The organism is Streptomyces sp. NPDC006997 (genome assembly GCF_040635175.1).
Taxonomy (GTDB): Bacteria; Actinomycetota; Actinomycetes; order Streptomycetales; family Streptomycetaceae; genus Streptomyces.
Window position 1 is genome coordinate 115,344 of sequence record NZ_JBEYHH010000011.1, and the last position, 57,671, is coordinate 173,014.

The 57,671-nt window shown below is 72.1% G+C and carries 48 protein-coding genes and 2 pseudogenes (1 of these 50 only partly in view); 20 read left to right on the top strand and 30 right to left on the bottom strand.

Annotated features, from left to right (window positions below; genetic code table 11):
* The first annotated feature begins 25 nt into the window (after window positions 1-25).
* Window positions 26-418 (top strand): DUF192 domain-containing protein, encoded by a 393-nt coding sequence (locus tag ABZ659_RS13510; RefSeq protein WP_360217768.1) that lies wholly within the window; start codon window positions 26-28, stop codon window positions 416-418.
* Here ABZ659_RS13510 and ABZ659_RS13515 read toward each other — a convergent pair.
* The 17 genes from ABZ659_RS13515 to ABZ659_RS13595 all read right to left on the bottom strand — a co-directional run bounded on the left by ABZ659_RS13515 (window position 384) and on the right by ABZ659_RS13595 (window position 14,518).
* Window positions 384-1,379 carry an acyltransferase domain-containing protein gene (locus tag ABZ659_RS13515; protein ID WP_360217771.1) on the bottom strand — a complete coding sequence of 332 codons (996 nt, stop codon included), beginning with the start codon at window positions 1,377-1,379 and terminating at the stop codon, window positions 384-386. The genes ABZ659_RS13510 and ABZ659_RS13515 overlap by 35 nt on opposite strands.
* On the bottom strand, window positions 1,376-2,668 hold the full coding sequence (locus ABZ659_RS13520) for a beta-ketoacyl-[acyl-carrier-protein] synthase family protein (protein ID WP_360217774.1): 1,293 nt from the start codon (window positions 2,666-2,668) through the stop codon (window positions 1,376-1,378). The genes ABZ659_RS13515 and ABZ659_RS13520 overlap by 4 nt, the downstream gene beginning before the upstream one ends.
* A complete protein-coding gene (locus tag ABZ659_RS13525; RefSeq protein ID WP_360217777.1) occupies window positions 2,665-2,952 on the bottom strand; it encodes an acyl carrier protein in 288 nt (95 codons plus the stop codon). Before ABZ659_RS13525 ends, ABZ659_RS13520 begins: the two co-directional genes overlap by 4 nt.
* A 374-nt stretch (window positions 2,953-3,326) precedes the next feature.
* Window positions 3,327-3,953, bottom strand: a complete 627-nt coding sequence (locus tag ABZ659_RS13530) for an OmpA family protein (RefSeq protein WP_360217998.1) — start codon at window positions 3,951-3,953, stop codon at window positions 3,327-3,329.
* Window positions 3,954-3,961: 8 nt separating this feature from the next.
* Window positions 3,962-4,543, bottom strand: coding sequence for a hypothetical protein (locus ABZ659_RS13535; RefSeq protein WP_360217780.1), 582 nt, complete (start codon window positions 4,541-4,543; stop codon window positions 3,962-3,964).
* 34 nt (window positions 4,544-4,577) lie between these two features.
* Window positions 4,578-5,186 (bottom strand): pilus assembly protein TadG-related protein, encoded by a 609-nt coding sequence (locus tag ABZ659_RS13540; RefSeq protein WP_360217783.1) that lies wholly within the window; start codon window positions 5,184-5,186, stop codon window positions 4,578-4,580.
* On the bottom strand, window positions 5,183-5,380 hold the full coding sequence (locus ABZ659_RS13545) for a hypothetical protein (RefSeq protein ID WP_360217786.1): 198 nt from the start codon (window positions 5,378-5,380) through the stop codon (window positions 5,183-5,185). Before ABZ659_RS13545 ends, ABZ659_RS13540 begins: the two co-directional genes overlap by 4 nt.
* Before the next feature lie 115 nt (window positions 5,381-5,495).
* Window positions 5,496-6,272: a response regulator transcription factor gene (locus ABZ659_RS13550; RefSeq protein ID WP_360217789.1), complete on the bottom strand. Its 777-nt coding sequence runs from the start codon at window positions 6,270-6,272 to the stop codon at window positions 5,496-5,498.
* Between the two features lie 13 nt (window positions 6,273-6,285).
* Window positions 6,286-7,611 (bottom strand): histidine kinase, encoded by a 1,326-nt coding sequence (locus tag ABZ659_RS13555; protein ID WP_360217792.1) that lies wholly within the window; start codon window positions 7,609-7,611, stop codon window positions 6,286-6,288.
* Between the two features lie 17 nt (window positions 7,612-7,628).
* Complete coding sequence (locus tag ABZ659_RS13560) at window positions 7,629-8,516, bottom strand: DUF5936 domain-containing protein (protein ID WP_360217795.1); 888 nt, start codon at window positions 8,514-8,516, stop codon at window positions 7,629-7,631.
* A 21-nt stretch (window positions 8,517-8,537) separates the two neighbouring features.
* Window positions 8,538-9,482, bottom strand: a complete 945-nt coding sequence (locus ABZ659_RS13565) for a type II secretion system F family protein (RefSeq protein ID WP_360217798.1) — start codon at window positions 9,480-9,482, stop codon at window positions 8,538-8,540.
* 10 nt (window positions 9,483-9,492) lie between these two features.
* Entirely contained in the window at window positions 9,493-10,833 is a 1,341-nt protein-coding gene (locus ABZ659_RS13570; RefSeq protein ID WP_360217801.1) for a CpaF family protein, read from the bottom strand.
* 21 nt (window positions 10,834-10,854) lie between these two features.
* Window positions 10,855-11,211 (bottom strand): TadE/TadG family type IV pilus assembly protein, encoded by a 357-nt coding sequence (locus ABZ659_RS13575; protein ID WP_360217804.1) that lies wholly within the window; start codon window positions 11,209-11,211, stop codon window positions 10,855-10,857.
* A 1-nt stretch (window position 11,212) separates the two neighbouring features.
* Window positions 11,213-11,602 (bottom strand): TadE/TadG family type IV pilus assembly protein, encoded by a 390-nt coding sequence (locus ABZ659_RS13580; protein WP_360217806.1) that lies wholly within the window; start codon window positions 11,600-11,602, stop codon window positions 11,213-11,215.
* Between the two features lie 2 nt (window positions 11,603-11,604).
* On the bottom strand, window positions 11,605-12,873 hold the full coding sequence (locus ABZ659_RS13585; RefSeq protein ID WP_360217809.1) for an AAA family ATPase: 1,269 nt from the start codon (window positions 12,871-12,873) through the stop codon (window positions 11,605-11,607).
* A gap of 9 nt (window positions 12,874-12,882) precedes the next feature.
* Window positions 12,883-13,587 carry a Flp pilus assembly protein CpaB gene (gene cpaB / locus ABZ659_RS13590; RefSeq protein ID WP_360217812.1) on the bottom strand — a complete coding sequence of 235 codons (705 nt, stop codon included), beginning with the start codon at window positions 13,585-13,587 and terminating at the stop codon, window positions 12,883-12,885.
* Window positions 13,588-13,699: 112 nt separating this feature from the next.
* Window positions 13,700-14,518 (bottom strand): hypothetical protein, encoded by an 819-nt coding sequence (locus tag ABZ659_RS13595; RefSeq protein WP_360218001.1) that lies wholly within the window; start codon window positions 14,516-14,518, stop codon window positions 13,700-13,702.
* A gap of 472 nt (window positions 14,519-14,990) precedes the next feature.
* Here ABZ659_RS13595 and ABZ659_RS13600 point away from each other — a divergent pair, with 472 nt between their 5' ends.
* From ABZ659_RS13600 to ABZ659_RS13620, 5 genes are all read left to right on the top strand, one after another.
* Entirely contained in the window at window positions 14,991-16,700 is a 1,710-nt protein-coding gene (locus tag ABZ659_RS13600; protein ID WP_360217815.1) for a glycoside hydrolase family 18 protein, read from the top strand.
* Between the two features lie 306 nt (window positions 16,701-17,006).
* A complete protein-coding gene (locus tag ABZ659_RS13605) occupies window positions 17,007-26,153 on the top strand; it encodes a DNRLRE domain-containing protein (RefSeq protein ID WP_360217818.1) in 9,147 nt (3,048 codons plus the stop codon).
* A gap of 138 nt (window positions 26,154-26,291) precedes the next feature.
* Window positions 26,292-26,789, top strand: a complete 498-nt coding sequence (locus tag ABZ659_RS13610; RefSeq protein ID WP_360217821.1) for a hypothetical protein — start codon at window positions 26,292-26,294, stop codon at window positions 26,787-26,789.
* Window positions 26,790-26,909: 120 nt separating this feature from the next.
* Complete coding sequence (locus tag ABZ659_RS13615) at window positions 26,910-27,419, top strand: SigE family RNA polymerase sigma factor (protein WP_360217824.1); 510 nt, start codon at window positions 26,910-26,912, stop codon at window positions 27,417-27,419.
* Window positions 27,420-27,477: 58 nt separating this feature from the next.
* Window positions 27,478-28,782 carry a hypothetical protein gene (locus tag ABZ659_RS13620; RefSeq protein WP_360217827.1) on the top strand — a complete coding sequence of 435 codons (1,305 nt, stop codon included), beginning with the start codon at window positions 27,478-27,480 and terminating at the stop codon, window positions 28,780-28,782.
* 163 nt (window positions 28,783-28,945) lie between these two features.
* Here the strand turns inward: ABZ659_RS13620 and ABZ659_RS13625 are convergent, their stop codons facing one another.
* Window positions 28,946-29,395 (bottom strand): ATP-binding protein, encoded by a 450-nt coding sequence (locus ABZ659_RS13625; protein WP_360217830.1) that lies wholly within the window; start codon window positions 29,393-29,395, stop codon window positions 28,946-28,948.
* A 380-nt stretch (window positions 29,396-29,775) separates the two neighbouring features.
* Here ABZ659_RS13625 and ABZ659_RS13630 point away from each other — a divergent pair, with 380 nt between their 5' ends.
* Complete coding sequence (locus ABZ659_RS13630) at window positions 29,776-31,134, top strand: M14 family metallopeptidase (RefSeq protein WP_360217833.1); 1,359 nt, start codon at window positions 29,776-29,778, stop codon at window positions 31,132-31,134.
* On the opposite strand, the gene ABZ659_RS13635 is transcribed toward ABZ659_RS13630, so the two are convergent.
* The 4 genes from ABZ659_RS13635 to ABZ659_RS13650 form a co-directional block, all read right to left on the bottom strand.
* A complete protein-coding gene (locus ABZ659_RS13635; protein ID WP_360217836.1) occupies window positions 31,135-31,686 on the bottom strand; it encodes a hypothetical protein in 552 nt (183 codons plus the stop codon).
* A gap of 72 nt (window positions 31,687-31,758) precedes the next feature.
* Window positions 31,759-32,169, bottom strand: a complete 411-nt coding sequence (locus ABZ659_RS13640) for a RidA family protein (protein WP_360217839.1) — start codon at window positions 32,167-32,169, stop codon at window positions 31,759-31,761.
* 9 nt (window positions 32,170-32,178) lie between these two features.
* Window positions 32,179-32,940 (bottom strand): IclR family transcriptional regulator, encoded by a 762-nt coding sequence (locus ABZ659_RS13645; RefSeq protein WP_360217842.1) that lies wholly within the window; start codon window positions 32,938-32,940, stop codon window positions 32,179-32,181.
* Window positions 32,937-33,953: a sugar kinase gene (locus ABZ659_RS13650; RefSeq protein ID WP_360217845.1), complete on the bottom strand. Its 1,017-nt coding sequence runs from the start codon at window positions 33,951-33,953 to the stop codon at window positions 32,937-32,939. Before ABZ659_RS13650 ends, ABZ659_RS13645 begins: the two co-directional genes overlap by 4 nt.
* Before the next feature lie 194 nt (window positions 33,954-34,147).
* On the opposite strand from ABZ659_RS13650, the gene ABZ659_RS13655 reads away from it, so the two are divergent.
* A complete protein-coding gene (locus tag ABZ659_RS13655; protein WP_360217848.1) occupies window positions 34,148-35,416 on the top strand; it encodes an alanine racemase in 1,269 nt (422 codons plus the stop codon).
* A gap of 8 nt (window positions 35,417-35,424) precedes the next feature.
* Window positions 35,425-37,035: a D-aminoacylase gene (locus ABZ659_RS13660; protein ID WP_360217851.1), complete on the top strand. Its 1,611-nt coding sequence runs from the start codon at window positions 35,425-35,427 to the stop codon at window positions 37,033-37,035.
* A 6-nt stretch (window positions 37,036-37,041) separates the two neighbouring features.
* On the opposite strand, the gene ABZ659_RS13665 is transcribed toward ABZ659_RS13660, so the two are convergent.
* Window positions 37,042-37,761, bottom strand: a complete 720-nt coding sequence (locus tag ABZ659_RS13665; RefSeq protein ID WP_360217854.1) for a hypothetical protein — start codon at window positions 37,759-37,761, stop codon at window positions 37,042-37,044.
* 126 nt (window positions 37,762-37,887) lie between these two features.
* Here ABZ659_RS13665 and ABZ659_RS13670 point away from each other — a divergent pair, with 126 nt between their 5' ends.
* The 4 genes and pseudogenes from ABZ659_RS13670 to ABZ659_RS13685 form a co-directional block, all read left to right on the top strand.
* Window positions 37,888-39,099: a pyridoxal phosphate-dependent aminotransferase gene (locus tag ABZ659_RS13670; RefSeq protein WP_360217857.1), complete on the top strand. Its 1,212-nt coding sequence runs from the start codon at window positions 37,888-37,890 to the stop codon at window positions 39,097-39,099.
* Between the two features lie 79 nt (window positions 39,100-39,178).
* On the top strand, window positions 39,179-39,601 hold the full coding sequence (locus ABZ659_RS13675) for a hypothetical protein (protein ID WP_360217860.1): 423 nt from the start codon (window positions 39,179-39,181) through the stop codon (window positions 39,599-39,601).
* A 195-nt stretch (window positions 39,602-39,796) separates the two neighbouring features.
* Window positions 39,797-40,222 (top strand): annotated as a pseudogene (locus tag ABZ659_RS13680) (hypothetical protein); the annotation flags it as partial.
* Window positions 40,223-40,260: 38 nt separating this feature from the next.
* Window positions 40,261-40,728, top strand: a pseudogene (locus tag ABZ659_RS13685) (hypothetical protein); the annotation flags it as partial.
* On the opposite strand, the gene ABZ659_RS13690 reads toward ABZ659_RS13685, so the two are convergent.
* A complete protein-coding gene (locus ABZ659_RS13690) occupies window positions 40,718-42,445 on the bottom strand; it encodes an Ig-like domain repeat protein (protein WP_360217863.1) in 1,728 nt (575 codons plus the stop codon). The pseudogene ABZ659_RS13685 and the gene ABZ659_RS13690 sit on opposite strands and share 11 nt — an antisense overlap.
* Before the next feature lie 252 nt (window positions 42,446-42,697).
* Entirely contained in the window at window positions 42,698-44,521 is a 1,824-nt protein-coding gene (locus ABZ659_RS13695; RefSeq protein ID WP_360217866.1) for a phosphoenolpyruvate carboxykinase (GTP), read from the bottom strand.
* Between the two features lie 338 nt (window positions 44,522-44,859).
* Here ABZ659_RS13695 and ABZ659_RS13700 point away from each other — a divergent pair, with 338 nt between their 5' ends.
* The 4 genes from ABZ659_RS13700 to ABZ659_RS13715 all read left to right on the top strand — a co-directional run bounded on the left by ABZ659_RS13700 (window position 44,860) and on the right by ABZ659_RS13715 (window position 48,313).
* Window positions 44,860-45,573, top strand: a complete 714-nt coding sequence (locus ABZ659_RS13700) for a hemolysin III family protein (protein WP_360217869.1) — start codon at window positions 44,860-44,862, stop codon at window positions 45,571-45,573.
* Between the two features lie 116 nt (window positions 45,574-45,689).
* On the top strand, window positions 45,690-47,378 hold the full coding sequence (locus tag ABZ659_RS13705; RefSeq protein ID WP_360217872.1) for an MFS transporter: 1,689 nt from the start codon (window positions 45,690-45,692) through the stop codon (window positions 47,376-47,378).
* Window positions 47,378-47,557: a hypothetical protein gene (locus tag ABZ659_RS13710; protein ID WP_360217875.1), complete on the top strand. Its 180-nt coding sequence runs from the start codon at window positions 47,378-47,380 to the stop codon at window positions 47,555-47,557. Before ABZ659_RS13705 ends, ABZ659_RS13710 begins: the two co-directional genes overlap by 1 nt.
* 24 nt (window positions 47,558-47,581) lie before the next feature.
* On the top strand, window positions 47,582-48,313 hold the full coding sequence (locus tag ABZ659_RS13715; protein WP_360217877.1) for a Mut7-C RNAse domain-containing protein: 732 nt from the start codon (window positions 47,582-47,584) through the stop codon (window positions 48,311-48,313).
* 62 nt (window positions 48,314-48,375) lie between these two features.
* Here the strand turns inward: ABZ659_RS13715 and ABZ659_RS13720 are convergent, their stop codons facing one another.
* The gene (locus tag ABZ659_RS13720; protein WP_360217880.1) at window positions 48,376-50,409 is read right to left on the bottom strand and encodes a thioredoxin domain-containing protein; all 2,034 of its coding nucleotides are present in this window, start codon (window positions 50,407-50,409) and stop codon (window positions 48,376-48,378) included.
* A gap of 136 nt (window positions 50,410-50,545) precedes the next feature.
* Here ABZ659_RS13720 and ABZ659_RS13725 point away from each other — a divergent pair, with 136 nt between their 5' ends.
* Window positions 50,546-53,752: a tetratricopeptide repeat protein gene (locus tag ABZ659_RS13725; protein ID WP_360218004.1), complete on the top strand. Its 3,207-nt coding sequence runs from the start codon at window positions 50,546-50,548 to the stop codon at window positions 53,750-53,752.
* A gap of 2 nt (window positions 53,753-53,754) precedes the next feature.
* Here the strand turns inward: ABZ659_RS13725 and ABZ659_RS13730 are convergent, their stop codons facing one another.
* Window positions 53,755-54,000 (bottom strand): hypothetical protein, encoded by a 246-nt coding sequence (locus ABZ659_RS13730; protein WP_360217883.1) that lies wholly within the window; start codon window positions 53,998-54,000, stop codon window positions 53,755-53,757.
* Window positions 53,993-54,874, bottom strand: a complete 882-nt coding sequence (gene mca / locus ABZ659_RS13735) for a mycothiol conjugate amidase Mca (RefSeq protein ID WP_360217886.1) — start codon at window positions 54,872-54,874, stop codon at window positions 53,993-53,995. The genes ABZ659_RS13730 and mca overlap by 8 nt, the downstream gene beginning before the upstream one ends.
* 119 nt (window positions 54,875-54,993) lie before the next feature.
* On the opposite strand from mca, the gene ABZ659_RS13740 reads away from it, so the two are divergent.
* Window positions 54,994-55,392, top strand: coding sequence for a DUF4307 domain-containing protein (locus tag ABZ659_RS13740; RefSeq protein ID WP_360217889.1), 399 nt, complete (start codon window positions 54,994-54,996; stop codon window positions 55,390-55,392).
* A 216-nt stretch (window positions 55,393-55,608) separates the two neighbouring features.
* Window positions 55,609-56,109, top strand: coding sequence for a transcription elongation factor GreA (gene greA, locus ABZ659_RS13745; protein ID WP_360217891.1), 501 nt, complete (start codon window positions 55,609-55,611; stop codon window positions 56,107-56,109).
* Between the two features lie 91 nt (window positions 56,110-56,200).
* Here the strand turns inward: greA and ABZ659_RS13750 are convergent, their stop codons facing one another.
* Together ABZ659_RS13750 and ABZ659_RS13755 are read right to left on the bottom strand one after the other, a co-directional pair.
* On the bottom strand, window positions 56,201-57,046 hold the full coding sequence (locus tag ABZ659_RS13750; protein ID WP_360217894.1) for an ABC transporter permease: 846 nt from the start codon (window positions 57,044-57,046) through the stop codon (window positions 56,201-56,203).
* On the bottom strand, window positions 57,043-57,671 hold the 3' portion of the coding sequence (locus ABZ659_RS13755) for an ATP-binding cassette domain-containing protein (protein ID WP_360217897.1). 349 nt of this gene lie beyond the right edge of the window; the window shows 629 of its 978 coding nt (coding positions 350-978); the start codon falls outside the window, past its right edge; its stop codon occupies window positions 57,043-57,045. Before ABZ659_RS13755 ends, ABZ659_RS13750 begins: the two co-directional genes overlap by 4 nt.

Sequence of the window (57,671 nt, forward strand, 5' to 3'; positions counted from 1 at the left end):
ACAACCCAGGGGACGGGGACGGGACATGGGCCGACGCTGGCGGGACGGACGGGGAGAGCTGGTCGTGCACGGCACCGACGTGCGGGTCCCCCTGGAACTCGCCACCTCCTACCGCGCCCGCACGAGGGGCCTGCTGGGCCGGGACACGGTGGTCGGCGCGCTGCTCCTCTCCCCCGCGGGCAGCGTGCACACCTTCCGGATGCGCTTCCCCGTCGACGTCGCCTACCTCACCCGCGACCTCACGGTCATCACCGTCCGCACGATGCCCCCCGGCCGCCTCGGCCTGCCCCGCCCCCGCTCCCGGCACGTGCTGGAGGCGGCGGCGGGGGCGATGGCGGGGTGGGGGGTGCGGGCGGGGGTGCGGGTGAGTGTGTCGACTGAGGTCAGCGGGCCCGGGACGGGCCGTCCGCCGGAGTGAGGGCTGTGGTCAGGCGGTCGTGGACGCGGTCCAGGGGGGCCGGGGTGCGCAGGGGGGCGCAGGTGTGGGTGGTGTCGCCGGGGAGGTTGACCTTGGCGAGGGTGCTGAGGAGGGCGCGGGGGCCGGTGTCGACGTAGGTGGTGAAGCCCGTCCGGCGCAGGGTGTGCAGGGCGCGGCCGAAGCCCATGGGCTCGGCGAGGTGGGCCGCGGCGGCGGTGCGCAGCTGGGCCGGGGTGTCGGCGCGGCGGCCGTCGGTGACGGTGGTGTGCACCGCCAGCCTCGGGCGTCTGATCGGCTGGCTCTGCAGGAGGCGCCGGAAGGTGCGGTGCACCTCGCCGAGGAGCGGGTGGTGGAAGGCCGTCCGGCTGGTGAGCGGGGCGGCGCGGTGACCGCGGTCGCGGGCCGTGCGCTGGAAGGCGGCCAGGTCGGTGTCCGGGCCCGCCAGGACGATCTGCGCGGGCGCGTTGTGGGCGGCGATCCGCACCCGTGGCGCGCCGCCCTCCCGCAGCGCGTCGACCGCCTGCTCCCAGGTCATGTCGGTGACCAGCAGACCGGCCCGGGGCAGCCGGGCGTCCCGCAGCAGCCGGTCCCGGATGCTGAGGAGCTGCACGCACTGGCGGATCGTCAGGGCGCCCGCGACGGTCAGCGCGGCGAGGTCGCCCATGCTGTGGCCGATGACCGCGTCGGCGGGGGCGGGCAGCAGGTCGAGGACGACGTGGGCGGCGGCGACGGCGGCGGTGTACGTGGCCAGGTCGAAGGCGAGCGGGTGGGCGGTGACGAGTTCCTCCGGCGGGGTCGCCCCCGGGTCGGTGAGCAGGTCGCCCACCGACAGGCTCACTCCGGCGTGCGCGTCGACCATGTCCAGGACGGCGCGGACCGGCGGGTGGTCCCGCAACGGGCGCAGGGCGCCTGGGAGATAGGCGCCCTGGCCGGGACACATCAGTACGGTGCGGGGTTTCATGCGGCGGCGTGGGTGAAGGCCAGGGCCACGTTGTGGCCGCCGAAGCCCATGCTGGTGCTCAGCGCGGCGAGCGGTCCGGCGGCGGGCAGGGGCTGCGGGTGGCGGCCTACGACGTTCAGGCCGATGGTGTCGATCTCCGGGTCGAGCCGGTCGAGGCTGTGCGCCGGTGGCGCGGTCCGCTCCCGCAGCGCCAGCACCGTGAGCACGGCCTCGATCGCTCCCGCGGCGCCCAGGGTGTGCCCGAAGGCGGCCTTGGGCGCGCTGACGGCGATCTCCTTCAGCTCGTCCCCGAACACCGCCGTGAGGGCCTGCGCCTCGCAGAGGTCGCCGACCGGGGTGGAGGTGGCGTGCGCGTTGATGTGCTGGACGTGCGAGGGGAACAGGCCCGCGTCGCGGAGGGCGGCGTCCACCGCGGCGGCGCAGCCGGTGCCGCCGGGGGCGGGCTGGGCGACGTGGTGGCTGTCGTTGGTGATGCCCGCGCCCGCCAGGCGGCCGTGGACCCGGGCACCGCGGGCGGCGGCGTGCTCCGGGCTCTCCAGGACGACCATGCCCGCGCCCTCCCCCATCACGAACCCGTCGCGGTCCGCGTCGAAGGGGCGGGACGCCTGCCCGGGGTCGTCGTGCCGCCGCGACAGCGCCTGGAGCCGGGCGAACCCGGCGAAGGCCAGCGGGGTCAGCGCGGCCTCGGCACCGCCCGCGACGACGACGTCCGCGTAGCCGTACCGGATGAGTTCGAGTCCCTGCGCCAGGGCCTCAGCGCCGGAGGCGCAGGCGCTGACCGGCGTGTGCACCCGGGCCTCGGCCCCGATCATCAGCCCGACCTCGGCGGCGGGGTGGTTGGGCAGCATCCGCGGGATGGTGCGCGGGCTGACCCGGTCGGGACCGTCGCTCACCAGCCGGTGGTTCTGCTCCAGGATGGTGGCGAGCCCACCGAGCCCGACGCCGACGACCGCGGCCACCCGACTGCCTTGCCCATCGGCCTCGTCGAGCCCCGCGTCCCGCCACGCCTCCCTGGCGGCGACCAGCGCGAGCTGCGCCGACCGGTCGCAGTGCGAGGACTTCGCGGCCGGGAGCACGGTACGGGGCTCCACCGCCACCCGCGCCGCGAGGTACTCCCGCGTCGGGCCGCCCGGGGGGCCGACGTCGAGCAGTCCGACGCCGCACTCGCCCGCGAGCAGCGCCGACCAGGTGGAGGCGACGTCACCGCCGAGCGCCGTGGTGACGCCCAGTCCGGTGACCACCGCCGCTGTCCCGGGGGGAGCCGGTGCGGCTCCCCGGCGCGGGCTCACGAGGGCTCACCGGCGGGGGCGGGGACGGTGGCGCGCAGATGCCCGACGATCAGCCGCACGGTGGTGAGGTGCTCCGCCTCCTCCATCGGCACCTTGATCTGCCATTGGTCCTCGATGGCGGCGACCAGCTCCATCCGGGCCAGGGAGTCGACCCCCAGGTCGTCCCTCAGGTCGCTGTCGGGCTGGATCTCCTCCGGGGTCAGGTCCTCGACGGTGATGGTCAGCAGCTCACGGACCTTCTCGAAGATCTGGCGTTCCTCGACCGGGAGTGGCGTGGAGGTCATGGGGGGCTCCTCTGCTGGGACACGAATGACGGCTCGTGCACGAGTGCACGGCGTCAGCCTTTCCGACCGGGCGGGACGGGATGCGCCTGGAGAGGAGGGTGGTGGATCACCGGGAGCACGCGAGGGGCGCCCCGCGGACGGGGTGGGTGCCTGCGCACCACGCGCTTCGGGACGGGCTTAGGGGTCGGGCCGGTGAGCGCGTAGCACGGGTCCTCGCGAGGGCCGGAACCGTCATGGGCCGACGCCGGTCTGGACGAATCCAGGCCGAGGAACAGCCCCGTCGGCGCCGCCAGCACCAGGGGGACGAGCGGCAGCACCCACCGGCCGCCCCTCGACCGGACGACCGGTGCGCGGGCTGGTGGCGGCGGGTGGTCTCAGCCAGCGCCCCTGGGGAAGGAGATCTCCACCCGGCGGTTCTTCTTGCGGCCCGCCTCCGTGGAGTTGTCGGCGATGGGGTAGTCCTCGCCGTAGCCGCGAACCTCGAAGGTGACGTTCGGGTTGTTCAGCTCCGACTCCAGGATGCCGTGCACGGCGTTGGCGCGCTGGCGGGACAGGACGTCGCCGTGGGCGGCGGAGCCCAGGTCGTCCGTGAAGCCGAAGACGCGGATCCGCGTGGCGTTCTGGGTCTTGATCTCCTCCGCGATCGCGACGATACGGGCCTTCGCCTGCGCGCTGAGCCTCGCGCTGTCCTTGCCGAACAGGACCTCGGCCTGCAGCGCGAACTTCACGTCCGCGTTGGTGTCCTCACGGCGTTCGTCACCGCTCTGGTCCTCGACGACCTGCTTGATGTCCAGCACCTTGGGTTCCGCGAGCGTGGCGCCCTCGGGGAGCTTCAGGTCGGGGTCGTTGGCGTCCAGTTCGACGGGGGCGGAGGCGGTGGCCTCGGTACCCGGGGGGACGCTGGGGTCGCCGTCGGCTCGGGCGGTCGGGGCGCCGTAGAGGGTGGTGGCGAGCATGAGGGTGGTGGCGGTGAGGGCCAGGGGGAGTCGGGTGGCGGTCATGGTGGGGGTCACCCGGAGATCGTGATCGTGGCCGTGGCGAACATGGGCAGTTGGAAGTTCACTTCGCTCGTGCTGCTGGGAGGCGCTGGGAACTGCATGAACACCGGAAGAGACTCTCCGGCCTTGAGCGCCGGGAAGTTCGTCGTCGTCAGCGGACGACCATCCGTGTCGCGAAGAACGTAATAGCGCTTCTTTCCCTGTGAGTCCACGAGAGTGGCTCCCCCCAAGGACCTGCCGTTCCGGATGATCTCCGTCTCGTTCCCGCTGACCTGGGACGGCACGCTCACCGTATTACTGCCGTCGTTCTTCAGGGTGCCGCCCACAGTGACGAACCCGCCGGAGTCCCTCGTGGCGGACGTGAGGTGGAGCAGCAGACCGTCCGGTCCCCGCAACTCGGCCAGCACCTCGTCCGCCTGCCCTTGTTGGGGGCTTGCTTCGGAGCCGTTTCCCTTGGAAGCGGACGCTGACGCCTGCGGTTTCTCCTCCTCCCCTCCGCCACCACCGCAACCAGCCACGCCGAGGGCCATTCCGGCCGCAACGGTCAACGCGACCATCCCCTTGCGGGCCTTCGTCGTGAACCGAATGCTCATGACTCCGCTTCCTTCATCACTTGTCGTTCGCTTGTCAGTCGGCCAGATGGACGTCGAAGAGGTCCTTGGGTTCCGGGAGATCCAGGAGGTTGTCCGGGTCGAGGTCCCAGATCGCGCCCCCCTTGCAGGTGAGACTCGGCAACACGTCGTCCTCGGCGTCCTCGGGCAGGGGCTTGAAGCCGCAGCGGGGTTCGATGACCGCGGTGGCAGTCGCCGTCGCGTGCCTGCTCTCGGTGCCGGGCACGATGCTGTCCCCCACCGGGTCGTCGGTCTCCACCTCGACCGTGAAGCGCAGCGGCTCCGGGCTGTAGCAGCCCGCTCCGGTCAGGTGGGCGCCGTTCTGGGTCGCCAGTTCCTCCGCACGCCAGCACGAGGGCTCCAGGTCCTGCACGTTCCCGTCGAAGATGTCCTGCCACCGGCCCGGGTCCAGCACGTCCGTCAGCCATCTGCCCGCCAGCAGGTCCCGCCGGTCCTGGGCCGCCGCGAGGGCCGCGGCGTCCGCCGCCGTCTGGGCCTCGTTCCGGGTCGCCGCGGCCTGGCCGACCGCGAAGTACGCGAACGCGAGAAAGAGCAGGCCCCCCACCACGGTGATGTAGATGGGGAAGGCCTGCCCTGCGTCGCCGTGCCGCCGAGAGCGCGTCAACCGCCGGTAACCCGGGTGACCTGGTCGGTGATCGCGTTGAAGATCGTCTGCCCGATGTCCGTCCCCACGATCGCCAGCACGATCGCCACCACCACCGCGATGATCCCCAGGTACTCCACCGCGGTCTGTCCCTCGTCGCTCCGGGCCGCGCGGGACCTGAGGTAAGAGGCGGTGGTGTGGAGCCAGTTGCTCATGGTGTTCCCCTTCGGTAGCGGCTCGCGTGCCGTTCTCGATGGCAGAACCGTACGGGTGGGTGGGCGGCCCGGCGAAGGGTCCCAGGGCCCAATCATGGCGGGGGGCGCGCATGGGTCAACCCACCTCCTGTCGGGAGCCGGGGGCCGTGCCCAGCCACTTCGCGGCGGCCTCGGCGCGGCTGGTGCTGTGGAGCTTGGCGAAGATGCGGTTGATGTGGTTCTTGACCGTCTTCTCGCTGATGAAGCAGGCGGCGGCGATCTGCTGGTTGGTCATGCCGGACGCGATGAGGTCCATGATCTCCGCCTCCCTCGTACTGAGCTGGAACCGCGACCGGTCGGGAACGCCGCCGCGCGTCCACCCAGGGGACGACTGTGCCACATCCGGTTGCAGTTGCGAAAGGTTCGACACAGGAACAGTTGAGGAGATCTTCATGGATTCCTGAGGGGAGTTGGCTGCCATTGACACTCCGTCCGGCTCGCGTTCACATTGCAGACGCAACGCATCCGTCGCCGACGATGTGCAGGGCCGTCCGCCCGCCGCCACGTCCCGTACCGCGGTCACCAACTGCTCCGCCGTGAACTCGCCGTGGACGAGGTAGCCCCTCGCCCCCCTCAGTGACGCCTCCCGCACGGTCTCCGGCTCACGGCTGTACGTCAGCATCAGGACCGGCGCGAACCGGGCGAGGTGCGGCAGCGCCGAGAGGCCGTCCATGACCGGCATCCGGACGTCGAGGAGGATCACGTCGGGCCGGTGGGCGCGCGCGGCGGCGCGGGCGGCGCGGCCGTCCGCCGCCTGGGCCACGACCGTGATGTCCGGGCGGCCGGAGAGCAGGGCGGTCAGTCCGGCCCGCACCACCGGGTTGTCGTCGGCCACCAGCACACGCAGGGTCATCGGCGGCCTCCTCTCAGTTCGTCGTGGGGGGTGAGGTGTGCAGTGCTGCCAGGGGGAGGTCCAGGCGGACCTCCGTGCCCCTGGCGTGGGCGCCCTTGCCGATGCGGATCCGGGCGCCCACCGAGGCCGCCCGTTCCACCATGCCGACCACGCCGAAGTGGCCCGTCCTGCGGAGGTCGTCGAGCGTGGTGTCCGCGGGCAGGCCGCGGCCGTCGTCGTGGACGCTGATGCGGAGCAGGCCGCCCTCCACCGCGGCGGTCACGTCGACCCGGGTCGGGTCCGCGTGGCGGTGGGCGTTCTCCATGGCCTCGGCGGCGATGGAGAGGAGGTGGCGGGCGACCGTCGGCGGGACGGGCGGGACCGTCCCGCCGCTCGGGGGGTGGTAGGTGGCCGGGACTCCGGTGCGGGCGGTGAAGTCCTCGGTGCGGGCCTCCAGTTCCAGCAGGACGTCCGTGTCGTGGACCGGGTCCGACTCCCGGCGCAGGTCGGCCAGGAGTTCCCGGGACTCGGCCACCGCCCTGCGGGCCGAGCGGGCCACCAGTTCCGCCTGTCGCCGCACGGACGCGGGGTCCGTCGTGTCGGCCGAGGCGGCGAGGCCCTCGGCGGCCAGCGCCACACCGTGCAGGGTCTTCGCCACCGAGTCGTGCATCTCGCGCGCCAGCCGCGCCCGTTCCGCCGCGATCGCCTCCGTCGCCGCCAGCCGGGCCTGCACCACCGTCAGGGCCTGCGTCGCCTCGCCGAAGCGGAGCATCAGGTTGCGCAGCGTCGAGCCGACCGCGCCCGCGATGACGCACAGGCCGGGCAGGAGCAGCGCCTCGGCCACCGACGAGCCCGGTGTCTCCGTGAGCGTCGCGTGGACGACGAGCAGGATCAGCGACTGAAGCGACGCGAACACCGCCGCGCCCCGCCAGCTGTAGAGCAGGCCCGCCAGCAGCGGCGTCGTCACGCTGACGTAGGCCAGCGTGGTGTCCGGGCCACCCGAGACCAGCAGCAGGGAGCCGAAGAGGGTGTCGACAGCCAGGAGGGTGGGGTGGCGCAGCAGGAGCGGGCCGAAGCGCTCCCAGTCGCGGAAGAGGACGTAGGACACCATGAAGGTGATCACCACGGCCACGCTCACCAGCGTCACGCCCACGCCCGGGGCCGCGTTCAGCAGGGCGGCGGGGGCCGCCAGGGCGATCATCGCCAGCCGGAAGCCGAAGACCTGGCGGCACATCGCCTGGAGGGCGTTGATCTGGATGCTCAGGGCGGGTGTGGTGACCTCCGGCGTCCGCGTGGTCCGTGCGCGGCGCCGGAGCAGGCCGAGGCCCGCGTCGTCGTCCGACGGCTGCCAGGTCGGCATCCTCTGCGCCCTCCCCCCTACTCACCCGTGATCGACCCGAAGTCCGTCCCCGACCCCAGCAGCAGGCCCGCGCCGAGGAGTATCAGGGTGGCCGGGACCATGAACGTCGTGATCATCATGGTGGCCTTGGGGACCGCGCGGGCGGCCTTGCGGCGGGCGTTCTGGGCGTCGGTGCGGCGCATGTCCCTGGCCAGGGAGACCAGGGTGTCGACGATGGGGGCGCCGAGTTCCTCGCCCTGCTGGAGGGCGGAGACGAACATGGCGACCTGTTCGGAGTCGTTGCGGCGGCGCAGTTCGGCGAAGGCCTGGCGGCGGCTCATGCCGAGGTCCATCTGGCGCAGGGTGATGCGGAGTTCGTCGGCCCAGGGGCCCTCGTAGCGCGAGGAGACGCGGTCCAGGGCCTGGCGGAAGCCGAGGCCCGCGCTGACGACGACCGCGAGGACGTCCAGGAAGTCGGGGAGGGTGCGTTCGATCTCGTCCTTGCGGACCCGGATCGCCGACCAGATGCCGACCTCCGTCCAGAACGCGCCGAAGGCGAGCAGCAGCAGGGCGACGAGGTACTGGCCGCGCAGGACGAAGACCAGCGCGCCCACGCCTCCCAGGGTGCCGTAGACCGCGCGGCGGGCGGCGTAGCGGTCGATGGTGAGGCCGCCGGGGTTGCCCGCGAGGTCTATCTTGCGGCGGTACCTGGCGACCTGCTTGGGGCCCATCAGCCGGAGTACGGCGGGGGCGTAGCGCATCCCGAGGCGGTCGACGACGGAGTCGACCGCGCCGGTGCGGGTGGCGCCGACCTCCAGGGCGAGGGCGAGGTCGCTGGGGAGCTTGGTGTCCGCCCGGTACATGCGGACGCCCGCGAAGGCGCCGTAGACCGCGAGGCCCATGAGGAGTGCCAGCAGGAGTGCCATCGGTGAGTCGACCTTCCCGGCTCAGACGTCGATGCGGGACAGGCGGCGGATGAAGACGAAGCCGACCGCGTAGAGGGCGAAGGCGACGAGGACGGCGCCCTGGCCGACCGGGGAGCCGGTCATGCGGTCGAGGGCGCCGTCCTTGACGCCGTTCATCAGGAACAGGGAGCCGACACCCATCAGCGGGACGGCGTACGAGGTCATGCTGACCTGCGAGAGCTGGGTCCGTACCTCGCGCCGGGTCTCCTTGCGCTCCTCCAGCGTCTCGGTGAGGTTGCGCAGCGCGGCGACGACCTGGCCGCCCGCGCGGTTGGACAGGACGAGGGTGGTGACGAGGACGACCAGTTCCCGGGAGGGGAGCCGGTCGGCGAGTTCGCCGAGGGCGTCGTCCATGGAGGCGCCGAGGGCGAGCTGGTGGGCGACCTGGGCGAGTTCCTCCCCGGCCGGGGCCTCCAGCTCCTCCGCCGCCATGCCGATCGCGGTGCGCAGGGCGAGGCCCGCCTGGGTGGCGTTGGCCAGGATGCGGGCGAGTTCGGGGAGCTGGTTGATGAACTTCTCGATGCGTTTCTGGCGTTGCCAGTTCAGGAACTGCACCGCCGCCCAGACGCCGAGGAGTCCGGCGATCGGGCCGAAGAACGGGGCCAGGGTGGCGTGGCCGACGAGCCACAGGCCCGCGACCGTGACCAGCAGCGCGGCGGAGAACTCGCCGGGGGTGACGTCCAGGCCGGTGGCGGCGAGGCGCAGTTCCAGGCGCCTGCCGAGGCGGGTGCGGCGTACCCGGCGGTCCAGGCCGCGGAAGTAGCGGCGGCGGCCGGCGACGGGGATCTGGCCGGTCGCGGAGAGGCGGTCGATCAGGGCCTGGCGCTGGGCGCGGCCCAGGGCGTAGGCGTGGCTGCCGACGACGGCCAGGACGCAGGCCAGCAGGGTGATGCCGGTGGTGAGGGTGACCAGGGTGTCGAGTTCCATGGGGTGGGTCCTACTTACCTGCTTCTCGGGCGGCCAGCTGGGCGGGTGACTGGGCGACACCGAAGGCCGGGGGGAGGGCCTGGCCCGCCATGTAGAGGCGGTCGGCGACGCGGCGGGGCAGGGGGAAGTGCTGGAAGGCGCCGTAGACCCGGCCGTCGGCGGCCATCGGCCGGGCGGCGAAGCGGGCGACGGTGGCCAGCCGGTACGGTTCGCCGCCGTGGCTGTCGAGCAGGGCGACCTCGGTGACCCGGCGGGCGCCGTCGGCGAACCGGGTGAGCTGGACGATGACGTCCACCGCGCTGTTGATCTGGTCGTGCAGGGCGATGAAGGGGACCTCGACGTCCGACATGGAGGCCAGGGTCTGGAGCCGCATCAGCGCGTCCTCGGCGCTGTTGGCGTGGACGGTGGCCAGGGAGCCGTCGTGGCCGGTCGACATGGCCTGGAGCATGTCCAGGGACTCGCCGCCGCGGACCTCGCCGACCACGATGCGGTCGGGGCGCATCCGCAGGGAGTTGCGGACCAGGTCGCGGATGGTGATCTCGCCCTTGCCCTCGACGTTCGGCGGGCGGGACTCCAGGCGGATGACGTGGGCCTGCTGGAGCTGGAGTTCGGCGGAGTCCTCGATGGTGATGATGCGTTCGCGGTCGGGGATCAGGCCGGAGAGGGCGTTCAGGAGGGTCGTCTTCCCGGTGCCGGTGGCGCCGGAGACGATGATGTTGAACTTCGCCTGCACCAGACCGGCGAGCAGGTACAGCATCTGCTCGTCCAGGGAGCCGAACTCGATCAGCTCCTGGAGCGTGAAGGAGCGCGGGAAGCGGCGGATGGTGAGGGTGGCGCCGGTGAGGGACAGCGGCGGGATGATGACGTTGACGCGCTCGCCGGACGGGAGGCGGGCGTCGACCATCGGGTTGGACTCGTCGACGCGGCGGTTGACCGTGGAGACGATGCGTTCGATCGTCTGCATGAGCTGGTCGTTGGAGGCGAAGCGCAGCGGGAGCTGCTCCACCCTGCCGCCGCGCTCGACGAAGATCGCGTCCGGGCCGTTGACCATGATCTCCGTGATCGACGCGTCCTCCAGGAGGGGTTCGAGGATGCCGAGGCCGAGCGCCTCGTCGACCACCCTGCGGATCAGCTGGGAGCGCTCGACCGTCGACAGCACGGGGCCCTCGCGGCTGATGATGTGCCCGAGGACCCGTTCGAGGCGGGCGCGGCGCTCGGCCGCCGCCAGGGCGCTCATCTCCGCGAGGTCGATCTCCTCCAGGAGCTTGGCGCGGTAGGAGGCGACCAGGTGCGCGTCCTCGCCCCGGTGGCCGTTCTCCTCGGGGGAACTGATGCGTGCCCGCAGGCTCATGCCGTACTCCTCACGCCTCGGTCAGTCGTCCGACGGCATCGTGGCGGTCTTCGTCGCCGGGCCGAAGTCCCAGCCGGGGACGACGGACGGGATCTCGACGGTGGCCGTCACCCGCACCTCGTCGCCCAGGTCGGCCTCCGCGCAGCCCGTGCCGTCCGCCAGCCAGGAGCTGACCGCGCCCTGGCAGGTCTGCTGCACCGGGCCGTCGAGCGAGGCGCTGCGCGCGCCCGCGCGGGCGGCCGTGCCCGCCTGCTGGGCGGTGTAGGCGACGAGGCCGAGCTGGACGCCCGCGAGGGCGATGACGAGCAGGATCGGCAGGAAGCCCAGGTACTCGATGGCGACCTGGCCCCGGTCCCGACGTGCGCCGCGATGCCGCATCTCAGTCCACCGTCTCCTCTACGACGGCCCCCGCGTGGCCCGTGACCTCGAAGGGGAACCCGACGGCGCCGGGGAAAAGCACCGGCACCCGCAGGCGCACCTCGGCGGTCACCATGCCGCCGCCCTCGCCGCAGGACACACTCGCGCCCCCCTCCCACGCGCCCGGCAGGTTTCGCAGGCCCGCCTGTTGGCAGGCCCCCTGCCGGTCCTCCGCCGCCGTTGCCGCCCGTACCGCCTCGTCAGCAGCGTTCCCCGCGAGCGTGAAGGTGTACCCCACAAGGACGAACTGCCACAGCAGTACCAGCGTCAGCAGGATCAGCGGGGTCATGCCCAGGAACTCGATGGCGACCTGGCCCCGGTCCCGCTCGGCGCGCCGTACGGGCGTCCACATCGCTAGCCCCCTCCGTCCCTGCGCCGCCGGAAGACGAGCGAGCCGCGGTCGCCGCCGCCCCGGGTCCGTCCGCCGCCGCCCTTCTGGGCACCGCCCTCCGGTGCCCTGACCAGGCCGAGTTCTCCCGCGAGGGTCCACAGGGCCTGCTTGACCACGCTCCTGTTGTCGAGTTCGTGCAGGCGTCCGGCGTCCACGGCGCCCTGGAGTTCCCTGTAGTGGGCGGGGACGGTGGTCGAGGCGACCGCGGTGCCGGTGATCCTGCGGATCAGCGGCGGCTGGATCTCCGTACCGCGGGTGTGGCGGTTGACGACGACGGTGGTCTCCTCGGCCTTGCGGATCTGGAGCCGGTCCCACATGCGGACCACGCGCTTGGCGCCGCGCACGGCGAGCACGTCGGGGGTGGTGACGAGGACCGCCGTGTCGGCCATCTCCACCGCCGCCGCGCTGGCGCCGCTCAGCTGGGCGCCGCAGTCGATGACGACCAGCTCGTAGCGGGTGCGCAGGGCGCTGACGATCTGCCGGGCGGCCCGGTCGGTGACCTCCTCGCCGCGTTCGCCCTCGCCGGGCGCGAGCAGCAGGGCCACGCCGGTGTCGTGCCGGAAGACGGCGTCGGCGAGGACGCGCGGGGAGATGTCGTTGATGGCGGCCAGGTCGGCCACGGAGCGGCGGAACTGGACGTCCAGGTAGGAGGCGATGTCGCCGGACTGGAGGTCCATGTCGACGAGGGCGGTGGCCCGGCCGGACGCCTGCGCGGCGAGGGCGAGCTGGATGGCGGTGAGGGTGGCGCCGACGCCGCCCTTGGCGCCGCTGACGGTGACGACGGTGCCGCCCGCGCCGGTGAAGACGTCACCGCCGTGTCCGAGGTGGCGGCGTACGCCGACGGACCACTGGGCGACGGCCTGAACGCGGTGGGCGAGTTCCTCGTAGCCGAGCGGGAGGGTGACCAGGCCGCGGGCGCCGGAGTCCATGGCGGCGGAGAACAGGCCGGGGCTGGCGTCGGAGGTGACGAGGATGACGCCGACGGCGGGGAAGCGGAGCGCGACCTCGCGGATCAGCTCCAGGGCGGGGACGGGGCCGACGCGTTCGTGGACGATGACGACCTCGGGGAGTTCGTCGACGGACTCGGCGGCGAGCCGGGCGAGGGTGTCGACGAGCTGGGTGGAGTCGGCCACCGGGGCCACCGGCTCGGCGTCCGGGAGCTGGCTGAGCAGGGTCGTGAGGGACCGGACCGCGTCCGGGTCGCCGACCGCCGGCAGGATCCTCGTGGGCATACGGACCTCTCACTTGTCCTTCGCGAGTTCGTACGTCCGGTCGGTCTCCGGGACGGTGGTGTCGGTGCCGGGCGCGACCAGGGCGAGCCGGACGCGCTGGGCGAACGACTCGGCGTACGTGATGCGCTGGGCGTCGATGGTGGACAGCGCGAAGGTGATCGGGACGGCGTCGGTGGGGCGGCCCCGGCTGTCCTCGTCGCGTTCCAGGGAGGTGAGCCTGCCGACGTCGAGGACCCGGGCGTCGGTGACGATGATCTTCGACTGGTCCGGGTCGCCCTCGCGCTCCCCGTCGAAGGTGGCGTAGACGTTGACCGTGGAGCCCGGTGTGATCTTGCCCGCCACCCCGGTCGCCGCGTCGATCATGATGGCGACCTCCTGCTCACCGGCCTTGAGGGCGGGCTGGTCCACGATCATGTCGTCCTGGAGCAGGGAGCCCTCGTGCAGGGTGGTGACCGCGATCTTGCCCTCGATCTGCCGCAGGTCGGTGACCGCGTTCTCGGACAGCCAGCGCTCGGGCATCTCGATCTTCTCGAACTGGCCCGTGCCGAGCGGCGTGTAGGGCGCGACCTCGCTCCGGACGCGGTAGGCGGTGACTTCGGGGCCGACCTTGGACTCCACGTCGTTGATGACGGAGAGGACGCCCGCGAAGGCGGCGAGGGCGCACAGGACGGAGAGCAGCAGGAGGATCACGCCGCGGCGCTGACGGGAGTTCATGAACCGTACAACCTCATCGGGGATATCGGTCGAGCGGGCAGAGGGCGAGCGGGCAGAGGGCGAGCGGGAGCGGGCGGTGCGACCGCCCGCCGGGCGACTTCGGGCGGGGGGCTCATCCGGCCGCGATCTGGCGCGGCGGGTGCGTGGTGACCGGCGCGGTGGCGGAGCAGAAGACGCAGCGGTCGCCGATGACGTCGATGCCGCACCAGTGGCAGCTGCCCTGTCGCACCGAGGTGACGAGCTGGTAGAGGACCGACAGGTCGGGCAGGAAGGTGCAGAACTCGACGAGCCGGCCGGTCCCCCACCACACGGCGGACTCGGCGGGCGGCGGCACCTCGCGCACCCCCTGGACCCGCCAGGCGGGGGCGAGGGTGCCGGTGACCCAGTCGGACGGGAGCTGGCTCCGGGCGACCAGCATCCAGGTGCCGAACTCGGGCCCGGAGAGCCGGGCTTCGGGCCCCACGCGCACCAGCTGGGGTTCGGGGTGGGCGAGGACCCCGAACTGGCTGCCCGGCATCCAGGACCTGGCGTGCGACTTCAGGCTCACCGGGATCCGGTCGAGCCGGGCGACGGAGCCGAGGAGGGCGCCGGCGTGCAGGTAGTGGGTGAGCAGCCGTCCGGCGGAGGCGAGGACCCCGGGGGACAGGTCGCAGGAGGCGAGCTGCCGCAGCTGGCGGGCGAGGACGGCGACGCCGAGGGGCGGCAGCTCCGGGCGGAAGAGGGCGATCCGGTCGCTCTCCAGGAGGGACCGTACGGTGTGCAGCCGCCGCTCGACGGCGGCGGGGACGGCCTGGGAGCAGACGACGACCACATGGCCGTGCAGCTCGACGAGGGACACCATTTCGGCCAGCACCTGGTCCAGCGGGCGCTTGTCGACGTCCTTGAGGACGACGGCGGGCATGGTCCGCTCGTCCTGTGGCGGCAGCGCCATGTCGGCGCTGGTCACGGCAATGGCAGTTGGCACGCGCAGCTCCCCGATTCCCCATGCCCGGCGGCCTCGCCGTGATCACTCGGGCGGCCTTGGACGACTTCACTGCGTGACTACCTCAGCACTGTATCCACGCGCGTATGACCGGAGAACAGCGTTTCTGTAGCTGTGGGACAACTGGCGTGGCACAAGACACGTCATACCGGGGCACGGCGACCATCCCACCCTCTCCTCAAGGCGTACGAGCGGGTCACGGGGGTTGACCCCGGACCCTTCTCCGACCACCTCGTCCACTACCCCTCCGACCACCCCCGGCCACCTCCGCGGCCGTCCGAAAAAGGGCTGGTGCGCCCGGGACCCCTCCTGCCCGAGTCGGCCTGGACCCCTTGACAACTCAATTGGCCTAGACCAACTTGTAGGCGCACGGTGGCCACCGTCGTCCGCAACGACCCCCACTCCCCCACCGGAGGCCCCAGTGGACCGCGCACGCAGACCCAGACGCCCCAGGAGCGGCCGGATACGACTCTGGTCCGGAGCCGTCACCGCCGCGCTCGCCCTCTCCCTCACCGGCGCCCACCAGGCGTCCGCCGCGGACGTCAACAACGCCCGGAACGCGGGCTTCGAGTCGGGCCTCGCCCACTGGACCTGTTCCGCCGACAGCGGTACGACCGTCTCCTCCCCGGTGCACGGCGGCTCGGCCGCGCTGAAGGCGGCCCCGGCCGGGCAGGACAACGCCCGCTGCTCCCAGACCGTCGCCGTCCGCCCCGACTCGACGTACTCGCTGAGCGCGTGGGTACGGGGCGGGTACGCCTACCTCGGCGCCACCGGCACCGGCACCACCGACGTCTCCACCTGGACCCCGGACTCCGGGTCCTGGAAGCATCTGACGACGACGTTCACCACCGGCGCCAGCACCACCTCCGTGACGGTCTACACGCACGGCTGGTACGGCCAGCAGCCCTACCTCGTCGACGACGTCTCGGTCTTCGGACCCGACGGCGGCGGGGGCACCGACCCCGACCCGGTGGTCCCCGCCACCCCGGCCGGCCTCGGCGTCTCCTCCACGACGGCCTCCTCGGTCTCCCTGCACTGGAACACCGTCTCCGGCGCCACCGGCTACAACGTCTACCGCAACGGCACCAAGGTGACGGCGGTGACCGGGACCTCGGCGACGGTGACCGGCCTCGCGGCGGCCACCTCGTACACCTTCCAGGTCACGGCGACCAACGCGGCCGGTGAGTCGCCGAAGTCGACAGCCGTGACGGGCACGACGACCACCGACCCGGGCGGCGGCACCGGCGTGCCCAAGCACGCGCTGACCGGCTACTGGCAGAACTTCGACAACGGGGCGACCGTGCAGCGCCTCGCCGACGTGCAGGCGCAGTACGACATCATCGCCGTCGCCTTCGCGGACGCCACCGCGACGCCGGGCGCCGTGACCTTCAACCTGGACTCGGCGGGCCTCGGCGGCTACACCGTGGACCAGTTCAAGGCCGACGTCCGGGCCAAGCAGGCCGCCGGGAAGAAGGTCGTCATCTCGGTCGGCGGCGAACTGGGCACCGTCCGCGTCGCCGACTCCACCTCGGCGGCCAACTTCGCCGACTCGGTCTACGCCCTGATGCAGGAGTACGGCTTCGACGGCGTCGACATCGACCTGGAGAACGGCCTCAACCCGACGTACATGTCCCAGGCGCTGCGGTCGCTGTCGCAGAAGGCGGGCCCCTCGCTGGTCCTGACGATGGCCCCGCAGACCATCGACATGCAGTCCACGTCCGGCTCCTACTTCCAGACGGCGCTGAACGTGAAGGACATCCTCACCGTCGTCAACATGCAGTACTACAACAGCGGGTCCATGCTGGGCTGCGACGGCAAGGTGTACTCGCAGGGCTCGGTGGACTTCCTCACCGCGCTGGCCTGCATCCAGTTGGAGGGCGGGCTCGCCCCGTCCCAGGTCGGCATCGGCGTCCCCGCCTCGACGCGGGGCGCGGGCAGCGGCTACGTCTCGCCGACCGTGGTGAACAACGCCCTGGACTGTCTGGCCCGGGGCACCAACTGCGGCTCCTTCAAGCCGTCCCGGACCTACCCGGACCTGCGCGGCGCGATGACCTGGTCGACGAACTGGGACGCGACGGCCGGCAACGCCTGGTCCAACGCCGTCGGACCGAAGGTGCACGGGCTGCCGTAACCGGTCCCGCAGTAATCCACAGCAATTCACCCAGCCCCCCGGACGCCGACCGGGGGGCTTTATACATGACGGCGATATCGATCCGCCAGCGTGCCGACAATTCGGGCGTCGCGATGCCCGTTTGTCGGCAAGTGTCATGAGGTGTCTTATCGTTTGACTTCGCGTCAGCCGACCAACTAGAAACCCCGGCGCCATTTCCCCGAGGTTTTTCGGTATTTCCGAAAGATCGCTTCGATATGGCATTTCAGCCAGGTTCTATCAGGAAGGTTTGGCGTGAGACCCAGACTGGGAAGGGTAACGGCCTGCTTGGCGGCAGCCGCGGTGATCAGCACCGCACTGCCCCAGCTCGCCTATGCCGCACCGCCCTCGAACGACGACACAGACAGTGGCGGCGGAATCGTCGACGCCGTCAAAGGCTGGTTCACCGACGACGACTCCGAAACTCCCGAGCCGCCCTCGCACGACGAGGCGGACATAGCCGACCGGCAGAAACTGCCCAAGGGCAAGAACGCGCCACAGGCGAAGCGCATAAAGGAGCTGACCGGGCGGCGTACCGCCGACGCCCGGTTCTGGCAGCTGTCCGACGGGCGCGTGCAGGCGGAGGTCTCGGCCACGCCGACCGCCTACCGGTCGGGAAAGTCCTGGAAGGACATCGACCCCACGGTCGGCGCATCCGACCGCAAGGGTTACGCGTTCGCCAACACCAGCAACGCGACGCGCAGCTGGTTCGGTGCGGACGCGGAGCGGCTGCTGCGGGTGGAGTCGGCGGACGGGCACGCCGTCACCGTCGGCCTTCCGCGGGCCGGGGAACTGCGTCCGGTCGCCGAGGGCGACGTCGTCACCTACCAGGACGCGGTGTCCGGCGCCGACCTGTCGTACCAGGTCGGTCCGGGACGGGTGAAGGAGAACATCGTCCTGGACCGGGCCCCCGACGGCCCCCTCACCTTCACGTTCACCCTGGACACGGACGGTCTGACGCCGAAGGCGGCCAAGGACGGCTCGATCGCCTTCTACGGCGAGTCGACCGACCCGGTGCTGGTGATGCCCGCCGCGTTCATGACCGACGCCAAGAAGGACCGCGAGTCGCCGTACGGCACCGCCTACAGCACCGCCGTACGGCAGAGGCTGACCCGGGACGGCGACGGCTGGAAGCTCACCGTCGTACCGGACGCCGCGTGGCTGGCCGCGAAGGACCGTCAGTATCCGGTCGTGATCGACCCGACGATCCAGATCGCCCCCACGCCCAGCACGGCGCAGGACGTGATGATCTCGTCGGACGGCCCGGCGTCGAACTACGACGACAACTGGCGCCTGTCCGTCGGCAACACCTCCACCGGCAGCTCCCGGGCCCTGCTCCGGTTCCCCGTCGGCAGCATCCCGGCCGGGACCCGGCTGGACTCGGCCGATCTGCGGCTGTACTACGACCAGACCCACACCACCGGCTCCACCGAGGTACAGCTGGAGGCGCACCGCGCCACCGGCGCCTGGACCGAGTCCGGCGCCACCTGGGACAACGCCAGCGGCCTGACCGGTGAACTGTCCGGCACCTCGGTCGTCGTGGACGACGGGGACACCGGGACCACCGCGGCGACCGGCTCCTGGCCCGCGTCCGGGAACACGGCGTACACGCAGTACGCGGTCGGGCAGGACTACCGCTACAACAAGGACTCGGTGGCCGCCGACGCCTACACCTGGCAGCCCAGCCTTCCCGAGGACGGCGACTACCAGGTCGAGGCGCACTACGTGCCCGCCTCCGACCGCGCCACGAACGCGCCCTACACGGTCACCTACGACGGCGGCTCCCAGACGTACAGCGTCGACCAGTCGGCGGGCAGCCAGGGCGTGTGGAAGACGCTGGGCACCCACCCCTTCCAGGCGGGCACCGCGGGCAAGGTCGTCCTCGGCGACGGCCCCGCCTCCACCAGCACGGCCGTCATCGCGGACGCCGTCCGGTTCACCAAGGGCGGTGTGGTCACCAAGCGGCCCTCGCAGGTGAACGCCTGGCACTCGTTCCCGGTGACGAAGACGGTCCAGCAGTGGATCGACGGCACGTACGACAACCACGGCTTCGTCGTCAAGGCGGGCGACGAGTCCGCCAGCGGGCCGAAGGGCGGTCCGCGCTACGAGGGCAGCGAGTACGCCTACAACGGGGAGACCGCCAACTACCCGCGCCTGGTCCTCACCTACGGCCGTCCGGGCGTCGAGCTGGAACCACCGGCGACGATCCACGACACCGGCGCGGAGCTGAGCTGGTCGGCCTACACCGACCCCTCCACGACCACCACCGACGACGACCTCGTCGAGTACCAGGTGCACCGCTCGGTGTTCCAGACGTTCACCCCGTCCGCGGCCACCCTGGTCGCGCCGGTCTCGTCCGGGACCACGTCCTACACGGACACCTCGGCCACCCCGACCGCGGCCGACAGCGCCGACCCGTTCGGGCGGGCGTACTACTACATGGTCGCGGTCAAGACCAGGGACGGCCGCGTCACCCCGGCGCCCACCCAACTGGTCCGGCTGCCGAAGGCGGGCCGCACCACCAAGGTCGTCTGGGCCGCCCAGGACACCACCCTGTCCTCGGCCGAACCGTCCACCCCGCACGACAGCCTCGAAGACGGCATCGCGCAGCCCTGGATGACGGTCGGCAACAACTCCACCACCTACGGCACCACCCGCGCGGCGCTGAAGTTCCCGGCCCTGGACATCCCGTCCTCGGCCCGCGTCCTGAACGCCACCGTCCGCCTGTGGGGCACGCAGACCACCACCGGGGCCTCCGGCGCGGTCTACGAGATGCGCCCGCTGACCCGTGACTTCGACGAGGCCACGGCCACCTGGACCAAGGCCGACGCCACCACCGGCTGGACCACGGCGGGCGGCGACTTCGGCACCGCGGTCTCCGACACCGCCCCCTCCCGCAGCAACGACCCCTCCCGGCAGGACTGGAGCGCCACCAGCCTCGTACAGGACTGGGTGCGCAACCCCGGCGGCGGCCAGGGCGTGCTGCTGAAGATGCGGGACGAGTCCGTCCAGCAGGAACGGACGGTGTTCCTGTCCTCGGAGGCCGCCGAGCAGCAGCTGCGTCCGCGGACGGTCGTCACCTACATCGACTCGACCACCGCCTCCACCTACCACGCGCCGAAGACCCCGGCACGGATGACCCCGAACTCGGACTACTCGGTCGAGTTCACCCTCACCAACACCACCGACACCGTCTGGCGCGCCGCCGACCAGGCGCTGTCCTACACCTGGTCCCTGCCCGACGGCACCGACGCCACCACCGGCGGCATCCAGGTCAGGACCGCCCTGCCCAGGGACGTCGTCCCCGGTGACACCGTCACCGTCCAGGCCCTGGTGAAGACCCCGATCAACAGCGACTCGGGCAACAAGCGCACCGAGTACGTCCTGACCTGGGACCTGCTCGACACCACCACCGGCACCTGGCTCTCGGAGGGCACCGGCGGCATCCCCGGCCTCCAGCAGAACGTCGCGGTCGAGGACCCCACCTCCAACACCCTCGGGCTGGAGAAGTTCTACGCCTACACCGGCAAGAACACCGGCGCGGGCTCGACGGTGATGAACAACGTGGCGGCCGGTAACAGTGTCTGGTCGTACAACGCCATCAACAACCCGGGCCGCGGGGTCAACACCTTCTTCCGCGTCGCCTACAACTCGCTCGACACCAGCGACACCGTCCTCGGTGGCGGCTGGTCCGGGCAGGCCACCGGTCCGCTGCGCCTCGGCGCGCCGCTGGACTTCCATCCCAACCCGAACCCGACCGAGGTGCGCCTGCCGGACGGCGACGGCACCACCCACGTCTTCCGCAAGCAGACGGACGGCACCTGGAAGGCGCCCGCGGGCGTCCACTACCGGCTCACCGCCCAGCCGGGTTTGGACTGCACCCCGGACAAGGACCCGGTCCCGGACGCCTGGACGCTGCTGCGCCCGGACGGCACCCGCTTCCTCTTCGGCTGCGACGGCTATCTGACGTCCGTCGTCGACAACGACGGCAACACGCAGACGTACACCTACGAGGAGCGCAGGTCCAACAACAAGCCGACCAAGTTCCTCACCTACATCACCGACCCCACCGGCCGTCAGTCGCTCACCTTCGCCTACTACCGCAAGGGCGACGCGTCCTACGACTACATCGACGACACCGGCGCCAAGGTCACCGGCTCCCACCTGACCAACTCCAGGATCTACGACCACATCAAGTCCGTCACGGACGTCTCCGGTCGCAGGATCACCTTCTACTACACCGACAAGGGCCTGCTCGGCCAGCTGATCGACGGTGAGGACGCGTCCCAGCCGAAGGTCTTCACGTTCACCTACGACGCCACCCAGGGCAACAAGAACGTCAAGCTGGTCGAGGCCACCGACCCGCGCGGCAACGCCACCCGGCTGACGTACTACTACCCGCAGACCGGTGACGACCCGAAGTACCACTGGTGGACGAAGACGATCAACGACCGGCTCGGCCACGACACCGGCTTCGGCTACGCCGCGGACACCGTGAACACCAAGTTCACGAAGACCACGGTCACGGACGCCGAGGCGCACGCCACGACGTACGTCACCGACGACTTCGCCCGCCCGGTCGAGCTGGTCAACGCCAAGTCGCAGACCACGAAGCTGGCGTGGGACGCGGACAACAACGTCACCTACCTGGAGGAGAACAACGGCGCCAAGGCCGCCTTCTGCTACGACCAGAAGACCGGCTACCCGCTGCGCCAGTGGGACCCCGAGACCACCAGCACCTGGGGGACGTTCAACCCGACCGACTACTGCGACCCGGCGAAGTACCCCGGTGGCGCCACGGCGATGGTCTACCAGACGCGCGCCGACGGCTATGCGGCCAACCTGTGGCGCAGGACAACGCCGCTGGGCAACACCTGGGAGTTCGGGTACGACACCTTCGGCAACCCCACGTCGGTCACCGACCCCGAGGGCGTGGCCACCGCGACCGCCGGGGACTTCACCTCGACGACGGCCTACGACGTGTACGGCCAGCCGCTGACGGACACCGATGCCAACGGGCACACCACCCACTACGCCGAGTACACGCCGTCCGGCTACCCGAAGCGGATCACGGACGCGCTGGACCACTCCACCTGGTTCGCCTACGACGAGCGCGGCAACACCACGGAGTCCGTCAACGCCCAGGGCGCCAAGGTCACCCAGGCGTACGACTACTTCGGCCGCCCGCTGGCGCAGACGTCGCCGAAGGACCAGGCGGCGGGCGCCCTCATCACCACCCCGGCGCCGCGGTACGACGCCAACAACAACATCGTGCGGGCCTACGCGCCGAACGGCGCCGTGACCTCCTCGGTGTACGACGCGGCCGACCGGATCACCGACTCGCTGGCCCCCGTGGACCAGACGGGCGACCCCGAGCGCCGCACCACCACCACGTACGACAAGGTCGGCAACGTCAGGACGGTGACCGAGCCCAAGGGCAACCTGACGGCGACGGTCGGCGACTACACCACCACCTACTCGTACGACGAGATCTACCAGCCGGTCTCGGTGGTCAACGCCCGCGGCGACCAGGTCACCAGCGAGTACGACGACGTCGGCAACCTGGTCACCGTCGTCGACCCGAAGAAGAACGCGACCGCGGACACGTCGGACTTCACCACGAAGTACACGTACGACCTGGACCACCGGGTCGTGAAGACCACGGACGCCAAGGGCGAGTTCACCACCGTCCACTACGACCTCGACGGCCGCACGGACCGGGCGACGGACGCCGAGGGCAACACCACGGAGACCGCCTTCGACCGGCGTGGCCTGACCACGCAGGTGACCGTCCCGTACGCCAAGGACGCCTCGGGGACGATCACGTACCGGACGACCCGGTTCGAGTACGACGAGGTCGGCAACCGGACCAGGGTGATCAGCCCGCGCGGGGTCGCCACCACGGACGACACCACCGACTACACCACGGAGACCGTCTACGACGAGCTGAACCGGGTCAAGGAGCAGCTCACCGCCTTCGACAAGGACGACTCCCGGTACGCCACCCCCGACCGCACCCTCTACTCGTACGACGCGGTCGGGCAGCTGAAGGAGGTCTCGGCACCGCCGTCGGACGGCCAGTCGGTCCGCAACGTCACGTCGTACGAGTACTACGACAACGGCTGGGTCCGGCAGGCCAGGGACCCCTTCGACATCACCACCACCTACGACTACAACCTGCTGGGCCAGCAGACGAAGAACACGCTGACCTCCGCCGGCGGTTCCTCGCAGCGGACCATGACCTGGGACTTCTACCCGTCGGGCAACCAGAAGGCGCGCTCCGACGACGGCATCCCGGTCGGCAGGCAGGTCGTGGTCGTCGACTCGTCCGACGTCCACAACACCGCCGAGCAGGGCGCCTGGAACACCTCCCAGGCGACGGAGCAGTGGGGCTACAACGTCCGCACCAACGGCGCGGGCACCGGAGCCGACACCTTCACCTGGCAGCTGGTGATCCCGCAGGACGGCACCTACGAGGTCTTCACCCGGCACGGTGAGGTGACGGGCGCGGCCACCGACGCCCCGTTCACCGTCACCCACTCCACCGGGTCGGCGACCAGGGCCGTCGACCAGTCCGCGAACGCGGGCGAGTGGGTCTCGCTGGGCTCTTACACGTTCACCGAGTCGGGCACGCAGAAGATCACGCTGTCCGACGACGCCAACGGCACGGTGATCGCGGACGGCATCAAGCTGGTCCGCTCCACCACCGGTGAGACCGACAACGAGAAGAAGGACTTCACCTACGCCTACGACGCGAGCGGTCTGCTCACCGAGGTCAAGGACCTCTCCCCGGGTGCCAGGGCGGACGCCTACACCATGGCCTACGACGAGCTGAACCAGCTCACGAAGGTCGAGGAGAAGCTCGGCACGACGGTGAAGAACACCACGTCGCTGACGTACGACCACAACGGCAACATCGACTCGACCACGCACGACGTGACCTGGTCGGCGTTCGAGTACGACGTCCGCGACATGATCGACCGGATCACCAACGCGGACACCCCGACTGCGGGCAACCAGCAGATCACCACCTTCACCTACACCGACCGCGGCCAGCCGCTGAAGCAGGTCAAGCCGAACGGCAACACCGTCGACTACGCCTACTACCTCAACGGCGCCGTCAAGCGGCAGATCGAGAAGACCGGGGCCGGGACGGTCGTCGCCAGCCACGACCTGGAGTACGACCCGAACGGCAACCGCACCAAGGACACCGCGAAGGTGATGAACGCCGACAACTCGGCGGACACGCTCGACACGGTGTCGGCCTTCGACTACGACCCGCAGGACCGCATCGCCAAGGTCACCAAGACCGGCGACGCGGCGGGCACCGAGACGTACCGCTACGACGGCAACTCCAACATCGTCGAGCAGACGGTCAAGGGCGTCACGACGACGTCGACGTACGACCGCAACCGCCTGCTCAAGACGACGGCGTCGGGTGTCTCGTCGACGTACAACTACGACCCGCTGGGGCGCCTGGACACGGTCTCGTCCAACGGATCGACGCAGGAGAAGTACACGTACGACGGCTTCGACCGCGTCGCCAGGCACACGGCGGGCACGGGCACGTCCGCGAAGTCGACGACGTACGCGTACGACGCCTTCGACCGCACCGCGCGGGAGACCACGTCCGGGACGAACGGGAAGACCACGGTCTTCACCTACCTGGGCATGGAGAACAAGGTGCTGCGGGAGGAGGTCGCGGGCAAGGCGACCAAGTCCTACCAGTACGCGCCGTGGGGCCAGAAGCTCACCCAGATCAAGCACGACGCCGACGGCACGAAGGAGTACTCGCACTACCTCTACCACCCCAAGGGCGACGTCGAGGCCGTCACCAAGCCCGACGGCACGACCCGCGCCACCTACGGCTACACGGCCTACGGCTCGGACGACGAGGGCCGCTTCACGGGCGCCGACAAGCCGGACGACTCGAACCCCGACAAGGAGGCGTACAACGAGTACCGCTACAACGCGCACCGCTACGACGACGGTTCCGGCACCTACGACATGGGCTTCCGGAACTACGACCCGGGCCTGAACCGCTTCCTCACCCGCGACATGTACGGCGGCGCGCTGGCCGACATGTCCCTGGCCACCGACCCCTACACGGGCAACCGGTACGCCTTCGCGGGCGGCAACCCCATCTCCTTCGTGGAGCTGGACGGCCACCTGTTCGGCATGGACATCTCCCTGTCGGACATCGGCCACGCCGCCCTCGACGTCGCGGGCATGGTCCCGGTCATCGGCGAGGCCGCCGACGTCGCCAACGGCATCTGGTACGCGGCGGAGGGCAACTACGCGGACGCGGCCCTGTCGATGGCGGCGGCGGTGCCGGGCCTCGGCGCGGCGGCCACGGCGGCCAAGTACGCCAAGAAGGGCGCCAAGGCCGCGGACGCGGTGAAGAGCGGCAGCAAGGCGTCCAAGGCGAAGCCGAAGGCCAAGAGCAGCAACTCGGGGAGCAAGAAGTCCGGTTCATCCAAGTCCGACGCCGGTCAGGCCGCGGCTTGCCCGGTACAGCCACAGGGTGACAAGCCGCAGAGCTTCGTCGCCGGGACCAGGGTGGTGATGGGTGATGGTTCGGCCAAGCCCATCGAGGACCTGAAGGTCGGAGACATGGTCCTCGCAACCGACCCCGAGACCGGGGAGGCGCAGGTCCGTCCCGTCACGGACACCCGCAACAACAAGGGCGACAAGGACCTGGTCTCCCTCACCGTCGCCACGGGCGGCAAGGACGGGGAGGCCGGACGGGACGACATCACCTCGACGTCCGCCCACCTCTACTGGCTGCCGGACTACGGCCGGTGGGTCGAGGCGGGGGACATCGAGCCGGGCACCTGGCTCCTCACGCCGGACGGTGACTGGGTCCAGGTCATCACGGTCGAGGACAGCAGCCGGGACGTGCGCGTGTACAACCTCACGGTGGAGGGGGTCCACAGCTACTACGTCCAGGCCGACGGCACGCCGCTGCTCGTCCACAACGCCACGCCGAAGAAGAAGTGCGGCAAGGCGAAGGCGGGACACACGTACCGGGGCGGCTCACGGTACAAGGACCTGAAGGATGTCGACCCCGCGACCGGGAAGGTGAAGAAGACCAACGTCCCGGGCACCGAGATCAACCACATGCCCTCGAACCAGAGCACGCCCCTGGCGCATGGCAACGGCCCGTCCATCCAGATGGACGAGTTCGACCACGTGCAGACCTCGAGCTGGGGCAGGGGCGCGGCCGTTGACTGGCAGAAGAGGCAGCGGGCACTGGTCAACAGCGGCCGCATCGATCAAGCCATGCAGATGGACATCGACGACATCGTGACCAGATTCCCCGGCAAGTACAACAACGCCATCGGAGAAATGATCGGAGACCTGCCCAACAACGCGGACTTCCAGGCACTGCGCACTGTGCCCACGGGAGTGCACGTCCAGTTGACTCTCTGGTGACGCTGCGCACCGGAAGGTGTTAGCACGCGCGGAGGGCTGAACTGGCCCGGGTCGGCGCACCGTGAGCCCCAACTCGCGGTGCGCCGGCCGTCCCATAGGGCGTGCTTCAATATCAGAACCAGGAGGGGAGAGGAATTGATGGTGGGCGACATCGCGCCGTGGGTCGGAGTCGCAGAAATACGGTTCGGCGATTCCAGGAAAGCGCTCAGGGACCGGCTGGGCGAATACCGCTCCTTCCGGAGAACCCCTGACACCCCGCCGATCGATCACTACATGGAGGCCGGAATGATGCTCGGCTTCGATGGGGCCGACCGGCTGGACGTGATCGAATGCACTGACCGGGCGGACCCGGCGCTGTTCGGCGTGCGCCTGACTGGCCGCCCTCTCGCCGACGTCCTGGCGGGCCTGGACGAGCGACGGGTGCCGTACGTCGTGGATGACTCGGGCTGCACCCTCACCGGTCTCGGGGTCGCGCTCTACTCTCCGGCTCCGGACGAGCCGGACGTCGAAGTGGAAGGCGTGGCGGTCTTCTCCCGGGCCGCCGTCTCACGGGACGAGGCGGACAGCGGGCGCGCCGAGGACGGTGACACCGCCGCGTCACCGCGGGAACCGCCGCAGGCCGACGTCCTCTTCTGACCACGCCGACCGGACGCAGAGGACTGAGGTGTGATGGAGGACGTGTGAAACATTTCCCGGGTCCCACCGCATCAGTGAAGTGTCAGGACAGCGACGTGAGTGGGGCGGGGAGAACGGCGTATGAGACAGGGGCGGGCCGATGAGTACGCGGAGTTCGCGGCGCTGCGGGCCGGGCATCTGTACCGGTCGGCGTGTCTGCTGACCGCCGGTGACACCCATCTGGCCGAGGACCTGGTGCAGGAGACCCTGGGGCGGCTGTACGTGAGCTGGCACCGGGTGAGCCGGGCCGGTAACCCCGCCGGGTACGCGCAGACCGTCCTCACCCGCACGTTCCTCGCCCAGCGGCGGCGGCGTGCCAGCACCGAGCGGGCCACCGCCGTACTCCCGGAGTCGGCGGCGCCCGGCGCCGGGGACACGGCGCTGCGGCTGACGCTGCTCGACGCGCTCGCCCAGCTGCCCGCCAAGGACCGTGCCGTGGTCGTACTGCGCTACTGGGAGGACCGCAGCGTCCAGGAGACCGCCGACGTCCTGCACGTCAGCTCGGCCGCCGTGCGGACCCGGTGCGTACGGGCCCTCGGGCGGCTCCGGGAGCTGCTCGGCGAGGACCTCGACGAGTTCGCCGCCGCCTGAGCCGACCCCCTCGTCCGTTCACCTTCCGCACCTCACCTTGTCGAAAGGGTGGTTCGTCATGCCTGTAGGACCCGACATCCCCGGAGGACGCCCCGGCGAGCCGTCGGCCGACCCGTTCGAGGGGCGGCTCGAAGCCGCCCTGCGGGAGGCGGGGGGCGGCTTCGAGACCGACGGGGCCGCGCTGGTCACCGCCGGGCAGGCGCGCGGCCGACGGCTGCGGCTGCGGCGCCGGGCCGCGGTGCTCGGCAGCGTGGCCTCGCTCGCCCTGGTCGGGGTGGGCGGCGCGCTCGTCCTGCCCGGTTCGGGCGGCGGCAGCGGCGCGGAGGAGGCCTCCCCCGCCGCGAGCCGGCAGCAGGTCGCCACGTCCCCCACCGCCCCGGCGGTCGACCCCGTCACCGGTGACGCCATGCTCACCGCCCTGAAGGAGTTGCTCCCCGACGGGGACGTCAGCCAGGAGCAGAGCGGCGGCGGGTCGCAGGGCTCCGCCTACGCCACCGTCGTCTACGACGACGGCCAGGGCGGCGGCGCGCTCGGCGTCACCGTCGACCTGATGGACCCGCGCGACGAGGGCACCGCGCAGATGACGACCTGCCCCGACAAGACGGCCGTCTCGTACGACTCCTGCGACTCGACCAAGCTGTCGGACGGCTCGGCGCTGATGCTGCTCCAGGGGTACGAGTATCCCGACCGCCGCGTCGACACCAAGCTGTGGCAGGCCCACCTCGTCACGCCCGAGGGCTACCACGTGAGCGTCGCCGAGTGGAACGCCGAGGCGGAGAAGGACGCGCCCGTCACGCGGCCGGAACCCCCGCTCACCCTGGCGCAGCTGGAGACGATCGCCACCGCCGACGTCTGGCGGGACGCCGCCGCGTCGCTGCCCGGCAACCCCAAGGGCGTCCCGGACGGCGGCGAGACCCGTCCGGAGGTGCCGCCGGTGACCGGGCCGCCCGTCCTGGAGGTGCTCACCGACAAGCTGCCCGAAGGGCTCCACGTGGTCTCCCAGGAAGGCGGTGACAGCGTCGAGTACGGCTACGTGATCGTCGACGACGGCGACGGCCGCAGTCTGGTCTCGGTGCAGGTGCAGACCGGCATGTCCGATGTCGCGGACGACCTGTTCGGGCCCGACGACGAGACGCTGGGCGACGGCACGCGGGTCGCCGAGCGTCAGCGTCCCGGGGAGAAGGGCGGCGAGGGCGTGGTCTGGTGGACGGTGGACACCCTGCGGCCGGGGCCGAACGGCGAGCGCGTGATCGTCGACGCCTTCAACAGCGAGGCCCAGCACACCGCGGCCACCCGGGAGGAGCCCGCCCTGACGATGGCGCAGCTGCGGGAGATCGCCCTCGACCCGCGCTGGTTCAACTGAGCCGGCCACCTCAGCCGAGGAAGTCCGACCACGGCTGGTCCCCGACCTGCTTCACGCACAGCACCAGGAACAGCAGCCCCGCCACGGCGAGCATGGCGACGACGGGGACACCGGCGTTCCCGTCGGTGTCGCACGCCCTCCACCCTCCGCCCGGGTGCGCGGGCTACGGTTGCCGCCGTCCGCAGCCGTCGCCCGCGCAGGTGCCGAGTTCGAACCAGACGGTCTTGCCCGGCCCGTCCTGGTGGCAGCCCCAGCGCCGGGCCAGCGCGGAGACCAGGAACATGCCCCGGCCGCTCTCGGAGGCGCCCGCGTCGAGCACCTGCGGGGTGCGGCGGCCCGCGTCGGCGACCTCGCAGCGCAGCACGCCGTGCGCCGCGCTCAGGGTGAGCTGGAAGCGGCTGGCGGAGTGCAGCAGGGCGTTGGTGGCCAACTCGCTGACCAGCAACTCCGCGGTGTCGACGGTGTCGCCCCGGTCGGCGAGCCCCCATTCCTCCAGCCGTCTGCGGACCTCCGCGCGGGCCTCGCGCACGGCGGAGGGGCGGGGGTCGTACTCAACGCTCGCATGGCCCGCTCCCAGCGGGGGCTGGGGGTAGGCGGGGGCTGGTGCGGACATGGAATCCCTGTCGGTAGGAGGAGCGGGGCGACCGGCGGCCCCGTCGCGGCGCTGATCCGCGTTCACACTCTCCCCACACCTCACATATATGCACGCCTCCATCACCCCACCGGGTGCTCTTTACCGCGCACCCCGCCGGGTGCGCGGCCCGCGCGTACACTGCGCGGCCCATTTCCGAAGGGTTCCCGCCACCCGGCCACCCTTCACTCTTGACCTGCTCATGCCATTCCCGCGACTCTGAGCGCCAGCACCGGCACGCCGTACACCGCGTGCCGTACACCGCACGTCGCACGTCGCACGTCGCAGAAAGCACCACCCCCCGCTCCACGCCCTCCCCACTTCCGGAGACCCCGGAAGACCTGGAGTTCCTAGGAGACTTCATGCGACTTCGCATCCGCGGCTCAGGCGCCCGCCCCGGCAGGCGCACCGCCGCCCTGGCCGCCCTCGCGGCCTTCGCGCTCGCCGCTCCCCTGGCCGTCACCGCGACCGACGCCACCGCGTCCGGCGCTGCACGGTCCACCACGGCCTCGGCGGACGACATCCGCCAGTACGAGGTCCACCTGCACTCCGACGCCAGGACCCGCACGGCCCTGCTGCGCACCGGCGTCTCCATCGACGAGGTGCACGGCCACGGCGTGGTCGTCTCCGGCCGCGCCGACCAGATCCGCGAACTCCGCCGCCTCGGCTACGACGTCACCACCCTGGGCGAGGTCCCGGACCGGTCGTCCGCCGCCGACGGCCTGCGGCTCTACGACTTCCCGTCGGCCGACTCCCGGTACCACAACTACGCGGAGATGACGAGCGAGATCAACTCGATCGTCTCGGCCCACCCGTCCATCGCCAGCCAGCGGGTCATCGGCACCTCCTACCAGGGCCGCGACATCGTCGCCATCAAGATCAGCGACAACGTCGGCACCGACGAGGCCGAGCCCGAGGTGCTGTTCACCCACCACCAGCACGCCCGCGAGCACCTCACCGTGGAGATGGCGCTCTACCTGCTGCGCGAGCTGACCAGCGACTACGGCACCGACTCCCGCGTCACCAGCATGGTGAACAACCGCGAGATCTGGATCGTCCCCGACCTCAACCCGGACGGCGGCGAGTACGACATCGCCTCCGGCTCCTACCGCTCCTGGCGCAAGAACCGGCAGCCCAACCCCGGCTCCTCCTACGTCGGTACGGACCTCAACCGGAACTGGAACTACCAGTGGGGCTGCTGCGGCGGCTCCTCCGGCTCGACGTCCTCCCAGACCTACCGCGGCTCGTCACCCGAGTCCGCGCCCGAGGTGCGGGTCGTCGCCGACTTCGTCCGCAGCCGGGTCGTGGGCGGCAAGCAGCAGATCACCGCGGGCGTCGACTTCCACACCTACAGCGAGCTGGTGCTCTGGCCGTTCGGCTACACCTACTCCGACACCACCACCGGCATGACCGCCGACGACCGCAACGCCTTCGCGACGGTGGGTCGGAAGATGGCGGCCAGCAACGGCTACACGCCCGAGCAGTCCAGCGACCTCTACATCACGGACGGGTCGATCGACGACTACCTCTGGGGCGCGCACAAGATCTTCGGGTACACCTTCGAGATGTACCCGCGCTCCAGTTCCGGCGGCGGCTTCTACCCGCCCGACGAGGTGATCGAGCGGGAGACCTCCAGGAACCGGGACGCCGTGCTCCAACTCCTGGAGAACGCCGACTGCATGTACCGGTCCATCGGCAAGCAGGCGCAGTACTGCGCCTAGTTACCCGGCGTCGTCCTCGCTGTCGGCCTCGGCGTCCGCTTCGGCCTCGTCGTCGAAGTACGCGTCGAGGACGGCGTCCAACCGCTCGTCCCACTCCTGGAAGCGGCTCCTGGCCGGTGCCTCGATCTCGATCGGGTACCAGCGCCGGTCAGGAGTGTGCACGGTGACGGTGTACCGCTTGCCGAAGCGGCCGGTCTCCGTCTCCACCGCCCCGATCTCGTCCCAGCGGAACTCACACGCCTGGTCGTCCAGGGAGAGTCGTACGCCCCGGTGGTCGGCGACGATCCGGGCCCGGCGGTCGGCGGCCTCGAAGACGGGGCCGTCGACCGCCTCCTCCCCGGCGGGCTCCTCCTCGACCGGTTCCTCCGCGACCGGCTCCGCCCCGGCCGCCGCGGCCTTCTCCGGCTCGGCCTCGTCCGGTGCTTCCGCGGCGTCGTCCTGGGCGGACTCCGCCGGCTCCTCGGACACGGGTGCGGTGAGCCCGGGGACGAAGGCCGGGTCGAACCCGGCGCCTTCCAGGGGCTGGCTGCTCGAACCTATGCGCTGCTCCACAGCGGGCAGTATGGTCCAAGAACCCGTGCCGGTCACAGCCAGCCCCCGGCATCGTTATACGAACATGCCCCGTCAGCCGAGCACGGCGAGCGCGTCGATCTCCACGAGCAGCCCCGCGGGCAGGCCGACGTACACGGTCGTACGGGCGGCGGGCGGCTGGGTGAGGGCCTGGGCCTCGAAGTACGCGTCGTAGATGTCGTTCATCTCCGCGAAGTGGCCGACGTCCGTGAGGTAGACCCGGATCATCACCACGTCGTCCCAGGACGCGCCGCCCTCCTCCAGGACCGCCTTGACGTTGGCGAGGGTCTGGAGGGTCTGCTCGCGCAGGGTCGGCCCGGCGGGCGTGGGCGGCCGGCCCTCCTCGGCGGGCAGGAAGCCGACCTGGCCCGCGACCTGGAGGACGTTGCCCTTGCGGACGCCGTGGGAGAACCTCGCGGGCGGGGTGGTGTGGGTCGGCGGGGTGAGGGCGGTCTTCTCTGTCACGGGGGGTCCTTAGCGTGGTCCGGTTCCGGGGGTCCTGCCGGAGTACTCCCCGCTGACGGCGTCCGCCGTGCGGCGCACCAGCGGGAGCAGGGTGAGGAGTTCGTCCGCGGTGACGACGACGTTGGGCGCCGAGACCGACATCGCGGCGACGACCCGGCCGTCCGCGCCCCGTACGGGCGCCGCGACACAGTTGATGGACTCCTCGTGGCCGCCGAGGTCGGTGGCCCAGCCCTGTTCGCGCACCTTCTCCAGCTCCCTGAGGAAGGCCGGGGCGTTGGGCGTCGAACGGGACGTGTAGAGGGGGTAGTCGAGCCTCTCCGCGAGGGCGCGGCGCTCGGGCTCGGGGAGGTCGGCGAGGAGCAGCTTGGCGACGGCGGCGACGGTGAGGGCGACCGGCTTGCCGATCCGGGAGTACATCCGCACCGGGTAGCGGCTGTCGACCTTGTCGATGTAGAGCACCTCGTTCTCCTCGTGCACGGCGAGGTGCACGGTGTGCCCGCACTGTTCGTTCAGCCGTACGAGGTGGGGGTGGGCGATCTCCCGGATGTCGAGGTTCTCCACCGCCTCCTGGGCGAGCGCGAAGAGCCGGGCGCCGAGCCGGTAGCGCTGGTCGGACTGGCGGTAGACGAGGCCGTGGTCGTGCAGGGTGCGCAGCAGCCGGAGCGCGGTGGACTTGTGGACGCCGAGGCGGTCGGCGACCCGGCCGAGGTCGGCGGGGCCCTCGGCGAGCAGCGGCAGGATGCTCAGCGCGCGGTCGACGGTCTGGCTCATGGGGTGGGTACCTCCTCCTCGCCCGGCTGCCGTACGTCACCGGTCCAGCCCGGGGCGAGTCGAAGTCTCCCCCACGTGGCGTCGTCCAGGGCGCACAGCCGGTCGGCGTGGTCGCGGGCGGGCGGCGCGGCGAGGTCGCCGGGGACGGTGAGGGCGGCGGCGGCCCACAGGTGGCCGTGCCGGAGCCGGTCGCGGGCGGGCAGCGCGCGCAGGGTGGCGGAGAGGAACCCGGCGGCGAAGGCGTCCCCGGCGCCGACCGCGGCGACGACGTCCACGGCGGGCGCGGGCACGAAGGTGGCGTCGGTCCCGAGGAAGGCGGTGGCTCCGGCGGGGCCCTGCTTGACGACGAGCGCCTCGGGCTCGGGGAGCGCGGCACGCACGGCGCGCGGGTCGGGTAGCCCCCACGCCTCGTCGGCGCCGACGAAGACCAGGTCGGCGCGGCGCGCGAGGTCGCGGAGCACGGCGGCGCCGTCGGTGTCCCGCCAGAGGCCGGGCCGGTGGTTGACGTCGAAGGAGACCAGCGGGCCCCGCGGGCGCCCCGTCAGCTCCCGTACCACCTCCAGGCACCCCCCGGAGAGCGCGGCGGTGATCCCGGAGAGGTGCAGGATCCGTCCGGCGCGCACCGCCGCGAGGTCCACGTTCCCCGGCGTCATCGCGGAGGCCGCCGACCCGGCGCGGTAGTACGCCACCTCGTGGGCGTCGGTGCCGCGGTCCCCCGCGGTGCGGAAGTAGACGCCGGTGGGGCGGGCGGGGTCGCGGGCCACGGCCGACACGTCGACGCCGTAGGAGGCGACGGCGGCGAGCAGGTGGTCCCCGAAGCCGTCAGCGCCGACCCGGCTGACCCACCGGGCGCGGTGTCCGGCGGCGGCCAGCGCGCAGGCCACGTTGGACTCGGCGCCGCCGATGGCCCGCGCGAAGGAGGGGACGTCGGCGAGGCGGCCCGGCCGGGAGGGCAGGAAGGTGACCATGGACTCGCCCAGCGCGACGACGTCGTAGGGCTCGCGGTCGGTCACGGTCGTCGGGTCTCCTCGGCGGCTGGCGTACGGAAGGCGGCTGCTGGTGCGGGAGGCGGCTGCCGTGCGGGAGGCGGCTGCTGGTGCGGGGCCGGGGTTCCGTTGACCCCGCGTGGCCGAGATGTTAGACAGCGACAAGCGTTGTGCGCAATGAGGATTGCGGAGAACGCAACGAACCTGATCAGGGAGGCCCCATGAGCCGCGAGGCGCTCGCCCGACTCGCCGAGGAACGCATCGACCACCGTTTCAAGGGCCTCCCGCCGGACGCCGACGGGCTGACCGTCGCCGAGCTGACCGCCCAGCGCCGCTCCCTGTTCACGGGCGGCTTCACCACGCCGGTGCTGGCCCTGTCCGCCGAGCGCCTGGAGCACAACCTGGCGCTCATGGAGACCTACGCGGACCGCCACGGCCTCGCCTTCGCCCCGCACGGCAAGACGTCCATGGCCCCGCGGCTGTTCCAGCGCCAGCTCGACCGCGGCGCCTGGGGCATCACCCTCGCCGTGCCCCACCAGGTGCGGGTGGCCAGGGCGTTCGGGGTGCGGCGGGTGTTCCTCGCCAACGAGCTGGTCGACCCGGCCGCGCTGCGCTGGATCGCCGCCGAGCTGGCCGCCGACCCGGACTTCCGCCTCGTCGCGTACGTCGACTCGGTGCGCGGCGTGCGGCTGATGGCGGAGGCGCTGCGCGGGGCCGTCCGCCCGGTGGACGTCGTGGTGGAGCTGGCGGCGGGCGAGGGGGCGCGCACCGGCGTGCGCACGGAGGCGGAGTGCGCGGAGGTCGCCGACGCGGTGGCGGCCGTACCGGGCGCGCTGCGGCTGGTCGGGGTCGCCGGGTACGAGGGCGAGGTGCCGCGGGCGACCCCGGAGCGGGTGCGGGCCTGGCTGGCGCGGCTGGTCGCGCTCGCCGCCGGGTTCGACGCGGCGGGCCGGTTCGCGGGGCTGGACGAGATCGTCGTCAGCGCGGGCGGCAGCGCCTGGTTCGACGCGGTCGCGGACGTGTTCGCGGAGTTTCCGGAGCTGTCCGCGCCGGTGCTGAAGCTGCTGCGCTCCGGCGCGTACGTCTCCCACGACGACGTCCACTACCGCAGGCTCACCCCCTTCAACCGGGTCCCGGAGGAGGGCGCCCTGGAGCCCGCGTTCCGGCTGTGGGCGCAGGTCGTCTCCCGCCCGTCGGCGGAGCAGGCGTTCCTCAACGCGGGCAAGCGCGACGCCGCCCACGACCTGGACCTGCCGGTCGCCCAGGTGGTGCGCCGGGACGGCGCCGAGCGCCCGGCGGCCGGGATCGAGCTGACCGCCCTGTCCGACCAGCACGCCTGGCTGCGCACCACGCCGGAGGCGGGCCTCGACGTCGGGGACTGGGTGGGCCTCGGGCTGTCGCACCCGTGCACGTCGTTCGACAAGTGGCAGCTGATCCCGGTGGCCGAGGCGGACGGCACGGTGGTCGACTACGTCCGCACGTTCTTCTAGGAGGCCCCATGGCTGACCTCGTCTTCCGGGACGCCGACGTCGTCGACGGCTCCGGCGAACCCGCGTACCGCGCCGACGTCGCGATCGACGACGGCCGGATCGTCTCGATCGTGAAGGAGGCCGCGGCGGCGGGCTGCCAGCGCCCCACCGCCACCCGGGAGCTGGACGCGGAGGGCCTTGTCCTCTCCCCCGGCTTCGTCGACATGCACGCCCACAGCGACCTGGCCCTGCTGGCCGACCCCGACCACAGCGCCAAGGCCGCGCAGGGCGTGACGCTGGAGGTCCTCGGGCAGGACGGGCTGTCGTACGCCCCGGTCGACGACCGCACGCTGGCGGAGGTGCGGCGGGCGGTCACCGGCTGGCACGGGCCCGGCGACGACGTCGACTTCGACTGGCGGTCGGTCGGGGAGTACCTGGACCGTCTGGACCGGGGCGTCGCGGTGAACGCGGCGTACCTGGTCCCGCAGGGGACCGTGCGCGCGCTGGTGGTCGGCTGGGAGGGCCGGGAGGCGACGCCGGCCGAGCTGGACCGGATGCGGCACCTGGTGGCGGAGGGCCTGGCGCAGGGCGCGGTGGGGATGTCGTCGGGGCTGACGTACGCGCCGGGCATGTACGCGCGGGACGCCGAGCTGACGGAGCTGTGCCGGGTGGTGGCGGAGCACGGCGGCTACTACTGCCCGCACCACCGCTCCTACGGCGCCGGGGCGCTGGGGGCGTACGCGGAGATGATCGCGCTGGCCCGGGAGGCGGACTGCCCGCTGCACCTGGCGCACGCCACGCTGAACTTCGGCGTGAACGAGGGCCGGGCGCCGGAGCTGCTGGCGCTCCTCGACGAGGCCCTGGCGGCCGGTGTCGACCTCAGTCTGGACAGCTACCCGTACACGCCGGGCAGCACCACCCTGGCCGCCCTGCTGCCGGGCTGGGCGAGCGAGGGCGGCCCGGAGGCGGTCCTGCGGCGACTGGCCGACGGGGAGACCGCCGAGCGCGTCCGGTACGACCTGGAGGTGACGGGCGCGGACGGCTGCCACGGGGTGCCGGTGGCGTGGGACACGGTCGAGGTCTCCGGGGTGACGGACCCGGCGCTCGCGGAGTACGTCGGCCGGACGGTCGCGGAGTCCGCGCGGGCGCGCGGCGAGACGCCCTGGGCGACCGCGCGCCGCCTGCTGCTGGCCGACCGGCTCGGGCCGACGATCCTGCACCACGTGGGGCACGAGGAGAACGTGCGGGCGGTGATGCGGCACCGGGCGCACACCGGCGGCTCGGACGGCATCCTCCGGGGCGCCAAGCCGCACCCGCGGGCGTACGGCACCTTCCCGCGCTACCTCGGGCGGTACGTGCGGGAGCTGGGCGTGCTGTCCCTTGAGGAGTGCGTCGCGCACCTCACCTCACGTCCGGCGGCCCGGCTGCGGCTGCCGGACCGGGGGCTCGTCCGCGAGGGGTACCGGGCCGACCTGGTGCTGTTCGACCCGGCGACGGTGGCGGCGGGCGCCACCTTCGAGCAGCCGCGCGCCCTGCCGGTCGGCATCCCGCACGTCCTGGTCGACGGCCGGTTCGTGATCGAGGACGGGGGGCGCACGGACGTCCTGGCGGGGCGGTCGGTGCGGCGCACGCCCCGCTGAGTGCCGCTACCTCGGGTTCCGCCCGTGGCCGTTGCCGGGCTTGTCGTCGGTTCCGGACCCGCCCGACCCGGCGGTCCCGCCGGAGTCGCCGTTGCCGGGGTCGCCGCCCCCGGCGGGTGGGGCCGTGGTGGGCGCGGTGGAGGTGGCGGGGGCCGTGGCGGTGGTGGCGCCGGACGACGGCTCGTCGTCCCCGGCGTCGGCGGCGCCCTCGGTGGCGCTCGGGGACGGGGAGGGCGACCGGGACGGCGTACGGCTCCCGGCGCCGTCCGACGCGTCCGCGTCCGGCACCGCGCCGGCGTCGGTGTCCTCGGCGGACGGTACGCCGGAGGGGTCTCGGCGGTCCTCGGAGCCGTCCGCCGAGGAGCCGGAGAAGGAGAACCCGACGATCAGCGCGGCGGCGCCCACGGCGCCCACGGCACCGGCGGCGACGGCGGCCCGGCGGGTGCGCCAGGCGCTGGGCTTGCGGCGCGCGCCACGTCCGGGCCGGGAGCGGGCGGCGGGCGGGGCCCCGGGCACGGCGGCCACCGGGACGACCGCCATCTCGGCGGTCGGTTGTTCCCCGGCGCCGACCGGGGGCAGCTCGCGGGTCTCGTCGTACGTGTTCTGCCAGCCGTGCGCGACGGCCGGGTCGGCGTACTCGTCGTACGACGGGGCGTCGGCGGCCTGGGGGTGGTAGACCTTCGGGGGCTCGTCGTCCGCGGGGGGCCGCTCGGGGTGCTCGGACATGGCCGGGCATTCTAGGGACTGGAGTGGCTGCTGGGACAGCGGTCGGCGATAACCGGACATACCGCGCTGTCTCGCGTGGCGGATAACACCACCCACGGAGCGTTACGCGGCCGTAAGCTCCCAGACATGCAGGTGATCCAGTCGACCAAGCTCGCCAACGTCTGTTACGAGATCCGGGGACCGGTCCTTGAGGAGGCGATGCGGCTGGAGGCCGCCGGTCACCGCATCCTCAAGCTGAACACCGGCAACCCGGCCGCGTTCGGCTTCGAGTGCCCGCCGGAGATCCTGGAGGACGTCCTCCGCAACGTCTCCACGGCCCACGGCTACGGCGACGCGAAGGGCCTGCTGGCCGCGCGCCGGGCCGTCGTCATGCACAACCAGACCCTCGGCATCGAGACGGACGTCGAGCACGTCTTCATCGGCAACGGCGTCTCCGAGCTGATCACGATGGCCATGCAGGGCCTGCTGGACGACGGCGACGAGGTGCTCGTCCCCGCCCCGGACTACCCGCTGTGGACGGCGGCGGTCTCCCTGTCCGGGGGGACGGCCGTGCACTACCGCTGCGACGAGCAGTCGGACTGGATGCCGGACCTCGCGGACGTGGAGCGCAAGGTCACCGACCGCACCAAGGCGATCGTCGTCATCAACCCGAACAACCCCACGGGCGCGGTGTACGACGCGGCGGTGCTCAAGGGGCTGACCGACATCGCCCGCCGCCACAACCTGCTGGTCTGCTCGGACGAGATCTACGACAAGATCCTCTACGACGACGCCGTGCACATCCCGACCGCGTCCGTCGCGCCCGACCTGCTGACCCTCACCTTCAACGGCATGTCGAAGGCGTACCGGGTCGCCGGTTACCGGGTCGGCTGGATGTCGATCTCCGGGCCGCGCGCGCACGCGGACTCCTACATCGAGGGCCTGACGATCCTGGCGAACATGCGGCTGTGCGCCAACATGCCGGGCCAGCACGGGGTGGTCGCCGCGCTCAGCGGACGGCAGTCGATCAGGGACCTGGTGCTGCCGGGCGGACGGCTGAAGGAGCAGCTGGACGTCGCCTACGAGCTGCTGACCCAGATCCCCGGGGTGTCCTGCGTCCGGCCGAAGGGGGCGCTGTACCTCTTCCCGCGGCTCGACCCCAAGGTGTTCAAGATCAAGGACGACCGGCGGATGGTCCTCGACCTGCTGCGCCGCGAGAAGATCATGGTGGTGCACGGCACCGGGTTCAACTGGCCGGAGCCGGACCACTTCCGGGTGGTGACCCTGCCGACCGCCGGGGACCTGCGGGACGCGGTGGGCCGGATCGGGCACTTCCTGGACGGCTACAGCCAGCCTTGAGCGCAGCTTCCGGAACCAGCCCTGTTTAGACGAGGTCTAATGTAGGATGGCTTCTGTCACTGCGGCAGGAGGCCCTCCCATGTACGAACCGATCCGCACCAAGTCGGTCCACAGCACGATGGCGGGCAGCACCCCGGACTTCCCCCACCGCACCCGCGAGGAGGAGCTGGACATCCAGCTCGCGGGCCACCTCGCCGCCCTGCTCGCCGTCACCGACGAACTGCGCGCCCACGCCCCGTCCGACGACCTGGACACCGCGGCCGAACGGCTCGCGCAGCAGGTCGCCCGGTTGCGCGGGGGCAGCGCGCCGACGCGTGCCCCGCTGACCGCCGCCCCGGGTGAGCCGCGGCTCGCGCCCCTGCACCGCCGGGCGCACACCCTCGCCGGGCGCGCCCTGGTCGTCGCCGCCTCGCGCGCCGACACCGCCGCCGCGATCCTCACCGCCGAGCGCATGGACGCCCACGCCGCGGCCCTCGAACCCCGGGAACTGACCGCCCGCTAGCCCCTCTCGGGCCCCCCGACGGCCCCGGTCCGCGTGCACCCGCAGCGACGCGCGGACCGGGCGCCACACACCACCCCCGCCGCTCCCGTGCGCCGGCGCACGGGAGCGGCGCCTGTTGCGTAGCGGGACCGGTACGTCACCCCCCGTTCACCCCCGCCGACGGGGAACGTTGGATTCCGCGAGCACGCTGCCGACGTGAGAGGCATCGCAGGCATCGTCCTCGCGGTCCTGCTGATCGGCGGCGTGGTGGCAGCCGTCGTGGCGGGCCGGGACCACGGGGACCAGGGCACGGCAACGAAGACCGTGCGCGCGGTGATCGGCTCGGAGAAGGCGGACTTCTTCACCGATCCCCTGGTGGTGGACGCCCTGGCCGCCGAGGGCTACACCGTACGGACGGAGACCTCCGGCTCCTGGGCCATGGAGGGCCTGGACCTGAAGGGCTACGACTTCGCCTTCCCCTCCAGCCAGGCCCCCGCCGACGAACTCGCCAGGCAGCTCGGCGCGCGGCAGCCCCCGCCCCGCCCCTTCTACTCGCCGCTCGTCGTCGTCGCCCACCGCAACGCCGCGGGGGTCCTCGCGGGCAACGGGCTGGCGGCGCTGGACGCCGGGCGGGGCAAGGGCGGCGCCGGACGCTCCGGCGGGGCGAGCAGCGCCATCTCGGCGCGGGTCGCCTCGTCGACGGGGACCAGCCCCCGGAGTTCCCCGGCCTCTCGGAGCAGTTGGACGCCGTGCGCGCCGACCTCGCCCGCCTCGGCGGCTATCTGACCGACGTGGAGCTGCCGCCCACGGTGACGGAGCGGCTCACCGCGCTGACGGAGCTGCTGGGCGCGCTGCTGGCGCCCGGCTGGGTCGCGGAGGCGCTGGCCGCCGACCCGGAGGGGGTGCGCACGGTGTCCCGGGCCGTACGGCAGGACGTCCCCGAGGCCGTCGACGCGTTCGTGCGCACCCGGTGGTGGCACCGGATGACGCCCGGGCAGGAGCCGCCGGAGCGGCACCTGGAACGGCAGCTCGCGCCGCTCCACGCGGAGGCGGAGCGGCTGGCGGCGGACCTCAGGGAGACCGAGGCCCGCCGCCAGGAGTCGCACACCCGGTACCTGGAGGACCGGGGCGGCGGGCTCAGCGGGTGACGTACACCGTCGCCGCCGCGCTGGACGGCTGGTGCAGGTCGTCGCCGGGCCAGCTGACCGTGTAGGTGGTCTCACGGCGCGTGCGCGGCAGGTCGTCGATGGTGAAGGTGCCGTCGGCGGCGACCGTCACCGAGGAGAGCGTGCCCGTGCCGAGCCGGTCCGACCGCTCCACCTTCAGCACCGCCCGCTCCGGCAGCGCCCTGCCCTGCGCGGTGAACGTGCCGGTGATGTGCACACCGCCGGACAGCGACGCCTCGGCCGGGGCGGTGAGCGCGATCGACGTGGGCGCCTTGCCGACGGTCACGGTGTGGGTGAGGTCGGTGGCGGGGCGGTGGGTGAGGTCGCCGAGGAAGGAGACGGTGTAGGTGGCGTCGCCGACCAGGTCGGGCTCGTCGAGGACGGTGAAGGTGCCGTCGGACTTGACGGTGGCGGTGCCCAGGTCGTGGGTGCCGTCGGCGTCCTGCCGGGTCGCCGTCACCTTCAGCGGCTCGGTCGGGGCGGGCCCGTCCAGCTCCAGCCTGCCGCGCACGGCGAGCGGCTCGCCCGCGACGGCCCCGGAGGGGCTGTGGGTCAGCTCGCCGGCGAAGCGGGTGTCGTACTGGACGGCCGGGGGCTGGATGACGTGCAGCCAGTACTGGTTGCCGTAGGCGTTGGTGGTCACCGCGAACAGCCGGGAGCCGTCGGCGGACCACTCCAGGCCGCGCGGGGCGACCCGGTCGCCGTCGAGGCTGCCCTCGAAGGCGAACTCCAGCGGCGCGGAGGCGTCGGCCGGGTCGGCGGGCTGGACCAGCAGGTCGGGGGTGGCACCGCTGGCCGCCGCGCCCCGCGCGATGTACGTGCCGTCGCCGCTGAAGGCGACCGCGCTGGCGCTGGCACCGGCCGGGAGGGCGGCGTACCCGGTCGCCGCGTCCGAGAGGTCGTCGGTGTTGAGCAGCCGGGTGCCGTAGGAGGCGTCGGCGACGGCGACCTTGCCGCCGTCCGCGGAGAACGCCATGTCCTTGAGGTTCAGCGCGCCGGTGCCGTCGGCGGCGGCGAAACGGCGGGCGGCGTTGCGGACCAGGGTGGTGCCGCTGGCGTCGAAGACGGTGAGGAACGGGTTGGCCGCCCGGGCGTTCAGCGGCTGCCCCATCAGCATCCGGTCCCCCGCGCCGGCCTCCAGTTGCAGCACGCCGAAGTCGTTCCAGCCGGTGCGCGCGTACCCGGTGTCGGTGAGGGTGTCCAGGTTGGTCGGCACGGTGGCGCAGGAGTCGGTGGTGCCGTACGGCGTGGTGAAGTGCAGTCGGCCGCCGGACTGGGCCAGGGAGCGCCCGCAGATGTCGACGGAGACGTTGGTGGTGCCGCTCGGCTGGTGGGTGCTGGTGTCGTAGGCCAGGATCTGGGTGCGTCCGCCGACGTAGAGCGTGCCGCTGTCGGCGCTGAGGGCCAGGCCGGAGACGTAGTACGCGGTGGTGATCGTGGTCACGCGCTCGCCGTCGAAGTCGTACACGGCGACGTTGCCGGGGTTGTTGTAGTTGCTGGTGTTGCTGTCCGCGACGTACACGCGCTGGTGGACGGAGTCCACGGCCATCGCGGAGTACGTCGTGATCGGCAGCTTGGCCACCACGTCGGAGGCGGCGGCGTGGGCCGCGGGCGCGACGGCGACGGTGAGGCCGGTCCCGGCGAGCGCGGCGGCGAGGACGGTGGCCGCGAGCCGTCCCGGACGGTGTGCTGTATTCAACTGTGCCCCCCACAGGCTGTGTTGAGCCCCGTCGGACACGACGGGACTCGTGTGTCACCCATGTAACAGGGGTGAAGATCGCGTGAGCAAGGGGGCGCGCGGGCCGGTTGAGTGCGACGGTGCCACGCCCCGCACGCCGTTGTGCGGGGCGGGAGGCACCGGGAGGCACCCTGATCCCGCGGCCGACCGTGACGATCGCTGGTCAGGGCTCCCATCGAGGGGCCGGCCGCGGGGGTTCTCGGGGGGTGGGCGTCAGCCCAGGCGCCGCACCAGGGCGCGGTACTCGTCCCACAGCTCCTGGGGCGTGTGCTCGCCGAAGGTGTTGAGGTGCTCGGGGACGAGGGCGGCCTCCTCGCGCCACACGTCCTTGTCGACGGTGAGCAGGAAGTCCAGGTCGCTGTCGGACAGTTCGAGCCCGTCGGTGTCCAGGGCCCCCTTGGCCGGGAGGACGCCGATGGGCGTCTCCACGCCCTCCGCCTTGCCCTCCAGCCGCTCGACGATCCACTTCAGGACGCGCCCGTTCTCACCGAAGCCCGGCCAGACGAACGCGCCCTCGTCGTTCTTGCGGAACCAGTTGACGTAGTAGATCTTCGGCAGCCTGGCCTGGTCCTTGCCCTTGGCGACGTCGACCCAGTGGCCCATGTAGTCGCCCATGTTGTAGCCGCAGAACGGCAGCATCGCGAACGGGTCGCGGCGCAGCTCACCGACCTTGCCCTCGGCGGCGGCGGTCTTCTCGGAGGCCACGTTGGCGCCGAGGAAGACGCCGTGGTTCCAGTCGAAGGACTCCGTGACCAGGGGTACGGCGGTGGCGCGCCGCCCGCCGAAGAGGATCGCCGAGATCGGCACGCCCCGCGGGTCCTCCCACTCCGGGGCGATGATCGGGCACTGCGCGGCGGGCACGGTGAAGCGGGCGTTGGGGTGCGCGGCGGGCGTTCCGGACTCCGGGGTCCAGTCGTTGCCCCTCCAGTCCGTGAGGTGGGCCGGGGGCTCCTCGGTCATGCCCTCCCACCACACGTCGTTGTCGTCGGTGAGGGCGACGTTGGTGAAGACGGCGTTGCCCCACAGCGTCTTCATCGCGTTGGCGTTGGTGTGCTCGCCGGTGCCGGGCGCGACGCCGAAGAAGCCGGCCTCGGGGTTGATGGCGTACAGACGGCCGTCCTCGCCGAAGCGCATCCAGGCGATGTCGTCGCCGATCGTCTCGACCGTCCAGCCCGGGACGGTCGGCTCCAGCATGGCCAGGTTGGTCTTGCCGCAGGCGCTCGGGAACGCGGCGGCGACGTACTTCGCCTCACCGCGCGGCGGGGTCAGCTTCAGGATGAGCATGTGCTCGGCGAGCCAGCCCTCGTCGCGGGCCATGACGGAGGCGATGCGCAGGGCGTAGCACTTCTTGCCGAGCAGCGCGTTGCCGCCGTAGCCGGAGCCGTAGGACCAGATCTCGCGGCTCTCCGGGAAGTGGGAGATGTACTTGGTCTGGTTGCACGGCCACGGGACGTCCTGCTGGCCGGGCTCCAGGGGGGCGCCGAGGGAGTGCACGGCGCGTACGAAGAAGCCCTCGTCGCCCAGTTCGTCGAGGACCGGCCGGCCCATGCGGGTCATGGTGCGCATGGAGACGGCGACGTACGCCGAGTCGGTGATCTCGACGCCGATCGCGGACAGCGGCGAGCCCAGCGGCCCCATGCAGAAGGGCACGACGTACATGGTGCGGCCCCGCATCGAGCCGCGGAACAGGCCCTTCTCCCCGCTGAAGATCTCCCGCATCTCGGCGGGGTCCTTCCAGTGGTTGGTGGGCCCGGCGTCCTTCTCCTCCTCGGAGCAGATGAAGGTCCGGTCCTCGACGCGGGCGACGTCGGTGGGGTCGGAGGCCGCGTAGTAGGAGTGGGGACGCTTGATCGGGTCGAGCTTCCGGAAGGTGCCCGCCTCGACGAGCTGCCCGCACAGCCGCTCGTACTCCGCCTCGGATCCGTCGCACCAGACCACGTTGTCCGGCTGGGTCAGTTCCGCGATCTCGTTGACCCACGAGATCAGTTCCTGGTGCTGGGTGGGGATGACGGGGGGAGCCGCGATATCGCGCGCCACGATCGCTCCTAGGTGAGGGTTTGCCGTGAGGGATATGTCGTTGTCTGCCCCGTGGGGGCCGCGGCCCGGATGCGTTGCCGTGCGTGCGCGCTCATCCGGTGCCGACCGCACTCATATGATCATGCGGGGCGAGTGCCCATCTGTCCAGAGGACCTCACAACTGAGCGACGTGACCATTACCACGTATGAAATGTCACTTTAGATGCGCATTGCGTTTGCTCGACTGTCCCTTTACGCCAACCGGAATCCGGTGCACCGCCCTCAACTCCCGTGAGACGATGGCCACTACCAGACTGGGACTGATCCGTAACTTACGGTGGCGTAGGTACGATGTGGACATGACTGCGTCCGCCTCCGACGCGCCCATGGAGACGCCGCCCCCCGGCCGCGTCTCCGCGGCGCTCTCCCTGCCGCACCCGATCAAGCCGAAGCTCCGAGGCTGGCTGCACCTCGGCATGTTCCCGGCCGTCCTCGTCGCGGGGCTGGTGCTCACCGCCCTCGCCGACTCCCCCCGAGGACGCCTGGCCTGCGGGATCTACGCCCTGACCGCCTGCCTGCTGTTCGGCGTCAGCGCGCTGTACCACCGGGGCAACTGGTCCCCGCGCATGGACGGCCTGCTGCGCCGACTGGACCACGCCAACATCTTCCTGATCATCGCGGGCACCTACACACCGCTGACGATCCTGCTGCTGCCGGACACCAAGGGGCAGTGGCTGCTGTGGGGCATCTGGGCCGCCGCCCTGGCCGGAATCCTGTTCCGGGTCTGCTGGGTCGGCGCCCCGCGCTGGCTCTACACGCCCTGCTACATCGCCATGGGCTGGGCGGCCGTCTTCTACCTGCCCGACTTCATGCGCGCGGGCGGCATCGCCGTCCTGGTCCTGGTGATCGTCGGGGGCGTGCTCTACAGCGCGGGCGGCGTCATCTACGGCATGAAGCGCCCCAACCCCTCGCCCCGCTGGTTCGGCTTCCACGAGGTCTTCCACTCGTTCACGCTGGCGGCGTTCATCGCGCACTACGTCGGCATCTCGCTGGTGGCGTACCAGCACGCGTAGCACCCGTCACCTCCATGGCCACGGCATGTAAAGCCGTGGCCATTTTTGCTGTCCCGTCACCCTCCCGGCCCACGCGTTATTGACAGAGGATGGACTTTGACAGTTACTCTCATTTCATGGCTACTGTCATCGTCCCGGTCGAGCCGGGCCAGGACCCCCGCCGCTGGTGGGCGCTGGCCGCGCTGGTCGCGAGCACCCTCGTGCTCGGCTTCGACCTGACGATCCTCAACGTGGCCCTGCCCACCATGGCCGCCCAGCTCGGCGCGGGCACCGACGAACAGCAGTGGGTCGCGGACGCCTACGTCGTCGTCTTCGCGGCGCTGATGCTCCCCGCGGGACTGCTGGGCGACCGGTTCGGGCGCCGCCGGATGCTGGTCACCGGGCTCGCCGTCTTCCTCGCCGGGTCCCTGCTCGGCGTACTCGCCGGGAACGTGCACGCGGTCATCGCGGCGCGCGCCGTGATGGGCGTCGGCGGGGCGCTGGTGATGCCGCTGGCGCTCTCCGTGCTGCCCACGCTGTTCGGGCCCGGTGAACGCCCCAAGGCCGTCGGCGTCCTCTCGGCCGCCTCCGCGCTCGGGATGCCGCTCGGGCCGATCGTCGGCGGCTGGCTGCTCGACCACTTCTGGTGGGGCTCGGTCTTCCTGGTCAACGTGCCGATGGCGGCGGTCGGGATCGTGGCCTGCCTGTTCCTGTTACCGGAGACGAAGGACCCCGCCGCCCCCAGGGTCGACGCCGTCTCCACCATGCTCACCACCGCCGGGCTCGGCACCCTCGTCTACGCCATCATCGAAGCGCCCGGACGCGGCTGGGGCGACGTCCACGTGCTGGGCCCGCTGGCCGCGGCGGCGCTGCTGCTCGGCGCGCTGGTACGCCGGGAGCGGCGGGCCGCGCGCCCGGTGCGCGACCTCGCGCTGCTCGGCGACCGCGGCTTCCTGCTCAACGCCGGGACGGCCGCGCTGGTGACGTTCGTGCTGGCCGGGCTGCTGTTCCTGCTGCCGCCCTACCTCCAGGCCGTCCTCGGCCACGACGCCTTCGGCACCGGGCTGCGGCTGCTGCCCGTCATGGGCGGGGTGCTGCTCGCCGCGCGCGCCGCGCAGCCGCTGGTGGAGAAGCTGGGCTCCCAGTCGGTGGTGAGCGCGGGCCTGGTGGTGCTGGCCTTCGCCGCGTTCCTCGGCAGCCGTACGACGGTGGACTCCGGGTACGGCTTCACCGCGCTGTGGCTCTCCCTGGTCGGCCTCGGGTTCGGGTTCTCCATGGTCCCGGCGATGGACGGCGCGCTCGCCGCGCTGCCCGCCGACCGCTCCGGCAGCGGCTCCGGCCTGCTGATGACCCTGCGCCAGGTCGGCGGCGCGATCGGCATCGCCCTGCTGGGCAGCCTCCTCGCCGGGGTCTACCGGGCCGGGCTCGACGTGCCCGGCCTGCCCGCCGCGGCCACCGAGACCGCCGGTCAGTCGGTCGTCGCCGCGCACCTGCTCGCCGAGCACACCGGCGCCCCGGCCCTCGCCGCGTCCGCGAACGCCGCGTACGTGCAGGGGATGGCGGTGGTCCTGCTGGTCTGCGGGACGGCGGCGCTGGCGGCGGCCCTGCTGGCGGCGGCGCTGCTGCCGGGGCTCGCCACCGAGGCACGGGCCGGACAGGGCACGCGGGCCGGGCAGCCGGGGTGGGCCCGCCAGGCGGGGCGGACGGGGACGGGGCAGACTCGGCAAACCGGGCGGACCCGGCAGCACCCCACGCCCCGGGACCAGACCCACCGCATCGGGCGCGACGGGCGCATCGGGCATGTCGTAGGACGGAGCAGAGGCTGATGATCGACATCGAGACGTACGACGGCGGATACCTCGCCACCGAGGAGTACCCCGCCCGCACCGACGACCGCGCCCCCGCGCCCCCGGTGCTGGCACTGCGCTGCCGGATCCCGGCGAGCGCGCCGGAGCCGACCGGGCACCTGCCCTCCCACGGCATCGGTCCCTCGTGGGAAGTGTGACCGCGGCCTGTCATCCTGATCGTCGTGAACGGACCCGAGATTGACGTCGCATTCGCCCCCGGCCTCCACCTGTTCGTCCCGGCCGCCCGCCGTGCCGGACGCACCCCGCTGACCACGGACGGCGTCTCCACCCTCGGCCATGTCGTCGAGTCCCTGGGCGTGCCGCTGACCGAGGTGGGCGCGCTGGTGGTGGACGGCCGGGAGGTGCCCGCCGCGCACGTCCCGGCCGCCGGTGAGTCGGTGACCGTCCGGGAGGTCACGCGCCCCCAGCGGGTGCCGGGCGCCCCCCTGCGGTTCCTGCTCGACGTGCACCTCGGGACGCTGGCCCGGCGGCTGCGGCTGCTCGGCGTCGACACGGCCTACGAGTCGACGGACATCGGCGACCCGGCGCTGGCCGCGCGCTCGGCGGCGGAGAAGCGGGTGATGCTCAGCCGCGACCGGGGCCTGCTGCGCCGCCGTGAGCTGTGGGCGGGCGCGTTCGTCTACAGCACCCGCCCCGACGACCAGCTCCAGGACGTCCTGGCCCGCTTCGCCCCCGAACTGCGCCCGTGGACCCGCTGCACCGCCTGCAACGGGCTGCTGCGCGCCGCCACGAAGGAGGACGTGGCGGACCAGCTGAAGGGCGGCACCCAGCGCTCGTACGACGTGTTCGCCCAGTGCGCGGAGTGCGGTCGCGCCTACTGGAAGGGCGCGCACCACGACCAGCTGGAGGCCATCGTGACCCGCGCGACGGCCCCCCGCGCACAGGACGGCTAGGGCGTGCCGCGAGAGTCCCGCCAGCCTCGTCCCCCACCTCACAGGGCAAGACACCTAGCTGGTCAACGCGTCAAGGCCGCCCGCAGCCGCTCCCGGTCGGTCGTCGGCGCGTCGCAGGTGAAGTTGCGGCAGACGTACGCCGTCGGGGCGCCGTCGGCGAGCGGGCGGTCGGCGAGCAGCGGGAACTCGTCGCTGCCCTCGGTGCCGTAGGCGACGACCGCGCCGGGCGCGGTGCCCAGCAGGGCCGTGCGGTGCAGGGCGCGGGTGTCCGGGTCGTCGAGCGCCGGTCCCACGACGGCGACCTCGCGCGGACCGTCGAGCAGCGCCTCCGCCACCGCCAGCCCCCAGCCGACGAACCTCGGCACCCGCGGCCCGAGGGCCCGCACCACGCCGAGGGCGCGTTCCGCGGCGGTGCGGTGCGGCTCGGAACCGGTCTGGGCGGCGTACCCGAGCAGCGCGCCCGCGGCGGCGCTCCAGCCGGACGGCACGGCGTTGTCGGTGGGGTCCTGCGGGCGCCGGATCAGCTGCTCGGCGTCGGCCGCGGTGTCGTACAGCGCGCCCGACCCGGCGTCGGTGAAGCGGACCAGGACGTGGTCGAGCAGGAACCCGGCGAACTCCAGCCAGACGCCCTCCCCGGTCACCGACGCCAGCGCGAGGAACCCCTCGGCGACGTCGGCGTAGTCCTCCAGGACACCCGCGTTGGCCCCGGCGCGCCCGTCCTTGCTGGTGCGGGTGAGCCGGGCGGCGTCGTCCAGGTGCAGCCGGACCAGCAGGTCGGCGGCGGCGACGGCGGCCTCCACCAGGTCGGGCCGGTCGAAGTAGGCGCCGGTCTCGGCGAGCGCGGCGATGGCGAGCCCGTTCCAGGCGGCCACGACCTTGTCGTCCCGGCCCGGGGCGGGCCGCCGGGCGCGCGCCTCCAGCAGCCGCCGCCTGACGGACCCGATCCGCCCGGCGTCGACGACGGACTCCCCCTGCGGGAGCCGCAGCACGGACGCGCCCTCCTCGAACGTGCCCTCCTCGGTCACCCCGAAGTACTCGGCGGCGAGTCCGGCGTCCTCCTCGCCGAGCACCTCACGCAGTTGCGCGGGCGTCCACACGTAGTACGCGCCCTCCACGTGCCGCCCCGAGCCGTCGTCGCTGTCGGCGTCCAGCGCGGACGCGAACCCGCCCTGCCCGGTGCGGAGTTCGCGGACCATGAAGTCGGCCGTCTCCAGCGCGATCCGCCGGGCGAGCGCGGAGCCGGTGGCCCGCCACAGGTGGGCGTAGACCCGGCACAGCAGCGCGTTGTCGTAGAGCATCTTCTCGAAGTGCGGCACGGTCCAGTCGCGGTCCACGGAGTACCGGGCGAAACCGCCGCCGAGCTGGTCGTAGAGGCCGCCGCGGGCCATGCGCTCACAGGTGTCCGCCGCCATCTGCAGGGCGCCCTCGGCGCCGGTGCGGGCGTGGTGGCGCAGCAGGAACTCGACCACCATGGACGGCGGGAACTTCGGCGCCCCGCCGAACCCGCCCCGCTGCGGGTCGTACTCCCGGGTCAGCCCGAGCAGCGCCTGCGCCAGCTCCTGCTCGCCGGGGACCTCGGTGCCGCCGAAGGACACCTCCCGCCCGGCCAGGTCCCGGACGATCTTCCCCGCCACGTCGGCGACCTCGTCCCGCCGGTCCGTCCACGCGTGGTGCACGCCCTCCAGGACCTGCCGGAACGACGGCATCCCCCCGCGCGGCGCGGGCGGGAAGTACGTACCGAAGTAGAACGGCTCCGCGTCCGGCGTCAGGAACACCGTCATCGGCCACCCGCCCTGCCCGGTCGCCGCCTGCACGGCCTCCATGTAGACCGCGTCGACGTCCGGCCGCTCCTCCCGGTCGACCTTGACGCTCACGAAGCGGTCGTTCATGACGTCGGCGGTGGCCTGGTCCTCGAAGGACTCGTGCGCCATGACGTGGCACCAGTGGCAGCTGGAGTAGCCCACGCTCAGCAGCACCGGCACGTCCCGCCGCCGCGCCTCCTCGAACGCCTCCGGCGACCAGGGCCACCAGTCGACCGGGTTCTCGGCGTGCTGGAGCAGATACGGCGAGGTCTCGTGCGCGAGTCGGTTCGGCATGGGGTCCATCCTGCCCCAGTACCGGGCGGGACAGGGGACAGCACACAGGCGGGTGATCCTGCCCCCTCGTCAGGCCGCCCCCCGGGCAGCACACTTGATGACCGAGGACAGCGATCCGCGACAGGGGGACGAGACCATGCGGGACGCGCACCGCGCGGAGGCCGACCGGCTGTTGCGCCGGGCCGTGGAGGAGGAGGTACGGCGGTCGGGGGGCCGTACCGACGGGCAGGTGCTGCTGACCCGGGCGCGCGGGTCGCTGGACGCGATGGCGCGGACCGCCGCCGAGGAGTACGCCGCCTACACCCACGCCCTCGACGAGTCGGAGGCCGGACGGCTCACCTTCGGCCAGCGGTACGCACGGGAGGGTGCCGGGACGCCGCTGCTGGTGGCGGGCGTCGCCGGGTTCGCGGCCGTGGTGGCCGACCTGGCGCTCGGCACCGGCACCGGGACCGCGTTCGGCGCGGGCGTCACCGTCGGCGTGGTCGGCGCGGCGGCGACCGTGGTGAAGGTCGCCGGGACGCACCTGCCCGCCGCCCACCACCGCGCCGGTGCCGTGAGCCAGCCGGGCGGGCCCGAGCAGCTGCGGCTCCAGTGGCTGACCGCGCTGGAGGTGCGCGGCATCCGGCCGTTCCTGGACCAGCAGCGGGTGCTGGCCGCGTCCACCGGGCCGGTCGGCAAGCAGCAGGGGCCGAAGCTGCGCGGCACCGACAAGAGCGGCAAGGCCCGCGGGCGCAGCGTGCTGGAGCAGTCCTTCGCCCAGCTCCCGGAGCCGACCGGCCCGTTCGCGGGGCGCCGGACCGAGCTGGGGCGGATCCGGCAGTGGGTGCAGGCCGCCCGCGCCAGCACCCGGACCCGGCCGACGGTGGTGGTGCTGCACGGGCCGCCCGGCAGCGGCCGTACGACGCTGGCGGTGCGCGCCGCGCACGACCTGCGGGACCAGTTCCGCGGTGCCTGCGTGGTCGACCTGCGCGGGGACAGCCCGCAGGACCCGCCGCTGACCACCCGGGACGCGCTGCTGCACCTGCTGAACCGGCTCGGCGCCTCCCGCGAGCAACTGCTGTTCCGGGAGCGCTCCTCCCCCGACCAGCACGTCAAACGGCTCGGCGAGCTGTACCACCAGCACCTGACCGGCGTCCCCGTCGCCGTCGTCCTCGACGACGCCTCCGACGTGCGGCAGATCCGCGCCCTGGTCCCCGAGCGCTCCGACAGCCTCGTCCTGGTCACCGCCCGCGAACCCCTGGAACTCCCCTCCGACCTGCCCGCCCGGGTGCACCACCTGCCGGTGCGCACCCTGGACGCGGCGGGCGCGGAGGAGCTGCTGGGCGCGGTGGCGCGGGACGCCTCGGGGCCCTACGACGCCGAGTCCGCGGAGACGATCCGGCAGCTGTGCGACGGGCTGCCGCTGGCGCTGCGCGTCGCCGGGTCCTCGCTCGGCCAGCGCTCACCCCGCCAGCTCGCCGCCGACCTCGGCGCCTACGGGCCCGTGCAGCCGGTGGAGCGGGCGCTGTGGCTGTGCTACGCCGACCAGTCGGACGCCGCCCGGCGGCTGCTGCGGCGCCTCGCGCTCGCCGGGCGGGCCTCGCTCGGGGCCGCCGCCGCGGCGGCCCTGATCGCCACCGGTGAGGCCGAGGCGACCCGGCACCTCGTCGCGCTCGCCCGGGCCGGGCTCATCGACCAGGTGCGCGGCGACCGCTACCGGCTGCACGACCTGGTGCGCGTCTTCGCCCAGGCCCGTCTCCTCGACGAGGAGGAGCCCGCGGAGCGCACCGCCGCCCAGGAACGGCTGATCGTCAACTACGCCGAACTCGCCGACTCCGTGCTGCGGCTGGTCGACGGCAACATGTCCACCCGCTCCGACCGGTTCGGCCCGCACGGCTTCACCTCCCTCGACGAGGCGCTGCGCTGGCTGGACGACGAGTCCAGCTTCATCACCGCCACGCTGCGGCACGCCGAGGGCGTCGACCAGGGCGCGGTGCTGAACCTGCTGGGCGCGCTGTGCGACTACTGCCTGCTGCGCGGCGACCTCTACCGGCTCGGGGAGATCAGCGAACTCGCGCAGGCCGTCGACCAGGGGCTGCTGGTCCGCTCCGTGCAGTGGCGCACCGGTATCGCCGCCCGTCAGCTCGGCGAACTCGACAAGGCCCGCACCACGCTGGCCTCCGTCGTCGACCTGTACCGGGAGGCGCACCACGACGCCGGCGCCGCCCGTGCCCTGTGCTCGCTCGGCATCACCCTGCACCACCAGGGCAACCTCACCGAGGCCGCGGCCCGGCTCCGGGAGGCCCTCGACCTCCAGGCGTCCCCCGGGCTCGCCACCGACCGGGCCTGGACCATGCACGCGCTGGCCGCCGTGGAACGCGACCGCGCCCACCTCGCCGAGGCCCTCGACCTGCTGACCCGCTCCCTGGAACTGCACCGCGCCGGGGAGTCCCTGCACGGCCAGGCGTGGGCGCACTACCAGCTCGGCCAGCTCTGTCTGCGCCTCGGTGACGTGCCGCGCGCCGAGACCGAGCTGCGGCACGCCCTCGACCGGTACGGCCGTACCCGCGACGCCCGTGGCGAGGCGTGGGCGCTGACCCAGCTGGCGCGGGCCCGGCTGGTCGCCGGGGACGCCAGCGAGGCGGTGACCGAGCTGCGCCGGGCCGCCGTACGGCACCGGGAGAACGAGGACGCCCGCGGGGAGGCGTGGACCCTGTACTACCTCGGGCAGGCGCTGGAGGAGGCGGGCGACCTGGAGCTGGCCGTCCGTGACCTGGAACGGGCCCGCACGATGTTCTCCCGGATGCGGGACGTGTACGGCCTGGCCTGCGCCCGGCACCACTCGGCGCGCGTCACCCGCGACCAGCGCGCCGCCCAGACCGGTTCGCTGCGCAACTCCGGGTTCGCCCGGCAGCTCCTCGTCGACGCCCGCGCCGACTTCCAGCGCATCGGCGTCGCCCACGGCGAGGCGTGGACCTGTCTGGAGCTGGCCGTCGTCGACGCGGGCAACGCCCGCACCCCGCAGGCGCTGGCCCTGTGCGACGAGGCCGCGGGCCTGTTCGCCTCCTACGGCGACCGGCGCGGCGAGGACTGGGCGCGCTTCCTGCGCTGCACCCTGCTGCCGTACGCCGCCCCCGGCGGGGTGGAGGTCGGTACGGCCGTCGCGCAGGAGGAGCTGACGCAGCTCGCCCGCGCCGGACATCCGGCGCGGGACGACAAGCTCGACGACTTCGTGGGCGCCTACGCACTCCTGCTGGAGCGTGGGATCACCCTGGAGTCGGGCTGGCAGGCGTGGCGGCTCGGCATGGTACCCAGCCGCCACGCCCGGGAGGTGATGGGCGTCGCGGTGGCGGCGACGCCGTGACCTCAGTTGCTGCCGGGGCGCTCGGCTCCGGAGTCGACGGCGGCGCCGTCCGCCTTCGGGGCCTCCTTGAAGTCGACCCGGCCCATGTGCCGGTTCATCGACTTCATCAGCCCCCACACGGCCAGGGCCATCACCGCGAACACGATGAAGCCGAGGACGCCGGGCGTCACCTTGTCCTTGTCGAGTTCCTCGGCGAGGGTCACGACGTGGGTCATTGCCAGGCTTGCGCTTGCGCTCATGTCAGGCATTGTCGCGGATGCCCGCGAAGAGGTCGTCCTCGGGGAGGGAGGTCTCCACGAGCGACTTCGCCAGTTCGTACTCCTCCGTGGGCCAGACCTCCTTCTGCAGCTCCATCGGCACCCGGAACCAGCCGCCGTCCGGGTCGATCTGCGTACGGTGCGCGATCAGCGCCTTGTCGCGGATCTCGAAGAAGTCGGCGCACGGGACGTGGGTCGTCAGCGTGCGCTCGGCCCGCTGGATCTCGTCCCAGCGCTTGAGCCACTCCCCGTACGGCGACTCCAGGCCGCGGTCCAGCATCGCCTGGTGCAGCGCCTCGGTGCGGGGGCGGTTGAAGCCCTGGTTGTAGTAGACCTTCATCGGCTGGTAGGCCGGGCCGTACTCGGACTCCGGGTACTTCCCGGTGTCCGCCGCGCCCTCGAACGCCACCATCGTGATCTTGTGGGTCATGATGTGGTCGGGGTGCGGGTACCCGCCGTTCTCGTCGTAGGTGGTGATCACCTGGGGCCGGAAGGCGCGGATCTTGCGGACCAGTTCCCCGGCCGCGTGGTCGACGTCCTCCAGGGCGAAGCAGCCCTCCGGCAGCGGCGGCAGCGGGTCGCCCTCGGGGAGCCCCGAGTCGACGAACCCGAGCCACTCCTGCTTGACGCCGAGGATCTCCCGGGCCTCGTCCATCTCCTTCTTGCGTACCTCGTGGATGTGTTCCTCGATGTACGCGTCCCCCTGGAGCTTCGGGTTGAGGATGGAGCCACGCTCCCCGCCCGTGCAGGTCACGACCAGCACGTCCACCCCCTCGGACACGTACTTCGCCATGGTGGCCGCGCCTTTGCTCGACTCGTCGTCGGGGTGGGCGTGGACGGCCATCAGTCGCAACTGGTCAGTCAAGACTCAATCCTCAAGTCGTTAGGCGCCCTGTGTGCGGTGGCGCGATGAGCGGCTTCTATAGTGACCGAATCGGGCGAGGAATAATTCCGCCCCTGGGAACGGCCGGGAGGACGAGGATCATGAGCACGGCGAGCACGCGCCTGCCCGAGGGCCGCTACGGCCGTTCCTCGGACGAGCGCGCCAACCGCACGCTCATGGTGGTCGGCGCCGTCCTGGGCGCCGGGCTCATCGCCCTCGTCGGCTACTTCGCGTACCACTACATCGGCGGGAACAGGATCAGCGGCCAGGTGATCAGCTTCGACCTCGCGGACGACGCGGTGAAGGTGCGCCTCCAGGTGGAGAAGGACGCGGGCACCTCCGGCTACTGCACCGTGCGCTCCCAGGCCGCGGACGGCGCCGAGGTGGGCCGGGCCGACTTCCGCTTCGAGGGCGACGCCACCACCGTCACCCAGGTCGTCACGCTGCGGACGACGGCCCCGGGGTCGACGGCCGAGCTGCTCGGCTGCCACGCCGACTGATGATCAACTCCGGGCGTTCATCCGGGCGTCATCTCTGGCGCGGTCGGTGTCATCCGCAATCCGTAGGCTCTGACCTGCGTTGACACGACTTTGGTGACTTATGTCCTCCCCCTTCCGCCACTGAATTGTTAGGCTCGTGGTTTCGCCCACTCCTGAAGGAACATTCTTCTGGATAGGGCGATGCTTTGTATTCCCAGTACCGACGAGGAGCACCCTGTGACCCAGACCAGCGAGAACGTCACCTGGCTGACCCAGGAGGCGTACAACAAGCTCAGGGACGAGCTTGAGTACCTTACTGGTCCTGCGCGCACGGAGATCGCCGCCAAGATCGCGGCCGCGCGCGAGGAGGGCGATCTGCGCGAGAACGGCGGCTACCACGCGGCCAAGGAGGAGCAGGGCAAGCAGGAGCTCCGTGTGCGCCAGCTGACCCAGCTCCTCGAGAACGCCAAGGTCGGTGAGGCCCCCGCCTCGGCCGACGGGGCGGTCGCGCCGGGCATGGTCGTCACGATCGCCTTCGACGGTGACGAGGACGACACCCTGACCTTCCTGCTCGCTTCCCGTGAGTACGCCAGCGGCGACATCGAGACGTACTCGCCGCAGTCCCCGCTCGGCACCGGTGTCATCGGCCACAAGGTCGGTGAGGACGCCGAGTACGAGCTGCCGAACGGTAAGAAGGCCTCGGTGCGCATCCTCAAGGCCGAGCCCTACAGCGGCTGACCGGCTGTTCCCGCAGGACCCTGGCACGCCCCCGCTGTCCACGGACGCCGGGGGCGTCGCCATGTCCGGCCGCCACGGCCCAGGGCGCCGCCTACGCGGTCGCCGAGCGGTACTTGCGGACCGCCAGCGTCCGGAAGAGGGCGATGATGAGTATCGACCAGATCAGCGAGGCCCACACCGGGTGCTGCATGGGCCAGGCGTCCGACGGGCTCACCCCGGGGTTGCCGAACAGCTCGCGGCACGCCTGCACGGTGGCGCTGAACGGGTTCCAGTCCGCGACGTGCTGCAGCCACGGCGTCATCTGACTGGAGTCCACGAACGCGTTGGACACGAAGGTGACCGGGAAGAGCCAGATCAGCCCGCCCGAGGTGGCCGCCTCCGGGGTCCGCACGGACAGTCCGATCAGCGCGCCGACCCAGGTGAACGCGTACCCGAGCAGAAGCAGCAGCCCGAAGGCGCCGAGCACCTCACCGATGTTGGTGTGGGTCCGCCAGCCGACCAGCAGCGCGACGACCGCCAGCACCGTCACGGTGAGCGCGGTCTGCACCAGGTCGGCGAGCGTCCGCCCGGTCAGCACCGCCCCTCGGGCCATCGGCAGCGACCGGAAGCGGTCGATCAGCCCCTTGTGCATGTCGTCGGCGATGCCCGCCCCCGCACCGGCGGTGGCGAAGGTGACGGTCTGCGCGAAGATGCCCGCCATCAGGAACTCGCGGTAGACACTCGGGTCGGTGCTGCCGCCGATGTTCATGGATCCGCCGAAGACGTAGCTGAACAGCACCACGAACATGATCGGCTGGATGAGCCCGAAGATGACCATCTCGGGGATCCGTGTCATCCGGATCAGGTTGCGCTTGGCGACCACGAGTGAGTCACGCACGGACTGGGTGAGCGGATTGGACGGCGCGCTGATCCGCACGGTGTCGGTGATGGCACTCACCTGACGGCCCCCTTCTCGTTCTCTTCGTCCTTGGCCTCGGCCACGTGTCCGGTCAGGGACAGGAACACGTCGTCGAGGGTGGGTCGGCGCAGGCCGATGTCGTCTATCTCGATACCGCGGACGTCCAGCTCGCGGATGACCTCGGCGAGCAGCTTGGCGCCGCCGGTGACGGGCACGGTGAGCTTGCGGGTGTGGTCCTCGACGGCGACCTCGCCCTTGCCGAAGCCGCGCAGCACCTCGCTGGCGGTCGTGATGTGCTCGCGCTCGTGCACCACGACCTCCACCCGCTCCCCGCCGGTGCGGGCCTTGAGCTGGTCGGAGGTGCCGCGGGCGATCACCTTGCCGTGGTCGACCACCGCGATGTCATGGGCGAGGTGGTCGGCCTCCTCCAGGTACTGGGTGGTCAGCAGCAGCGTCGTACCACTGGAGACCAGTTGCTTGATGACCTCCCAGAGCTGCTGGCGGTTGCGCGGGTCCAGGCCGGTCGTGGGCTCGTCCATGAACATCACCGGTGGCGAGACGACCAGCGCCGCGGCCAGGTCGAGACGGCGGCGCATACCGCCGGAGTAGGTCTTGGCGGGGCGGTCGGCGGCGTCCGCGAGGTTGAACTGCTCCAGCAGCTCGG

Coding starts and splice junctions, on each gene's coding strand:
- ABZ659_RS13510 (WP_360217768.1), top strand. CDS start 26: ATGGGCCGACGCTGGCGGGACGGACGGGGAGAGCTGGTCGTGCACGGC.
- ABZ659_RS13515 (WP_360217771.1), bottom strand. CDS start 1,379: ATGAAACCCCGCACCGTACTGATGTGTCCCGGCCAGGGCGCCTATCTC.
- ABZ659_RS13525 (WP_360217777.1), bottom strand. CDS start 2,952: ATGACCTCCACGCCACTCCCGGTCGAGGAACGCCAGATCTTCGAGAAG.
- ABZ659_RS13530 (WP_360217998.1), bottom strand. CDS start 3,953: ATGACCGCCACCCGACTCCCCCTGGCCCTCACCGCCACCACCCTCATG.
- ABZ659_RS13535 (WP_360217780.1), bottom strand. CDS start 4,543: ATGAGCATTCGGTTCACGACGAAGGCCCGCAAGGGGATGGTCGCGTTG.
- ABZ659_RS13545 (WP_360217786.1), bottom strand. CDS start 5,380: ATGAGCAACTGGCTCCACACCACCGCCTCTTACCTCAGGTCCCGCGCG.
- ABZ659_RS13550 (WP_360217789.1), bottom strand. CDS start 6,272: ATGACCCTGCGTGTGCTGGTGGCCGACGACAACCCGGTGGTGCGGGCC.
- ABZ659_RS13555 (WP_360217792.1), bottom strand. CDS start 7,611: ATGCCGACCTGGCAGCCGTCGGACGACGACGCGGGCCTCGGCCTGCTC.
- ABZ659_RS13560 (WP_360217795.1), bottom strand. CDS start 8,516: ATGGCACTCCTGCTGGCACTCCTCATGGGCCTCGCGGTCTACGGCGCC.
- ABZ659_RS13565 (WP_360217798.1), bottom strand. CDS start 9,482: ATGGAACTCGACACCCTGGTCACCCTCACCACCGGCATCACCCTGCTG.
- ABZ659_RS13570 (WP_360217801.1), bottom strand. CDS start 10,833: ATGAGCCTGCGGGCACGCATCAGTTCCCCCGAGGAGAACGGCCACCGG.
- ABZ659_RS13575 (WP_360217804.1), bottom strand. CDS start 11,211: ATGCGGCATCGCGGCGCACGTCGGGACCGGGGCCAGGTCGCCATCGAG.
- ABZ659_RS13580 (WP_360217806.1), bottom strand. CDS start 11,602: ATGTGGACGCCCGTACGGCGCGCCGAGCGGGACCGGGGCCAGGTCGCC.
- ABZ659_RS13585 (WP_360217809.1), bottom strand. CDS start 12,873: ATGCCCACGAGGATCCTGCCGGCGGTCGGCGACCCGGACGCGGTCCGG.
- cpaB (WP_360217812.1), bottom strand. CDS start 13,587: ATGAACTCCCGTCAGCGCCGCGGCGTGATCCTCCTGCTGCTCTCCGTC.
- ABZ659_RS13595 (WP_360218001.1), bottom strand. CDS start 14,518: ATGGCGCTGCCGCCACAGGACGAGCGGACCATGCCCGCCGTCGTCCTC.
- ABZ659_RS13610 (WP_360217821.1), top strand. CDS start 26,292: ATGGTGGGCGACATCGCGCCGTGGGTCGGAGTCGCAGAAATACGGTTC.
- ABZ659_RS13615 (WP_360217824.1), top strand. CDS start 26,910: ATGAGACAGGGGCGGGCCGATGAGTACGCGGAGTTCGCGGCGCTGCGG.
- ABZ659_RS13620 (WP_360217827.1), top strand. CDS start 27,478: ATGCCTGTAGGACCCGACATCCCCGGAGGACGCCCCGGCGAGCCGTCG.
- ABZ659_RS13625 (WP_360217830.1), bottom strand. CDS start 29,395: ATGTCCGCACCAGCCCCCGCCTACCCCCAGCCCCCGCTGGGAGCGGGC.
- ABZ659_RS13630 (WP_360217833.1), top strand. CDS start 29,776: ATGCGACTTCGCATCCGCGGCTCAGGCGCCCGCCCCGGCAGGCGCACC.
- ABZ659_RS13645 (WP_360217842.1), bottom strand. CDS start 32,940: ATGAGCCAGACCGTCGACCGCGCGCTGAGCATCCTGCCGCTGCTCGCC.
- ABZ659_RS13655 (WP_360217848.1), top strand. CDS start 34,148: ATGAGCCGCGAGGCGCTCGCCCGACTCGCCGAGGAACGCATCGACCAC.
- ABZ659_RS13660 (WP_360217851.1), top strand. CDS start 35,425: ATGGCTGACCTCGTCTTCCGGGACGCCGACGTCGTCGACGGCTCCGGC.
- ABZ659_RS13665 (WP_360217854.1), bottom strand. CDS start 37,761: ATGTCCGAGCACCCCGAGCGGCCCCCCGCGGACGACGAGCCCCCGAAG.
- ABZ659_RS13670 (WP_360217857.1), top strand. CDS start 37,888: ATGCAGGTGATCCAGTCGACCAAGCTCGCCAACGTCTGTTACGAGATC.
- ABZ659_RS13675 (WP_360217860.1), top strand. CDS start 39,179: ATGTACGAACCGATCCGCACCAAGTCGGTCCACAGCACGATGGCGGGC.
- ABZ659_RS13700 (WP_360217869.1), top strand. CDS start 44,860: ATGACTGCGTCCGCCTCCGACGCGCCCATGGAGACGCCGCCCCCCGGC.
- ABZ659_RS13705 (WP_360217872.1), top strand. CDS start 45,690: ATGGCTACTGTCATCGTCCCGGTCGAGCCGGGCCAGGACCCCCGCCGC.
- ABZ659_RS13710 (WP_360217875.1), top strand. CDS start 47,378: ATGATCGACATCGAGACGTACGACGGCGGATACCTCGCCACCGAGGAG.
- ABZ659_RS13720 (WP_360217880.1), bottom strand. CDS start 50,409: ATGCCGAACCGACTCGCGCACGAGACCTCGCCGTATCTGCTCCAGCAC.
- ABZ659_RS13725 (WP_360218004.1), top strand. CDS start 50,546: ATGCGGGACGCGCACCGCGCGGAGGCCGACCGGCTGTTGCGCCGGGCC.
- ABZ659_RS13730 (WP_360217883.1), bottom strand. CDS start 54,000: ATGCCTGACATGAGCGCAAGCGCAAGCCTGGCAATGACCCACGTCGTG.
- ABZ659_RS13740 (WP_360217889.1), top strand. CDS start 54,994: ATGAGCACGGCGAGCACGCGCCTGCCCGAGGGCCGCTACGGCCGTTCC.